The sequence below is a fragment of the Prosthecobacter sp. genome, from assembly GCF_014879935.1.
GTDB lineage: Bacteria > Verrucomicrobiota > Verrucomicrobiia > Verrucomicrobiales > Verrucomicrobiaceae > Prosthecobacter.
The window spans coordinates 1-57,671 of the sequence record NZ_JACSRD010000191.1; the positions used below are offsets into that span (position 1 = coordinate 1).

Genomic DNA, 57,671 nt, shown 5'->3' on the forward strand with positions numbered 1-57,671 from the left:
TCGCGCAGGGTGAACTCGTCGGGCAGCAGGATTTCCGTGGCGGAGCCGAAATTGAGAGCGCCCATGAAGTGCATCTCGGTCCGTTCCGCAGATTCCGCCAGCCACGCAAAGGAGCGATGATAGAGACCGAGGAAGGCATCGACATAGGGCGCGATGCACTCGGAGGCCTGCGAGGCCATCTTCAAGGCGATGTTGCGCATGCTGGCGGCATCCAGCGAGGTCATGGAGACGCCGGGCATTTCGGGGAGCGGGGCGGGCAGCAGGTGGTCGTTCAGCGAGCGGCGGCGGCCTTCGCCAAAGGGATACGGAGCGCCATCCAGAGTGCCGACGATCTGGCGCACAAGGTTGAGCATCTTGGGCACGACGGACTGCAAGGCGGTGAGGAAGGAGCTGGGGTCATCGACATTGGCAAACTTCGCGCCGAGGGTCTGAAAGGCAAAGAAGGTGGTCAGCAGCTCGCGGAAGGAGGGCAGCGATCCGGCCATGGCCTCGTAGATGGTGACCCAGGCGGCGAGATCCTCGCGGCGTTTGCGCAGCCAGGGATTGAGGTCGGCGGACTCGCTCCACCACAGCATGCCGAGGGCGGCGGCGAAGCGGCTTTCCAGCACCCGTTCACGCTCCTGGAGCGGGCCTTCCATGTGCTCCATGACCATGCGCTGCCGGGCGGCCTCGGCACGCAGGGAGCCGGGGCTGGAGTCCTCCGTGCCGAATTGCATGCGGGATACGGAAAAGCCGGCCAGGCTGAGCGTGGCGGCGGCTTCCAGATCACGACGACGCTGCCAGGCCTGGTTCCACTCCTGCAGCGCCACTTTGAACTGCGGGCCCCACCGGACGATCTCCTCGCGCACCGTCTGGACGGTGCGCTGCAGCTCGCCCCGCCCGGGGGAGGTGACCGGCGTGCTGCCCAGGCCGCACATGGCGCGCTCCGGATGCGCCAGACCGCCGAAGTAGCGGCGGATGACGAGCAGCGACTCCTCCTCGCGACGGTTTTGATGGATGACCTCCTCGTCCGCGACCATGCGGTGCTCGTGCAGGTTCAGTCCAAGGTCGTGCTGGTAGTAGAAGTAGGTGACCTGCCGCGACAGATCGACGAACTGGCGCATCACGGAGGCGGCAGGCTGCGAGGGCGAGAGATGGGCGACGATTTCGGCACCCTTCGGCGGTCTGGCATCCGCCGGCGCAGATTCTGGCGGTGGCGCTGCCGTTTCCGGCTTGGAAGACGCGCGTGCCTTTGCCGTCGCCGCGACATGGCGGGCCATCAGCAGCGAGAGATTCTCCGGCAGCCGGTGCTGCACGACGCCACGCTGGATCTCCTGCTCCGCCGCCTTCCACGCGGCGCCCAGCAGCGAGAGCTTCCGCTGCATGCGGTCGTAGCTCTCACCACCGATGACGTTTGCTCCGCAGCGCCTGGCCGAGCGTCCGATCAGCCAGAGCGTGACCGCACTGACGGCCCGGGAGGCCAGGGCGAAGACCATGAAGGGGATCTTCGCCGCCCACATCCAGCCGCTGATGACGTGCCGCCAGAACCGGTGCCAGTCGGATTCCTTCTTCGGCTTCTCGCGCAGATGCATCTCCCACTCGTCACGTTCCATCACGGCCCGGAAGAACCAGGCATTCATCTCACGCACGGCATGCACAAAGAGGGTGCCGAGACCACCGGCATTGTGGCTGAGCTCATGCGCCAGCAGGCCGCCGAGCTCCCGGGCGGTGATCACGGAAACGACGGGCAGGCCGAGATGGAGCATCGTCTGGCCGGTCAAAATGCCGATCAAGCCGCCGAACATCGAACTGCGCACCGAGATCGTGGTATCGAGCCAGACCTGCGTCGGTGGCTGAGCCCGCAGGTGCCAGCACAGGGTGTGGATCAGCTCAAAGAGCTGCGGCTGCGTGGCTGCGGTGATCTGGAGGGCCACCCCGGCCTGTTTCGGCCTCGGGCGCAGGGGCCGGAGCATGAACACCCAGGTCACGCCCATGAAGGCAAACTTCAGCGCCTCCAGCACAATCCGCCACTGAAACACCCCCACCCGCGCCATGCTGCCGGTGATGTGGTAAACCTGCCAGCACATGCCCAGGAACAGGCCCACGACCAGCAGCACGTAGGTCAATTGCAACGCCAGCGAGCTGAGCGCTGACACCACGAGCAGGCCGAAATGAAACGGCCCGCGCCACGGTGCGATGCGCACTGGCTTGGGAGGTTTCGGCGATGGGGTGGAAGCGGACATGCGGAGGCAGAGCCGCCCGGGAAGGCGACTCAAAGCGGACTAATTAACCTTCTTTGATATGGTAATTCTAGTTAATTATCGTCAATCAAGGTTTTGAGCCGCAATCCGGGTGTTTTTCAAGCCGTTTTGTGCCCATGCGCAACGCCCTGCTCCTGCTCGCCACCCTTCTCGTTCCCATGAACTCCCTTGAGGCGGCCAAACCGGTCAATCTGGTCTTCATCCTGACCGACAACCAGGGAGCCTGGACCCTCGGCTGCTACGGCAACCCCGACATCCGCACCCCGCACATCGACCAGATGGCCGCCGAGGGCCTCCGCTTCACCCGGGCGCTGAGCAGCAACCCAGTTTGCTCCCCGACGCGTGCCACCTTCCTCACCGGCCTCATCCCGTCGCAGCATGGCGTTCATTCCTTCCTCGATCCGAAGTTCATGATGGGACCGGAGGCCTACAACACGCTGCAGGAATTCACCTCCCTCGGCGAAGTGCTGCGCGATGCCGGCTACACCTGCGGCTTGAGCGGCAAATGGCACCTCGGCGCGAACATGACGCCCAGCGAAGGCTTCACCACCTGGACGACGAAGCCGGACGGCAGCACGCAGGAGTTCTACGATCAAAAGGTAATAGAGAACGGCCAGCTACGCACCGAAGCCGGTTACACGACCGATTTGTGGACCCGGAAGGGCATCGAATTCATCCAGGCGAACAAGGCCCGGCCCTTCTTCCTCTTCCTGGCCTACAACGGCCCCTACAACCTCGGCAAGCTCATGACGAATCCGCCGCAGAACCGCCATGCGGCCTACTACAAAGGCAAGCCGTTCACCAGTTTCCCCCGGGACGCCATGCACCCCTGGCAGTGGGCGAACAAGCAGTTCCACAACACCCAGACCGCCATGGAACGCTGCGCCGCCGAAACCTCCGGCGTGGACGATGGCGTGGGCGAAATCATGGCCGCGCTCAAAGCCAACGGCGTCGATGAGAACACCCTCGTCGTCTATGCCGCCGATCAAGGCTGGATGGGCGGCCAGAACGGCATGTGGGGCATGGGCGACCACTTCCGCCCGACCGGTGCGCATGAGCTGATGATGCAAATCCCGCTCCTTTTCCGCCAGCCGGGCCGCATCCCCGCCGGAACGACCTGCGATGCCCTCGTGAGCAATTACGACTTCATGCCCAGCGTCCTCAGCCACCTCGGCTTCGCCGACAAAAGGCCGCAACAGCCCAAATCACCCGGTCGCGACTTCTCCCCCGCCCTGCGGGGTGAAAAACTCACCAACTGGGACCACACGATCTTCTATGAGATGGAAACCACCCGCGCCATCCGCACCGAGCGCTGGAAATACGTCGCCCGCTTCCCCGACGGCCCCTTCGAGCTCTACGACATGCAAACCGACCCGCAGGAACGCTTCAATCAATTCGGCCAGCCCGGCACCGACGACATCAAAGCCGGCCTCGCCAAGCAACTCGACACCTTCTTCGCCACCTACGCCGATCCGAAATACGACCTCTGGAAAGGCGGCGGCTCCAAGGCCAAGCGGCACACGGATTGAGCCAATTCACATGCTGCCATGCGCATCTTGAGCTGCGAGATTTGGAAGAAGCTTCAATCAACCGGACGTGATGCCTCATGATCCGCTCAGTGGGAGGGCCGACTTGAAGGATGGTGGGTCTGATTCATCGCTGGCGGTCCGATGATTCTTGAATGTCCCGCCGAAACACACCTGCGACAGGGCTTTCCCAGGGAAGTCGATCAAGAGCAAGCTGCTGCCAGCCTGTCGGCGGTGGTGGAGGCGTGGCATGCGGATTTAAAGACGGCCACCGGACGCACGACGCTGAACCTCACCGCCCTGGCCGAGGAAGGGCTGCACACCGCCTGGGACCACCTGTGGCGGAAGCCAAGGGCTCCAGGTGTGGTGGCGGAAGGGGATAAGGAATGAGGAAGTGCGCGGGCTCGTCCCGTCATTCGTCATTCCCTCAAACTCGTCCTCATCCGCCCCGCTTCGAGGAGCGCGTCAAAGCGACGGGCATCGTCCTCGCGTGAGCCGCTGATCAAAACATAGCCGTAGGCGCTCCAGTGCTCCATTTCGGCGGCGGCATTGAGCATGCGGAGTTCAAACGCCGCCACGTCCTCCGTGGCGCGGCCGGAGAGGCGGCTGCGCAGTTCGTCGATGCTTGGGGGCATCACAAAGATGTCGAGCAGGCAGCGTTTCACGAGTTCGTCGCCGCAGGCACGCACCTGGGCGGCGCCTTGCACGTCGATGTCCATGATGACGTCCATGCCGCGCTGCAGATTCTCATACACGTAGCTTTTCAGGGTGCCGTAGAGCCGGCCGTGGACTCGGGCGTGTTCAAACAGCTCCCCACGCTCCACGCGGGCGAGGAAATCGGCCTCGGTGAGGAAGAAGTAATCTTTTCCATCCACCTCCCCGGGTCGCGGGGCGCGAGTGGTGCAGGAAACGGAGAAAACGGCCTCGCCACGGTCGCAGACTTTGCGCGCCAGGGTCGTCTTGCCGGTGCCTGAGGGGCCGGAAACGATGATCAACTGGCCGAGGCGCTGATTGGTAAGCTGCATCCCTGCCGGATAGCCACGCCTGCCGTGAGTGCAAGAGACTTGGCAGAACGCGAGTAATGGTCCACCCTCCGCCCCCACCTAATCACCATGCAAACCGCATCCTCACGTCGTCATTTCCTCCGCGCAGCCGCCGCCGGCGTCTCCGCCCCCTTCATCCTTCCGTCCCGCGTCTGGTCGCAATCGGCCAATGGCAAGATCCGCATGGGCTTCATCGGCCTCGGCAAGCAGATGGGCGGCCTGATCAGCAAATTCCTCCAGTATCCTGACATTGAAGTCGTCGCCGTCTGCGATGTGTATGACGTGCGCCGCGATCTCTACAAAAAGAAGGTGGACGACCACTACGCGAAGAACGGAGGCAACGCCAAGCCCTGCGAAACCACCGGTGACTTCCGCAAAATCACCGAACGTGCGGACATCGACGCCGTGTGCATCGCCACGCCGGACCACTGGCATGCGGTCATCACGAACAGCGCCCTGAGCCACGGCAAGGACGTGTATTGTGAGAAGCCGCTCACGCACAACATCCACGAGGCCGTCTCCGTGGTGGAAACTGTGAAGAAGCACAACCGCGTGCTCCAGACCGGCTCCATGCAGCGGTCCAGCAAGGAGTTCCGCATTGCCTGCGAACTGGTGCGCAACGGCGTCATCGGCAAGGTCGAGCGCATCACCATCTCCATCGGCGATCCCGCCAAACCGAACGCGTATCCCGAAGAGCCGAAGCCGGAAGGTCTCGACTGGGACATGTGGTGCGGTCCGGCTCCGCTCGTGCCCTTCAACCACGAACTCTGCCCCATCGGCGAAAGCACCACCTTCCCGAACTGGCGCAAGACCCGCGAATTTGGCGGCGGCATGATCACCGACTGGGGTGCGCATCACATCGACATCGCCCAGTGGGGCCTCGGCATGGATGAAAACGGCCCGGTCGAGGTCAAAGCGCCTGGCGATTACCAGAACGCCAAGCGTGGCTGCCAGCTCATCTACGCCAGCGGCGCGGTGCTGACGCATGCCGAAGGCAGCCACGGCTGCACCTTTCACGGCACTGAGGGCGAGGTGAACGTCGGACGCGGCAAATTTGCCCTCAGCCTCGGCGGCAAAGAAGTGCACGCCTTCCACGGCAAGGATAAATCAGCGGGCACTTCCGTCGATCGCGAAGTCGCCCTCGCCGACCGTGACTTTCTCAAGGACAAGAAGGTCTCGCTCTATGAAAGCAAGGACCAGATTGGCGACTTCGTCGCGTGCATGAAGAGCCGCAAGCAACCCATCTGCCATGCCGGCGTCGGAGCCAGCAGCGCCATCGCCTGCCATCTGATGAACTTCGGCTATTGGCACGGAGCCAACATCAAATGGAACCCCACCGAGCACAAATTCATCAGCGGCGGTGACGACAAGTGGCTCACCCGCGACTATCGCGGCGAGTGGAAAGTGTGATGAGGAGCGCGGACGCTCTCGTTCGCCCCATGTCTTCGAAGGCGGCCTCGCAAGGGGCCGCCTTTTTTCATTTCACCTCGTACCGCTTCACGACATCGCTGCCGTCCTTCACGGTGTCCGGCGGATGCATCAGCACTTCGTCACCGGCTTTCAATCCTTCCAGCACCTGGGTGAGCTTTCCGTCAGTGCGACCGGCCTTCACGGTGACCACCTTGGCGTTGCCGTGGTTGAAGAGGAAGGTTTTCCACTCGCTGCCTTCGCGGAACAACGCCCCGGCTGGCACCAGCAGCGTGTCATCGCTGTGCCAAACGGCCACTCGCACCTCCACGCGGTAGCGATCTCCCAGCGCCTTCAATCCGGGCACCTGGCCCACGAAATCACTCAGCACCAGCACGCGCTGCTCCTCCACGCCCAGCGCCGACACCTTGGTGAAGGCGGCGGGTTCGATGCGGCGCACACGCGCCTTGGCCGGTGCCTCGCCCCCCCATTGCTCCACGGTCACCTCCGCGCCCGGCTGGATCGCCACGGCATCGCGGGAAAGGATTTCAGCCTCGATCTCCAGGTCGGTTGGGTCGCCCACCTCCAGGATCGGCGTGCCGGGCGTCACGATGGTGGCGCTTTCCTGAAGCACCCGCAGCACGACACCACTGACCGGCGATGTGACCTCGATGGAGGAGCCCCCTTCACCTGGTTTCTCGATCTGCAGCAGGGCGGCCTTTGCCTGAGCGAGTTCAAAATCGGCGACCTGCAGTGCAAACTCTGCCGAGCGCACCTCGCGGGCCTTCAGCTCCGCCTCGCGCTCGAAGGTGTCGCGGTCGGTGGCGCTGATGGTGCCCTGGTCGGTGTTGTTCTTCACACGGTCCCAGTTTGCCTGCGCGTATTTGAGGCCCGTGCGTGCCATCTCGATGTTTTCATTCGCGCGGCCGCGGGCCGCCATCGCCGCATCCACCTGGGCCTGCGCCTGGGTGCGTGCGCGGGTGTCAAGGAGCGGTGCCAGCCCGGGTTCGATGCGTGTGATCACGGTCTTGCCGCTCTCCACCTTGTCTCCCGGCTTCAAAATCACGCGCTGCATGCTGCCGGCGACTGGCGCGGCCACCACGTAGCGGTTGCGGATGCGCGTCTTTCCCTCCTCGGAGACGAACACGGTCAGCGGCCCCTTCCGCACCACGCCGATCTCCACCTCCACCGGCCGAGGTTGCAGCGCATAGTAGATCGCCAGCACCAGCAGCATCACCAGGGACCAGAACACGACCTTGCGGGGCAGGCTGCGTCGGGCGGGCGGACGTTTGGCCTCCCATGGCGGGACGGCGGCTTGTTGGGGGACAGTGGCGGCTTCAGACATGGCGTTTTCGCATTATGCGTCAACTTGAGGAGACCACAGGTGATTTTTGCTTGTTGCTTTTGCACGTCCCTGCTCAAATCGCCGCTCTCCATCATCCCCATTCTCCAACCCTCCAACGTCACACTCCCATGCCCCACGTCGAAACCAACGGAATCAAAATGTTTTATCAGGAACGCGGCAGCGGTGATCCGCTCGTCTGCATCATGGGCGTCACCGCCCCCGGCGGCGTGTGGGACGCGCATGCGCAGGCCTGGGAGAAGCACTTCCGCTGCATCCTTGGCGACAACCGCGGCGTGGGCGAGACCGACAAGCCCGTCGGCCCTTACACGACTGCGATGATGGCCGACGACTACGCCGGTCTCATGGACAAGCTCGACATCAAGCAGGCGCGCGTCGTCGGCTGTTCGCTCGGCTCGGTGATCGCCCAGCAGCTCGCGCTGCGTCATCCCGACAAGGTGAAAAGCATGATCCTCATGTGTACCTGGGCGCGGCAGGACCGCTTCGGCCTCTACACCTGGCAGCACCTCATGAAGTGCAAGGCCACCATGCGTCCGGAAGATTTCATGCACTACGTGCAGATGCTCATCTTCACCAAGCCCTGGTTCGACAACGATGACTGCTGGAACAACATGCAGCAGGGCCTGAAGGACGCTGCCACCAATCCCGCGCCACAGCCGGTGCATGCAATGGAGGCCCAAAGCGCCGCCGCCATCACGCACAACACGCTCAACGAACTCAAGAACGTAAAGTGCCCCACCCTCGTCATCGGCGGCAAGGACGACGCCTTCACGCCGAAATGGATGAGCGAGGAAGTCGCCGCCGCCATCCCCGGCGCCGATCTCCACCTCTACGACAACGCCGGCCACGCCTTCCACTGGGAACAGATGGGCGACTTCAATCCGCGCACGACGGAGTGGCTGCTGAAGCATTGATCCTCTGATGCGCCCCAGCGCAACACGAGACGGGCATGCGGCGTTTAGCCTGCATGCCCGTTTTGCGTTCCAGCCTCGCACTTTTCACCGCCGCCACCGTCCACGCAGCGCCCGTCGATTTCGTGCGGGATGTGCAGCCACTCCTGGCGGAACATTGCCTCGAATGCCATGGCCCGGATGATTCGAAGGGCGGACTCGTGCTCACCAGCCGCGAGCTTGCTCTCAAGGCGCTTAAAAGCGGCGCGCATGGCATTGTGCCTGGTAAGCCGGACCAGAGCGAATTGATCGCCCGAATCGCCTCCACCGATCCTGACGAGCAGATGCCGCCGCCAAAGCATCGCGCCAAGCACCCCGTCAAAGCGCGAGACATCGAGGTTCTGCGGAAATGGATCGCCGAAGGAGCCAAATTCGAAGCGCATTGGGCCTACAAACCCATCGTGCGCCCCCAAACCGGCGGCATCGACGAATTCATCCGCGCCAAGCTGGCTGAGAACGGCATCTCCCCTTCCCCGGAGGCCGATCGCACCACGCTCATTCGGCGCGTGCATTACGATCTGCTCGGCCTGCCGCCCAGCATCGAAGAGGTCGATGCATTCGTGAACGATCAGTCTCCCAAAGCCTACGAGGCGATGCTCGACCGTGCGTTTGCCTCCGAACGATTCGGCGAGCGCTGGGGCCGCCACTGGCTGGACATGGCGCGTTACGCCGACAGCGATGGGTATGAGAAAGACCGGCCGCGTCCCGATGCGTGGCGTTTTCGCGACTGGGTGGTCCGCGCGATCAACAACGACATGCCCTTCGATCAATTCACGATCGAACAACTCGCCGGCGACCTGCTCCCGGATGCTAGGCCGGAGCAGATCGTGGCAACGGCATTCAACCGCCAGACGCTGACCAACACCGAAGGCGGCACCGACCAGGAACAATTCCGCATCGAGGCCTGCATGGACCGCACCGAGACACTCGGCACCGTGTGGCTGGGCCTCACCGTGGGCTGTGCACGCTGCCACACGCACAAATACGACCAGATCACGCAGAAGGAGTACTACCAGCTCTTCGCCTACTTCAACAACGGCGACGAAGTGAACCGCCAGGTGCCCAGTTCGCCTGAGGCCTGGGCCGAATACGAGCAGAAGAACGGAGACGCGGTGAAGAAGCTCATTCCGCTGCGCAAAGCTCTCGACGCCGCCAAAGCGGAACTGCCAGTGAAACTGCCGGAGTGGGAGAAAACGGTCAAAGAACGACTCGCGAAGGCCGCCGCAACCAAGGCGGCGCAAAAATTCGAATCCGTCGCAGTGGCGACAGCCACGGCGAAGACCGCGAAGCTCAAACAACTGCCCGATGGATCGCTCCTGGCCGATAACAAGACGCCCAAAACCGACAGCTACACCCTGAGCATCAGCGGCCACACGAAACCGGTCACCGCACTGCAAATCGAGGTGCTGCCGGATGCCTCGCTGCCTTCCAAGGGGCCGGGTTTGAATGCGAACGGCAATTTTGTGCTCACGAAAGCGTCCGCCACGCTGGAACGCGGCAAGACGAGCCGCGAACTTGTTCTTCATTCACCGAAAGCTGACTTCGAGCAGAAGACCTTCACGGCGGACAAGGTGCTGGATGCGGATGATCAAACCGGCTGGGCCATTTCCGGAGGCACGGGAAAGAAGCACACGCTCACGCTGCAATTCGCCGAACCGGTCACGTTGAAGCCAGATGAGACGCTCGTGATCGAACTGGAGCAAAACTACAAGCAACTCGGCCACACCCTCGGACATCTGCGCCTGCTGGCCGCCAGCGAGGAGACGGAGGACAGCATCGCACCGGAAGCAGTGCGGAAGATTCTCGGCGAAGAGCCGAAACGCCGGAATCCGGTCGTGATCCAGCCGCTGTGGGACTGGATGGCAAAAGTCGATCCTGAGGTTGTCGCTGCGGACACCGCCTTGAAGCAAGCCGAGGCCCGGCTGCCCAAGCCGCCGCTCATGGACGTGCGTGTGATCGCCCAAAGGACCACCAACCCGCGCAAAACAAACCTGCTGCATCGCGGCGACTTCCTGCAACCCGCCGATGAAGTCACAGCGGCCACATTGGCGACGCTGCCGCCGGTGAAAGGCAACACGCGGCTCGATCTGGCCCGCTGGCTGGTCAGCAAGAGCCATCCACTCACGCCCCGCGTCACGGTGAACCACTTCTGGACGCGTTTGTTCGGCGAAGGACTCGTTCACACCGTCGCCGACTTCGGTGTGCGTGGTGAACCGCCCACGCATCCCGAACTGCTCGACTGGCTGGCCGATGAATTCATGAAACAAGGCTGGAGCCGGAAGAAGATCCTCAAGACGATCATGATGTCGGCCACGTATCGCCAGAGCAGCGCCACACCGGCCAGCCTGCCAGCCAAAGTCGCGGAGATCGATCCCAAAAACCACCTCCTGTGGCGTCAGAACCGCCTGCGTGTCGATGGCGAGATCGTGCGTGACCTCTACCTTGCCGCCAGCGGCCTGCTTTCAGCGAAGATCGGCGGCCCCAGCGTCTTCCCGCCGATTCCCGAGGGCATTGATGCGCTGAGCTACGCGGGCAACTTCAAATGGGCCACAAGCAAGGGCGAAGACCGCTACCGACGCGGCATGTACACCTTCTTCAAACGCACCGCCCCGCATCCGGACCTGACCACGTTTGACTGCCCGGATGCCAATGTGACCAACGTGCGGCGCACGGTGTCGAACACGCCGTTGCAGGCACTCACCACGCTGAACGCCGAGGCCTTCGCCGAAGCCGCGCAGGCGCTCGCGAAACGCGTGCTGAGCGATGCCACGCTCACTGACGATGATTCCCGTCTCACGCGGGCCTTCCGCGTCTGTGTGTCGCGTCCGCCATCGTCCCAAGAGATCACCGCCTTGAAGAAGCTTCTCGAAGAATCCCGCTACACCTACCAAAACAGCCCGGCAGACGAGGTGAAAGCAGCGCCCGGCACCCACGCCGTTCCAAACATGCCTGCGGCGGAGAATGCCGCCTGGGTGGCGACCGCACGAATCGTCCTCAATCTCGACGAACTGATCACCCGCGAGTGATCAGGAGCTCTTCTTACGCTTCGGCGTCTTGCCGGCCGTCTTTTTGCCAGTCGGTGCTTTGCGCTTCTTTTCAGGCTCGCATTCGATGTGGCAGGTGATGACCACGCCCCGCCGGGGCAGGTTTTCGATCTTGAGACGGCCGCCGATCAGGTTCGCACGGTAATCCATCACCTGCATGCCGATGCCGTGCGCGCCGATCCGGCCGTTTTTTTTCTTCTTCAGCCCGCGACCGTTGTCCTCCACGCGCAGTTCACACTCGTCCGGCCTGATCCGGCGCAGCGAAAGCTTCACCAGCGTCGGTTTGCCATGACGAAGCGCGTTGTTCACCGCCTCCTGGGCGATGCGGAACAGGTGCCCTTCCTTTTCCTCGCTGCCCAGTGCGATGCCGTTGTCGATGTGGCATTCGCACGGCGTGCGGAAGTTGGTGCGCACCGTTTCCGCGAGAAGCTGCAGGGCGCCGGTGATGCCGCGATATTTGACACTGGTCGGAGAAAGTCCGTGGGACATGCGCCTGACCTCCGCCACGGACTGCATCATCAATTCATGGATGCGGACCACCTGTTCCCGCGTCCCGCCGGTCACGTCAGCCTCCAACGCGTCCAGCAGCACGAGGATGCCTGTCATCGTCTGTCCCACGCCATCATGCAGGTCGTGGCCCACACGCGCCTGCTCCTGCTCGATGACGCGCAGCACCTCACGTTGCAGGCGGTTGCGCTCGGTCACATCCGTTCCGGTGATGACGATGCGGTCCGGAGTGCCGTCGGGATTGCGGGTGGAGGTGCTGCGCAGCTCCACCGTGCGCCACTCACCGCTCTTGGTGCGCAGCCGCACGTCGGTGGCCGGATTGTCCTCGCCCCGCAGCAGGCGGCCGAAGCGCTCCTTCGAGCGTGCGATCCCCTTCGGATCCATCAATCCGACCTCCCACGGCGTCCGGCCGATCACTTCGTCCTCCATGTAGCCCATGCTGCTAAAAAACGCGGCGTTGCCGCGCACGAAGCGGCCTTCCACGTTCATCACGACGATCAAGGCGGCGGTGTGGTCCACGAGGGCCTGGTTGTAGGCCAGCTCGCGCAGGTAATTCTTTTCCGCCTCTTTTCGCGTGGTGATGTCCTCTGCCACGGCAATGTGCCGCAGCGGCGGCTCGCCCGGAACCCACATCGGCGCCACGGTGAGATTCACCCACGTGAGACTGCCATCCGGGGCGATGTTGCGCTTCTCCATGTTGAAGCTGCCGATCCGCCCGGCCTTCAGATCCTCCATGCGGTCGATGTCCTCCTGGAGATCATCCGCGTAGGTCACATCCATGAAGGTCAGCCGCAGCATGTCCTCGCGCGAGCGGCGGTTGATCTCGCACATGCGCTGGTTCACGCTGACGAAGCGGCCGCTCGAGGTGTCGATCACCGCGATGCCCACCGCTGCCTGCTCAAAGATGGTGCGGAACCGGCGCTCGCTCGCCTCCAGCGCTCGTTCAGCCACCTTGCGGCTGCTGATGTCCGAGATGGTGCCGGTCATGCGCACGGCCACGCCGTTTTCGTTCCATTCCGCCTGTCCGCGCGCGAGCAACCACTTGAAGCTCCCGCTTTTGGTCCTGAGCCGGAACTCGACCTGGTAAGGCGTTGCGTGCTCGAAATGGGCCTGCCGTGCGGCCTGCACCTTCAGCACGTCATCGGGATGCAGGCGGGCCATGAAGAAATCATCCCGGCCGTCCGCCAGGTCATTCTCCTCATAGCCGAGCATCAGCTTCCACCGTGGGGAGAGATAAACATCACCTGTCAGGATGTTCCAGTCCCAGAGGCCGTCGGTGGTGCCGCGCAGGGCGCGGGCGTAGCGCTGCTCGCTGATGAGCAGCGCCTGCTCCTTCCACTCACGCTCGATCGCCACGGCGGCCAGGCGTGCCGCGTTCGACACATTGAGAATCTCGGATGGCGAAGGGTGATGCACCTCCTGGCGGTAGCAGGCCAGCGTGCCCAGCACCGTTCCCTGGCTGCTGACGATCGGCTCCGACCAGCATGCGCGCAGTTTCGCCTTCGCCGCCAGCTTGTGAAACGCCTCCATGCGCGGGTCCTGCAGCACGTCGTGACAGATCGTGCGGCTGGCTGAATACGCCGCCGCGCCACAGCACGCGGCACCCGGGCCGATCTCCATGTCGTCGATGGCCTTTCTGACGAACTCTGGCAGGCGCGGCGCGGTTTTGATCTTCAGGCGCAAGCCCGTGCCATCGACCAGCATCACACTGCACCGCATGCCCGGATACGTGGCCTCGACGTTCAACACGATGGCCTCAAGCACTGCCGAGGCCGGCGCACCTTCCGCCACCAGCTTCAAGCTCGAAGCCTCCCGTTCCTCGGCCTCCTTCCTTTTGGAGATGTCCACGTGCGTGCCGGTCATGCGCACCGGCTTTCCATTTTCGTCACGCTCGATCACCTGCCCGCGGCTGCGCACCCACTTCCACGTGCTGTCCTTGCACCGCATGCGGAACTCCACCGCATAGTCCTTTTTCCAGCCCTTGAGATGGCCTTCGATCGCCTTCTCCACGATCTTCACATCGTCCGGGTGGATCAGCCGCTGCCAGCCGTCAAAGGTGTTGGCCACTTCTAATTCGTCCTCGTAACCAAGCATCGCCTTCCACTGCCGGGAGAAGAAGGTCTGGTTCGTGGTGATGTCCCAGTCCCACATGCCGAAGCCGGAGCTCTCCAGCGCAAAGCGCCAGCGCTGCTGGTTCTCCCGCAGCTTTGCCTCAGCCAGCACACGTTCCGTGATGTCCCGCCCCACGGACTGCATCTCCACGAGGCTGCCTGCATCATCGAACAGCCCGCGGTTCACGAACTGCATCCAACAGGCGGTCCCCTGCGCGTTGTGAACCCGGTTCTCGATCACCACCACCGGATTCTGCGGCGTGATCAGCCGCAGCTTGTCCTCGATCATCGGCAGGTCCTCTGCCACCGCCACGGGGTGCCAGCACTGGCCCAGCAACTCCTCCTGCTTCTTCCCGAAAAAGCGGCAGAACACCTCGTTCACGTAGGTGAAGGTGCCGTCCGGACGGATGCGGCAGATCGTCTCCGTCAGGTCCTCCACCACCACCCGATGGTGGTCCTGCGCTGGCCTTGAGTCAGCGGCAGACGGGGAAGGACGCGCGCTCATGGCCTCACGGAATGTAACCCATCGCCTTCATCCACTCCGCCACGCGGTCCGGCCAGTCGTTCACCGGTCCGCCGCTCTTGCGCATGCCAAAACCGTGCCCGCCTTTGGCATAGATGTGCAGTTCGGCCGGAATCCCGCGCTTTTTGTATTCCAGATAAAGCAAGGCGCTGCCGCTGGCTGGCCAGGGATCGTCATTCGCATGCACAAAGCACATCGGCGGTGCCTTCGCGTTCACTTCGAAACCCGGCAGCAGCTTTGTCGGCTCCTCCTTGCTCACGAGATACGCCGGATAGACCGGAATCGCGAAGTTCGGCGTCGCGTCATCCACATCAAGGGCCGGATCGGTCGTGTAGGTGCGGTCATTCGCATGCAGCGAGGTCATCACCGTGAGATGACCGCCGGCGGAGAAGCCCAGAATGCCGATGCGGTCCGGTTTGAGCCCCCAGTCGGCCGCATGATGCCGGATCACGCCCATCGCACGCTGAGCGTCCTGCAACGCTTCGCGGCCCGGATCATTCGGATCACGCTTCGGCACGCGGTATTTGAGCAAGATGCCCGTCACGCCGTGCTTGTTCAGAAACTCGCACACCTGTGAGCCCTCATGCTCATAAGCCAGGATGCTGTAGCCGCCGCCGGGGCACACCAGCACCGCCGTGCCGTTCGGATTCTCCGGCTTGAACACCGTGATCATCGGCTCCGTGACATTCGTGATGCGCATCACATCCTCGGCGTTCTTCCGCGGCATCTCCTTCTCCGCCTCGATCTTCACTCCCGGCTTTTCAGGAGCACCACCGGGCCACAGCTTCACCACGATCGGTTCAGCGGCAAAAAGGGACGACGAGACGAGGAGGAAGGCTGGAATCAACTTCATGACTCCCCAATTGGAGCGGAAATCACCGCGCAGTGCAAGGAAGCATCATCGCATCCCGCATCCCGTGTAGGATTTTTTTGTCGGCGGGGCACACCGTGGCCAGCACCCCGCCCAGCGCCAGATCATCGTCCGCTTCCGACGTGGCAAAATAATACGGACACAGCCGCACCCGGCTCTGCATCGCCCGCGTGGCCTGCTTTTCCTCATCCCAGGCCGGATGCGTGACCACTTTCGCGCGATGAAACTCCTGCAACACGAATGGATTCGTCGGAAAACTCGCCAGCGCTTCGTCAATAGCGGCGCTCCACTGCTCCTGCGACAAGTCGTGACCGATGAACACGCCACGCGAGCCCCAACCGCGCTCCGAGAAGCCGCTGATCTTCAAAACGAGCTGCCGCTGCTTGCCGCCGAACGATTTCATCTCATGCCAGCTCTGGATGTCCAGCTTCGGCCACACCGCGAACGGCGGCAGCGGCACCGGATCGACCACCCAGCCCATGGGGATGCATTTCTTTAACAGTTCTCGGTGCTCGGTTCGCAGTTCGCGGTTCCAGAAATCCTCCAAAGCAGGCGACCAGAATAATGCGAGCCACAGTTTCTCTTCGAGGAAGGCTTTGATCGGCGGTGTGAAGCTCAATTCGCCGCGTTCGGCCATGCGGAGCATCACATCGGCATTCTCGACGTTCGCCAGGTCAAACAGCTCGAAGAAGCGGTAAATCGCAGTGCCATTCAGTTCGTACGGCGCAACCTCCCACGGACGCAGCACCCGGCGCCCCAGCCGATCCGCCAGCCAGCTCATCTCCGGCAGGTAATCGCCGGATTCACGCGATATCAGGATGTCTTCACTTGGAAACGCCGCCGCAAAACCATCAATCATGCCCGCAGGACCGCCGATCACGTTTTGATCCAGCGCCGCATACGTTTCGTTCAGCCACGCCGTCAAACCGATGCCGCCGGGCAACGAATCCAGTTCCGAAATGCTCACACCCGTTTCTGTCAGCACCAAATCTGGCCGCAACACGCGCGGCAGATCGTCATGCCAGCGCGGATGGCGTCCGAGTTCGATGACGCGCTGCGGCTTGCCCTGATCCAGCAGATTCGCCACCCACGGATGCGCTTCATCGAAATACAAACGATTGCACGCACGCTGAAACGCCCGTAGCGCCGGTCCAAGCGAGCGAATCAACTCCACCGTCGCCGCATCCAGCGCAAACGCCTCCGGCGACAGCACCCACTCCTTGTCCTGGAAGAAACCTTGCTCAGGAAACGAGGCGCGGATGTGGGAGATGGATTCGGCGGCGGGTGCGGACATTACGTGCAAAGACAGCGGGCAGGAGTGCCCGCTTCACTTCACTTCCGCAACCTTCGTATTGCCAGAAGGCAAGGTGCGGATGCGTTGCGTGGGGCTGAGGCCGTATTTGTCGGGTTGATACATGGCTTCAATGCGGGCGGGCGGGGCGGTGGTGTCGCCTTCGGCGATGACGCGGGCGAGGTATTGCAGGGTGAACTTGCCCTTCGCAGGCGCGTAGTCGGTGAAGAACAGGGCGCGGTCGGTGCGGATCTCGCGGTGATCGCAGAACCAGGGCTGCGTGCCGTCGGGCAGTTGATCGGAGTCGCGCTCGTTCTGCGTGCCGAACTCGGGATTGATGGCCTCGAACACAGCGGGCAGCGCGTCGTCGATGGCGAGGTAGCGATCACCGCCGCCGATTTCGATCTTGAGCGTCACGACGACCATGTCGCCAACGCGGAGGTCGTCGGTGCCAGTGGTGGAGCCATCCATGTTCAGCTCCTCGTAGGTGCGTTCGATGGCGTAGCCTTTGTTCTCGCCAGCGAAATCACGGCGTGGCGGGAAACTGCGAGCCTCGATGCGGCCAAAGGCCTCGCGTCCGGCCGGAAGCGCGATGCTGAGCGGAGCGGCGCTGAGCGTTTGATTGAGCGCGAAGCTCACCTTCGCGCTGGAGAAACCGGCGGCGAGGTTCAGCGGCTGATTTTGGGCGTCCCACTGTGCTGTGGCGGTCAGCGGCTCGCCGGTTTTCTTCAAACTGCGCTCATAGGCGGCCAGCGCGGTGAGCGTCCAGGCATTGGTGAAGGTGTTTCCCCACTCCCCGCGGCCGTTGCGTGTTTGCAGGATGGAAACGGCCAGCTTTTCCGCGTCCTCAGTCAGACCCAGATGCGTGTAACAGATCAGGCGCAGCGCCTTGTTCGCGCCATTGCCGGCCCAGTGGCTCCAAACGACGGGAGCGGGCGCGGGAGTGGTCGTTTTGGCCTTCGTCTCGGTCTTGGCCTTCGATTTGGCCACCTTGCCCTTCTTTTCCGTTTTCGGCGGGGCGGGAGGTGCGGGTGGTTTCCAGCCCAGCGTGTCCTTGATCTGCTGATCGGGCGTGTTGCTGAGGCACATCGAGAGCGCAAGGTAGAGACGTGCGGTTTCAGGCAGCTTGTCGCGGCGGCCAAAGAGCAGGTTTTGATACGCGGGCTCGGGTTTGCCGGCCTTTGCGAGCGTGTAGAGGGCCAATGCCGAATCCGTGACGATGTAGAAGTCTTTCTCGTCATCAAGACCACGCAGCTTTTTCGACAGGAACTCGATGAGTTTGTTGATCGCATCGGCCGGGACGTCCGCGCCTTGATCGCGGGCACGCAGCAGCAGCAGGCCGCCGTAAGCGCTGCCCCACAGGCTGGATTCCTGTCCTCCAGGCCAGTAGGCGAGGCCACCTTCGTCGGTGGTCATTTGCAGGAGTTTGTTCACACCTGCCTGGATCACCTGCTTCGCCTTGCCGCCGCCGAGCTGATCCGGGAACAGCGTTTCGTATTTGCCGAGTGCGAGCCACGGCATCGTGGCGGAGGTCGTCTGCTCGACGCAGCCATACGGATAGTGCAGCACGTAATCGAGCGCGTCGCGTGCCTCGTAGAGACGACTGTTGCTGATGCCGACGGACAACTCACCCTCGCCTTCCAGCAGCGCGGGATTCACGTCCTTGATGAGATTTTCGACCGGTTCCTCGGCTTTCAGGCGGGTGTAGGCCACGTGGCGCAGTTCCGGCACCGGATGATTCACCTCAAAGGCCGATTCCGTGCCGTCGCTGGCCTGCACCGGCCAGTTCACAGCCCGCGCCGTCCATTTCCACTTCGCCGAGCCTAGCTGCACGAACTTCACCGGGAAGGCAGTGGCGGCGGTTTCACCCGCCTTGATCTGCAACACGACTTTTTGCTGCTTCGCGGTCCCGCGATCTGCCGCGTTGAGCGATGCGGGAATGAAATCGCGCTTCTCGGCGATGAAGGTCGCGGTGCTGTCGAGGTCGAGCGTGACCTCGACGGAGCCGGAATGCGGCGTGGTGTTGTGAACGACGGCTTTGACGAGGAATTCATCGTCCAGACGGGCAAAACGAGGCACGGCAGGCTCGATCATGAGCGGCTTGTTGATCTTGAACGCAGACTCACCACTGCCGAAACGATCCACGCCATGCGCGGCCACGGCCATGATCCGGTAGCGCGTGAGATTGTCCGGCGCAGTCACGCTGGCGGTCAGTCTGCCCTGCGCATCCGTCATTCCCGACGCGAGCCACAGCGGCGTGGCGATGAAGTTTTTGCGAATGGTGATGTTGCCAGGATGGCCCTCGCCATCACCGCCACCGACGACGAAGCCCTTGTTACCACGATCACGGGCGGCGAGTTCTTCGGACAGCAGTTGGTGATAGGAGGTGAAATTGTCGATGGCGAGCGGGAACTCGGCGTGGAAGAACGCGGAAGGGTCAGGCGTCTCGTGCTTCATGAGGCTGAGAACTCCCTCATCGACGGCGTAGAGCGTGACATCGGCTCCCGGGACAGGAGCGCCCTTCGCATCCGTGATCGTGGTGGAGATGCTCAGAGCCTCGGCAGGGCGAACCTCGTCGCGTTCCGGCTTCACAGCGAGTTTCAGCTCCTTGGCGTCGGATTCGACGGTGAGAGCGCAGTAACCGACGCGATACTCCGGCATCTTGTGCTGCTTCGGGCTGCCGACGGACCCACGAATGACGATGGCTGACACGTAGGCATTCGGGAATTCGTCCTCGCCCAGCGGCACGCGGATGATCGGATTGTCGAGCGTGATCTCGGTGACGAACTGACGGTGGATCTTGTTGCGCTCCACGGTGACGAAAGCAGTGCCTGCAATCGGGGTCTTCACCACGATGACCGCATCCTCGCCCGGTTTGAGCTTCGTCTTCTCAGGCTGGAGGTTCATGCGGTTGCCGTCCTCCATCGCCCAAGGGAACTCACCTCCACCCACGGCGTAGAACGGCATGCGGGAGAGCACCTTCGTGCCTTTCGCATCGATGGATTCGGCCGTGAGGAAATACACACCGCCCTTCGATGGTGTGAAGGGAATCACGGCCGCAGGGGCAGACTTGGCCGTCGGAGCCTTCAGATCCAGGCTTTCCTTGAGCTCCTCACGCAGCACGACCTGGTCCTTCGTCGTGGTGCCGCCGCCTGCGGTGGCGATCTTCAGCGTGTGGTACTCCTGGCGCTCCACTTTGACCTCGACACGCACATTGCCGCCGGCAGGAGCGCCTTTGGAGTCGATGGCGACCACTTCGAGGTTGATTGCCTTTCCTGCGGTGGCGAAATACTGCGGACCACGCAACCCGAGCAGGTAATCGGCTCCGGGGACCTCGATCTCCGTCGCGGCGCTGATGGTCTGCTCGTTGACGTCCGTCACTTCGGCATTCACGCGCACGATCTGCGGCAGCGCGGCACGATCTGCCGGTGGCCGAGGCATTTCCAGCGTGGCGCTGCCATCCTCGCCGAGGAAAAGATCGCCATTAACGAACCACTCGTCCTGATTCTCCTCCTGCTCGCCATAAATGTAGTCGCCGTCAGCGTCACGATCCTGCGCGTAGTGTGACCACGACGGTGCCTCGCCGAAGTGATAGTCGCGGAAAGCCTCTGGCGGCAGGAAGTCACGCCGCGAATTGGCGCTCCACTCGATGCCGGCGTTGGAGAGCGACTTTCCCATGTAGTAGTTCGCGCTGAGCGGGAGCTGGATGCGGTCCGCCTGGAACTTGGTGCCCTTCGTGTCGAGCTTCACCTCGAAGGTGTTCGGCTTGTAGTCATCGATGCGGAAGGTCATGCCGCCGCCATCACTCGCCTGGCTGTTCGCATTCGGTGATTTGAGGTTGATGGAGAGGTCATACCAGCCCGCAGGGCCGGTGGGCAGCACCACATCATCCGCCCAGGCACCGGAAGCGGTGAAAGTGACCGGCTTGTCGATCACGATCCGGTAACGGGGATCACGGATCACCAAACGGCCCTCGGCGGGCGCTCCATCGAGGCTCAAATCATCACCCGTGAGCAGACGTGTGTGCGCCTTGAAGTGCGCGGTGTCACCCGGCTTGTAGAGCGGACGGTCGGAGAAGACAAACGTGCGACGTTGCGGCTGCCAGACGTTCTCCCAGGCCTGATTGATGTCGTAGGGCACTGAGATGCCGCTGTCACTGAGTTCGATCACGGCACAGTCGCCCGCTTTCTCCGCCAGCACGAACGCGGGCGTGGCTCCCGGCGCCGTGGCGATGCCGCTGGCGTCGGTGTCGCCGTAGCCGATCAGCTTCAAATCGGCATCGACGAGCGTGAGACGCACGCCGGGCACTGGCTTTCCGGTTTCGAGCGAGGTGACGAAGACCACTGACTCGCGGCCGTTGCTTTTCTGCATGAGGCCGAGGTCGGTAAACTGCACGAGCGACTGTGTCACCACGCCTTTCTCCTTCACGCCGTTCGCGGCAGTGCCTTCGATCTCGATGAACAGCGGAGCCGCCGGGTAGTCGCCCAGCACCTCGCGCCAGTTCAGTTTCACGATCTCGCTCTGATCCAGCGGCTTGCTGATGGGGAAGCTGCGGTCAAACACCTGCGTGCCTGGATAGGCATCGATCGGCTGCGTCTTGTAGGCGGCTCTTTGCTTCTCGTTCCCATAAAAAGCACTGCGATAGGCGCGGTATTGGTCGAGCGCCTTCAGCAGTTCCGGCCCCGTGAGACGCTTCGCACGCACCCGCACCTGGCTCACGTTCGCGGCGCTGAACTCATACACGCCTTCGCCCTTCGACTGCTGCGCATTGATGAAAGCCGGCGCGGCGACATAAGGCGGGTTCGGCACAAAGGTCACCTCGCTCTTGTAAGCGGCCGCCAAAGGCAGATTGTCGCCCGAGGTGAGCGCCTGCGCCACGCTGACCTGGTATTTCTTGTTCACCTCAAAGGGACCGGTGAGACGCAGCGTCCAGCCGAGCACCTCCGCCTTCAGACCTGCGACGGGTCCTTCGTCTTTGTTCACCACGGCCGCGATCTTCTGGCCCAGCGACATGCGTTGCACCGTGATGAACGGCAGGATCTTCTGCACAAACGCCTCCTGCATCTCCTTCGTCATCTCCGTGTCCGTCGGTGGCAGCAGGCGCTTGTTGAAGTCGATGTCGATGTAGTAGTCGCTGTCGAACGGCGTGTGGGCTTCCGCCTGCCGCACCTCGAAAGGTTTGATGTCACCCAGTTGGACGCTGTCCCCCGTCGCGAGTTGGTGATGCCCTGAGGCATCCGTGAGAGTCTCTGCGATCTCCAGACGCCAGCCTTTCGCCACCGGGAGCGGCGATTCAGGCTCCACGATGATCGCACTGAGTCTCGCGGCCTCATCCGCGACCGCCGGTTTCGCCTTCGAGATCTGCTCCGCCCAGGTCGGTTGCGGTTCGGCGCTCATGCGGGTGAAATCCTTGCCCGTGGCATGCCGGATCTTCGCCGTCACCGGCACGGCGTCCTCGGCGCTGAAGCGGATGTGCTTCGCCGCCTCCGCAGGCGTCACGTTGTCATTGAATTCAAACAGGAAGCGGGGGCTGCGGTTCTGCCCGTCGTCATTAAACCAGCGCGGATGCTGGTCGATGATGCGGAAGCGGGCACTTTCGACCGAATCCAGCTTCTCCGTCGAAAGCGGTTTGCCGGCGAGGTCGGTCAATCCCCCGCGCAGCTTGAAATCATAGCTGCTGGCGAACTTCGGGGCCTGCGTCAGGTGAAAATGGCCGCTGCGTGTGCTCGTCCATTCAAAAGTCCCTGTCAGGTCCGGCGTGACCACGAGCGGCGAAGTCTCCGCCATCTTGCCCGTCTGCTCCTTCGGAATCATCGCAGTCGGAAACACCACCTCGATGGTCGATTCCGGCGACAGCTCGGCGGGATTGATGCTGATCTCGGCATGCAATTCGGTCTGGGGAGGCGCCTTGGCATCGGGACGGCTCTTTGCAGGAGCCGCAGGCAGTGAGGAAACAAAAGAAACAAATGCCAGTGTCATGACTGGCAACAGCGCGAGGCTGAACGTGGTTTTCATGGCGAACAAGGGTTCGCCGCGAGAGTAGCACGCGGCCGCAGGGAGCGAGGGGATTTTTGGCGATAATTTGGACGCCAAGGCGAGGCCCGAAGAAGGCTCGACACGTCATCGCCCGCTCTCGTAAACTCCCGGGCATGTCGTTTCGCAGCCTCCTTCTGCTTCTCACGTTCGCTTTCTCCTGGCACGCGTTTGCCGCGCCAGAGATGCATACCCGAACTTTCAAGGTGCCTCTGGATTTCCCCTATTCCGAAGCATTTGGCTCACATGCGCCTCCTGTGCCTGTGGGTTTCCCATCTTCGAAGCCTTCCAGGCCGGCATCCTCCAGACTCATTCTTGAAGCCCAGGGGGTCACGTTCCCCAGGGGAGCCAGCGCTGCTTTCAACCCACTGCCAAGCGTGCTAACAGTGACCAACACACAGGCTAACCTCGAGCTGGTCGCGGCTTTTGCCGAATCACTGCGCAAGAATGCGCCTGCCAACGTTGCGCACCAGCTCATGATTGTGGAGGGTCCCGGAGAACTCATCCGCACGATCAACGCGGCAGCCTCCCGCACTGCCGATGCAGGCAAGGAGCTCGAAATGCTGCTGGATTACGCCAGCAAGCCCGGCTCAAACATTCGAGTCGTCGCGGACGCTTTCATGGAAGGGAGACACGGCGTTCATAGTTCCACTGCGGCCGTGCGCGAACATTTCCATGCCACAGGCCTCGATCTCGACGCCCAAAGCCGACCAACAACCACGTGGGAGATGCGACCACTCGGCCTTTCTCTTGCCATCTCCTCAGCCCTAGGAACCGATCCTGACACCCTGGACGAAAGCTTGAAGGTCGAGTTCCATCCGGCAGCTCCCGATCTCCATCAGATCTCCGTCAGCGAACCGCTGACCGGTCAACTCGCCGGAATCTCAACCTCCGACACGTCTGGAGTTGAATTTACTACTGCCATTACCAGCTCCGCAGGCACCACGAAACTGGTTGGCGTCACCGAACCAGTCGGCCCTCAGGCTCAAAAGGCGGATGTCTTGTGGGCTGTCTTCATAACCAACAGCGTGCGGCACGTCGAGATGCTGCCATCTCCGCCACGCAGTGAAAACACCACCCCATTACCCGCAGGGATGGAAGCCGCGACGTTTCTCGCGGATGAAGCTCTTTTTGCCACGCTCATGGAGCAAGATCAACAGTCCCTCCGTCATTGGATGGAGACAGCACAGGGGATCAGCTTCCCAACCGGATCTGTGCTGGAGAGGAGGGGGCAGCACCTCCATGTTATCAACACACCCGCCATGATCGAGTCCATCGGGGCATTGGTCACCCACGCACGAAATACCGCTCCCCATACGCTGTCCTTCACCTTGCTCACCTTGCAGGCCCCGGCCTCCCTTCTGCGAGACCTGACACGGAAGTCCATGACGGCCTCCGGTGATGACACCTCGATGCTGGCGCATCTCGAGGCTGCGGTGCAGCGTGGTGATGCCATGTGGATCGACACTCTTCATATCGACAGTCAGTCCGGCGGGCGGTCCATCTGCGAGTCAGTCAGGGAGCACACGCATGTCTCTGGCTTCTTGATCAACGACAAGAACGTCCCCGAAATCGAATTCGACATGCGCACGACTGGCTCCAGCCTCGAAGTTGAAGCCGCCCTGCTGGGAGACGGGCACACCGTAGGCCTCAATGTCAGCCACGAAATCCATTCCTCGGGCCCCGAAGCTCGCAGCGCCGATTTTCGTGATCCCGTCACGGGCAGGCCCTTTGCCATGCCAGCCACTGATTTTCATGTCCTCAAGGCCAACACCAGCCTGCAGATGATTCGCGGCGGCATCAAACTCATCAGCCTCCATAAGCCCACCGGTCGTGACACTGGTGGACAGCTTTGGGCCACGTTCCTGAGATCTGATGTCGTGCCACGCTCAGCGAAACAGCTCGCAATCGAACTCACCCAAAAACGTCAGGCACCAGACGCGGAAGGACTCGAAACCCGGACCTTCAAGGTGCCTGCCGACTTCATGGGTGATGCCGGAGCGGCATTCAGGGAATCCGATCCGTTTGATGTCACTGCCCCCGATCCCGGCCACGCCCGTAAAGGCATTCTCGCACACCCGGGTATTTCTTTTCCGAAGGGGGCCAGCGCAAACTTCAATCCAGGCGAATCGACGCTTACCATCCGCAATTCTCCAGAGAATCTCCTCCGGATAAAGCGATTGTTGGAGGAGATCTACAACAAGGGTCCCAAGTCCATCGCTGTCACCATGCATGTCCTCCAGGCACCCGGGCCGCTCCTGCGCCGTCTGGCTGCTCTGGCAGCTCAAAAGAGCGATCACCGTGGCGAACTTGATGAACTGCTCGCTGCGGTGAGAATAGGAGAAGCACAAGCTCTTGGAACACATCGCATCGAGACCAAGGCCGCCGTCCGGGCCACGACTCAGCAAGGCACAGAGAGCGCTGGCCTCTCCGATCTGCGCATCGCCAAAGACGGCAAAACCGAGATTCTCACTGAAAGCCGTAATGTCGGCTTCAAGGTCGAAGTGGAACCCTCCGTGGAAGCCGACGGCACCACGGTTGAGATGAACATTGCCTGCGAATTCCACACCGCACCGCCCCTTGAACATCGCGAGCATGTCATCGACACGCAGGGCCGCCGCCTTGAGTTCCCTCTCACCGATTACCACGTCTCCAAAGTCAGCACCTGCATCACCATTCCTGATGGCACTGCACGGCTGCTTTCACTCTACAAACCCACCGGCAAACCCGAGTTCGAGAAGGAAGACATCCTGCAGGCCATCTTCATCACCTGCGACATCCTGCGCACGGGCGAGTGATAACAGGATGATGTCGTTGATAACACGGGAATGAACGGAGCGCGGCAGCGTCCTGGAGTGCGCCGGCCCTCCGGCGCTTTCGAGCGTCCTCGGGCCTGCGGAAAGCTCCAGAGGGCTGGAGCACTCCAAGACGCTTCCGCGCCTGCGTGAGCTCAATGGCATCGTAACGGCTGAGGCCAAATCATCCCTTCCTGCCCACGACAAAAGTCGTCATGCTGACGCTCGCCACCAACTCCACGATGCTGCCGCGTTAGAACGCACCCGACTTATGGGTAAAGGTCAGCTCGGAGGTCCGCGCTCCACAGCAAAAGTTCACTCCTCAAACTCCGTGTAGTGCCTGCGCTTCAGCGGTTCGGTGACGAGCGCCTTTTGTTTCCACAGCGTCGCGGCCTGGAAATCCTTTTCGCAGCCGACGCCGTCCTGGTAGCACTTCGACAGATTCTTCATCGCCTCCGGCACTCCGGCCTCGGCGGCGGCTTTGAGCGCGGCGAAGCCGGTTTTGCGCTCGCGCGTGGTGTTGCCGTGGTTGAGCAGCACCATGGCGGCCAGATGCTGCGCGGGCGGGTGTTTCTCCGCCACGCGGGACAGCGTGTCATACACCGGCTGCCAGAGCGACGGGTCAATCTCCGCCTTCCGCCACAGCAGATGGGCCGCCAGATAGGCTTCCAGCGGATGTTTGGACCGCGCCATGAAGGAAAGGGCCAGCGCGCCTGCCTTTTCGAAATCCTGCGGCACGCCACGGCCCTGAAACAGCGATTCAGCCAGATAGAATCGCGCATCACGCCGCTTTCCGGCCTCAAACGCTTTCTCATACATCGCCACGCCGCGTTTCTCATCCCGCGTGAAGCCATATCCGGCCATGAGCAGATGCCCCTCCAGCAACATTGCCGACACCGAGCCCAGTTCAGCGAGCTGATGCACCTGCGCGGACCACGCGGCATTCAGCCAGCGGCCCTGGGCGAAAAATTCGCGCGCCATGCGGTCGCACAGCTTGTCGGCGAAGGGCCGCCAGAAATCGTCGGCAGCAAAGGTGGTCGCTGTGTTCAGGATCAGCGTGAGCGCCGGTTTGAAATCCTGCGTCTGGTCGATGCCGCGGATCTTCTCCAGGATCTCGAGCCGCGTTTCCTCCACTTGTTCCTCACGGCTGAAAGCGGGCTTCAACTGCCTCAGGGACCCGGTGCCAACGATCTGGTCAGGCGCAGGCAGCAGTTCCTTCAATTCGATCTCATCGCCCGCGCTCACCACGCGCCAGCCGGCCTCCTCACGCTCGACTTCGCAGGTCAAAACGCCCGTGCCACGCACAATGCGTGCGCCTCGTTGCAGCTCGAACTGAAACGGCTGCGTGACCTCCACACGGTCAAAACTGCGCAGCACCGCCTTCGCCCCCTCGCTCACGCTGATGCGCCGCAGCGGCCAGAGCAGACGCAGTTGCTCCTCAGCGCGCAAGACCGATTCCATCGTCGGCTTTTCCGCCGCAAAGTAGCGCTGCGGACTCACCGACACGTGATCCAGCAACGTCGCCACCGAAACATCATTCCAGGAACGCACAAACGCGGCCACACACTCCCGGGCATCCTCCTTCGCGGCCAGTTTCAGCGAGGCACGGCGTTCACCCGCCGCCTTGGCCTTCTCATACGCCTCAACCGCCAGCGCCATGTCCTTCGCGACGCCATGTCCCTGCTCGCAGCGCTCCCCCAGCGGCATCCACGCGGCCGGCTCGCCGAGACGGGCGGCGAAGGCGAGGTGCTCGAACGACGCCTCGTCGTAGCGCGTCATGTTCATGGGGTTCTCCACCACATCGACAAGATCACGCAGCGCCTCTCGCGAGCCCGCTTCCGCCGCCTTCCGCAGCAGATGCAGCGCCTCGTCGTTGAAAGGCCCGGATTCGAGCAACGCGAGCGCCAGCTCACGCATCGCCGCCGCGTCGCCCGCCTCCGCATGCGGCATCACCAGGGTTGCCGCCAGCACCGGCATCTGCGCCAGCCGCAGATCCGCCGCCACCTGGATCTCCTCAGCCGCCGTCCACTCACGCATCACGATCTGCGGCATCCTTTCCTCCGCCGGACCGGATGATGCCGGAACCGTGTCCAGATGACGCTGCCAGAAAAAGATGGCGCCGATCATGAGCCCGCAGACCAGCAACCCGGTGAGCACGACCTGTGACGACTCCTCCGTCACAGCCTCTGCCTTCACCACCTCCTCTTGCGGCTTCGGCGGGACGGCGGCCGGAGATGGCGAAACGGGTTCGCTGGCTGGTGCGGCGGCCGCTGGCGGGTCGATCACCACTTCACCGATGCGTTCCGCCGCACGTGGGCGAAGGGCCGTGGGCTGCAGGAGGTAATCACGCCGGTTCGCCCGGGCCGCGGCTGGCGTCTCCGACGTGGAAACGGGTGCCTGGGGCGTTTCCCCGGCCTCAGTTTGAGGTTTCTCCGCCTCGGCGGGTTCGGCGCCTGGAACGACGAGGTCGAAGGTGATTTCCTCCGTGCCCGTGTCGAACCGGAACGGCGTCTCAGCCTCCAGGTCGGCTCCGCTCACGCCATTGATCGCGAACCACGCTTCCGGCACCGCACGGCGGATGCGCAGCCGCTTTTCGCCGGTGCGCTGCACCACGCAGTGCCAGGGCAGCACCGTGCCGCCGTCCAGCACGATCTCGCAATCTGACGCGCTGCCGAGGTCGATGAACGCGTTCATCGGGCAGGACAGCCGGTGCAGGCCTTCGTCGGTGCGCAATGTCAGGACCGTGGGAAGCATGGCCGCCGATTATGATGACTCACCGTTTGCCGTCGAGACATCATTCGGACAAAGAATCTCGGACTTCTTTAATTTCCGAGCTTCGAGACGGGCGGAATTCCACTCGTTATCCGACCGCGATCACTTCCCTGCTCCCAGCTCCTGATAGTAGCGCTTCACGAGATCGCGGAATTCCGCCGGCACCGGGTCCCGGTCCACCGGCGCGAGGTTCTTGCCCGCGTCACGCTTGGAAAGCTCCTCCGTCACACGATCGCGCAGCTCGATGAGCGGTTGCGTGATGCGTTGGTTCAATTGGGCGACCTGCGGTGCTTCGTTGCTGCGCTTGAGGTTCACGCGCAGCTCACGGGCGCGATCAAGAATCTTCGCCGCTTCGTTGCGCAGCTCGGGATTGTTCAAAAGCTCCTCCACATTCCGCAGACGGTCGCTCCACTGCTCGTAGCCATTGCCCGTGAAGACGCCGCGGTCTTCCTGCTCGCGCGTGTCGTCAAAGAACAGCGCTTCAGACACCGCACCGCCAGTGATCTGCGGGCGGGAACGATCGTTGTCCGAATCACGATCCGTCGTTGGGCCGCCGGGATCGAAATTGCTGTCGCCACGCCGGTCGTCCCCGGAGCGCGGACGCCCTCGCCCGCTTTGGTTTGGATTGCTGGCATCGGCTGTTTGCTGCTGACCTCGGCCTTCTCCACCTTGCTGACCGCCCTGTCCCGGCTGTTGCCCCGGTTGATCGCCCTTCGGCTGACCAGCGGAAGCCTGCTGCGTGCCCTGGCCTTGTTGACCTGCCTGCTGGCCTTCTTCCTGGCCCTGTCCCTGGCCTTTTTGGCCGGGTTGCTGGCCTTGACCGGGTTTCTGGCCGTTCTCGGCCATCTGCGGCTGTTGCCCTTGGCCCTGTTCGCCGGGCTTTTGACCATCGGGGGCCTGCCCTTCGCCTTTTTCGCCCGATTGGCTGCCTTTCTGACTCTCACCCGGTTTTTCACCGCTCTCGGCCATCTTGGGATCTTGTGGCTTGCCTTGGCCTTGACCGGCCTTTTCACCTTCTTCTCCCGGTTTCTGGCCTTCGCCAGGCTGTTGCCCGTTCTGCGCGGTCTTGCTGTCCTTGGGTTCACCCTGGCCTTTGCCCTGCGGGTCGGCTTTTTCACCGTTTCCGGCTGCTTCGGCGGTCTTTTTGTCCGAGGCGTCGGAAGAGTCCGGCCTTGGCTGCCCATCTTGCCCCTTCTGACCGGTCTTCTCTCCAGTCTGATCCTGCGCATCCTTGATCAGCTTGTCGAGTTCGTTCTTCGCCACGCGCAGCGCCTCGCTTTCACTGCCCAGCACGCTCTCAGCGGCTTTTTCGACGCCTTCTTGCAGCTCATCCATGGCATTGGCGGCTTTGCGTTCGGCATCCTTGGCCTCGGCAGCGCTGCCGTATCGGAGCTGGTCACGCGTTTCCTGCAAGTTCTCCTCCAGGCCGCTGGTCTGAGCCTTGCGCACCGCATCGTAGAGGTTCCTGTGCAGCAAGGGTTCGCTCTGCTCGGCCTGCTCGCTGAGCTGGCGCATGTTTTGCAGGAGTTTTTCCACCTTCTCCTGTTGTTCGGCGATCTGACGGGCCTGCGACTGGTTCTGCAGGCTCTGTGAGAGGTCATTTTCCGCGGGCTTCTGCTTTTCGAGCGCCTCGCTGATCTTCTTCTGATCCTCCGCCGCGCTCCGGGCCTGCTCACGGATCTGCTTCACCTCCTCGGCGAATTTTTTGCTCGTCTTCTGGCGGAAATCCTCCTGCATCTTCTCCAGCTCGCGTTGGGCGCGTGTGGCGGAGTTCGCGGCATCGGCCAGCTTCTGCTCCTTGAGCTGTTCAGCAGCCTCCATGACCTTCTCCCGCGTGTTTTCGAGCTGCTCCTTCGCCTCGGCCATGTTCTGGGCGTTGTCCGGCTTCTCCATGCGGTCTTTGAGATCGTCCACATCCCGCAGGAGCTGCTCCTGCTCCGCCTGGAGGCGTTTGAGCTGGTTTTCGAGCTCCTGCTTCTCCTCTTCCGTCCTGGCTTTGGCGAGCTGGTTCTGCAGTTCCTTCATCTTCTCCGCCAGCGCCTCCTGGCGGCGGGCGAGTTCCTTCAAGCGGTTCAAAACTTGCAGGTTCTCCTGCTGTTCGGCGGTCTGCTCCTCAGTCGCGGCTTTCTCCTCCTCGTAGCGCTGCTCCTTCTGCTTCAGCTCCAGGTCCATGAGCTGGTTTTCATTGGGGCGCTGGGAGGCACCCGCCTGCTGCGGCTGGTTCTGACGCATCACCTGATGCTCGCGGCTCTGCGCACGATGCAACCACTCCAGCGCGGTTTGTTCAAATGTGAGCGCTTGATTGAGCGGCGAGCGTTTCTTCTCGGCGGAAGCCTGCTGCAGCGGCGGCTGCGCGTCTTTGAGCGCCTTCCATGCCTCCGTCAGCGATTGTTTCACCTCCGCATCCTCAGCTTCCTCCATGCCTTCCTTCACCTGCTCCAAGGCGATGCCGACGGAATCATGAACGACATCCACATCAGGCGCCGCGGCTTCCATCACGCGGCCGGCGTTCGTTTCGCGGATGATTCGCCAGGTGGCATTGACGATCTGCTTCACGAGATCGACCAGCTTGTCGCTCTGCGCCTTCGGCTGGCCGGGTTCGCTCGGTGGAGCCTCCATCTCGCGGAAGATGTCCTCAAAATGCCGCACATCGGCAAAGAACATGTCGCTCATGCTGCGGCGCACCTCGCCCTTCGGACCGGTGTCCTCCGCCCAGAAGTAGTAGCTCACGAGCTGCCGCGGCTCCGCCTTCTCCTTTTCCAGCGCCAGTTCCGCACGCACGTCCTGCTTCTTCTGCGGTGCCGTGACCGGATGCTTGAAGAGGATCTCCTTCGTGTTGCCGTTGATGCTGAAGACCGCGCCGCTTTTCGTCACCCCGAGATCATCGGACACCTTCGCTTCGACCGGCAGTTCTTGGATGCTGGAGACCTGCAGATCCCGCTTCGGAAAGACCACCTCGATCTTCGCCAGTCCGTTGCTCTGCACCGTCACGGTGAACCAGGGCGGATTCTTGTTCGCACGATCAGCCTCATCCACGAGATGCAGGCGATACTTCTGCGATTTCTCGGCCGTCAGGACGCCTTCGAGCACGGTGGCGTCTCCGCTGGAAGGAGTGAGCGCGATGATCGTCTTGTCTTCGCCGAAAAGCTCGGCGGCAGTCAGATGCGGCGAAAACGGGGAGGCCTTCGCCCCGTCGGCGATCAGCGGTTTGTTGACCTTGATCTTCCACGCGATCTGCGAGCCTTCGAGCGCGGTCACCTTCTGCGTGTTCTTCGTCTCCTTCGGCGGCAGCTTGGTGTATTCCGGCGGCGTGACGATGACGTCTGCCCGCACCAAGGCCGGGTAATCAAACACGGTGAGCGTGTGCTGCTGGGACTTCTGATTGGCGAACTCGACGTGGTATCTAGCGTCGCGGTCCACCTTGTTGATCATGCCCCCGAAGACCTGTCCATCGACCGTCAGATGCATGGGCAGATGCTCACGCACCTTCCCATCAGCCTCGCTGACGACCAGGGTGGCATCAGCAGGCACCGGCCCATCAAAACGAGCTTCGATCACCAGTCGCGAACCGCGCTCAACCTCAGCATCACCGGGCGTCAGCGTGGCTTTGAACTCGGTCGCTTTCGTGTCCGGCGTGGCAGCCTTTTGGCCTGCGACTTCCGGTTTGCGCCGCGGGGCGTTGATCCGGAGGGCGACATCGGTGACGATGAAGGTCATCACGGCGATCCAGGCGGCCACGAGCGCGCGGCGATAAACCTTGTCCGTGACGCTGACCAGCCAGTTTTGCGTCGCCGCACGGGCCAAGGCCTGATCGATCACACGTTCATGCAGAAAGCTGGTCGGCTGCGCCGCATCCGGCTCGTGATCAATGGCCGTGAGCAGCAATGAATCGAGCACCGGGTGCCTCTGCTCGATGAGACGGGCGATGTCGCGGTCACTCCAGATGTTGCGGCGGCCTTTGCGCCACGCGATGAGGCCGAGCAGGATCAAACCGAGCATGCTCCAACGGTCGATGTGCTTCGGCACGTGATGACCGTAGATCGCACCAATCAGGAAGCTGCCGCGCACGAGAATCCCCAGCGCAAAAACCACCGCCAGATGGCGCATCAACCGCGCACGGCGCAGGGCCTCGCGGACTTCGGCGATGCGGGCTTCGAGAATGGTGCGTGCGATCATGACGATGAGTTACGCGGTTTGTGCGGCGGCTGCGCTGTGCCTTGAACGACCGGCCAGGGCCGTTTCCAGCAAAAGCACGGCCAAAAGAGCGACGAGAATCCACCACCAGCCATGCTGCCGTTGCTCTGTTTCGACGGCCGAGAGCCGCTGCTGCTCGGCTGCGCTTGGAGCCGCGTCAGTGTCGGCCGCAGCAGCCAGTTTGACGCCGTAGTCGGCCAGTTTCTGCGGCTCCAGCGGCAGGACACGGCCTTCGTCAGGCGGAAGATTGACGGCGATGATCTGACGGTTCACTCCGGCTTGCACCTGATGCAAACCCACCTGTGTGGCGATGAAGACTTCCCCAGGTTTGAGCGTCTGGGTGGCACCGTCCGGACTGGTGACGACGTGAGATTGAGCCGCATCAAGTGGCAGGTCATCGCCGACAAACAAGGTGGCGGCCGGATCGTGGCTGAAACCGGCAGCGGCGAGCCAGCCATAGAGCAGCGGGACAAACTTGGTGCTGAGGGCGAGCTGGCTGTCGCCGGGATGCCAGCCGGAGGCGAGGAGGATGAGCGTGCCTTTGTCGATTCGGGCCGAAACGATGGCCGGCTGGCCGTTGTCGAAGGTGGCGAGCGTTTCGAGGGGGCCAGAGGCCCCCATTCCTTGAATGACACGATGCTTCCAGAAGCGGAGCTTCGTGAAGTCGCGCAATTTGGGATCGGCGAAGGGTTTGAGCAGGGGGTGACCGGTTTTGACCTCCGCAAGCATCCGGTAGTCCTCGTCTTCCTTGCCTGCGGTGATCGCGATGCTGGCAGCGCCCGTGATGGCTTGAATGAAGCCAGCATCGGCTGGCGAGGTGACGACGTGAACCAGGAACCCGCCTCGCCGGAGAAAATCGCGAATGCGTGGCTGCGTCTCCGCACCGGGCGTGACGCCGGAGACGAAAAGGATGTCCGGACTTTGTGCCGGGAGCACCGGACTGGCCGCAAGCTGCGGCGCAAGCGTGGCCGTGGGCTGCAAGGCACGCGCGAGGTAATAAAGCGGTGACGAGGCCTGCTGACGCGTGGCGTCATCTCCGAGGAAGTGAATGCGCACCGTGCGCGGCTGCGGCGGAGCGATGAAGACGCGATTGTCGAAGTCATGCTTGTCACCACTGAGCGTGAGCGATGTCGCTCGCGTCGAATTGGGCGGTGCGCTCAGGATTCGGGAGGCACCAGGGGGAATCTGTGCGCTGATCGAGTCGCTTTGCGGTGCGTCCTGCCATGCGAGCTTGAAATCGCGAAGCTGTGAGTCGCGTGTGTTGGAAAGGCGGATGCGGACGGGAGCGTCAGCGCTCCGGTCTTCCTCACTCGCAGCCAGAGCGACGGAAAAGTTGTCTACCGTGGCAACATCGAGCCGCTGGACCTGCAAACTCAGATCACTGGGCCAAGCGATGCTGCGCAGCGCATCGAGATGCGTGCCTTCCTGCAGATCGGAGATCAACAGGATGCGCTTTTTCAAGGAGGCGGTGCTGCTGTCGAACAACGCGATCGCATCGATGAGCGCACGATCCAGCAGCGTGCCGGACCATGAAGGCGAGGCCGAGCCAAGGCGAGTGGCGATCTCTGCGACGCGCGAGGCTGCGGTGGTCCGGTCCTCCTCAAAGCTCCACAGCGGCATCAGCTTTCGATCAAACACGGCCACAGCCACGCGATCCGTGATTTTCGAGTCACGCGCGGCACGATTGGCCTCCGCGGCGGCCCGTTTCCAAAGATCCTCCCGACGCATGGACGCGCTGCCATCGATGAGGATGAGCGTGGCGCGGTCGGGTGAGGTGCTTGCCGCCGACTCACTGCGAAGAAAGGGCCGTGCGAACATCAGCGCGAGCAGGATGAGCGCGAGACAACGCAGCAGGAGCAGCAGCCAGTTTTCGAGACGCCGTTTGGAGACGGGAACCGGCGTCTGCGCATCGAGAAACAGCAGCGAACTGAACTCCACGCGATCCTGTGGCGGCCGACGACGCAGGTGCAGCAGGATCGGCGCGATGATCGCGGCGGCACCGGCCAAATAGAGCGGGAAGAGCCAGTTCATGCGGCGATGGCGGAGGATTTGCCAGCCTTTTTGCGCTGGCGGGCGCTGAGGAAGTCGAAGAGCACCTCCTCCAGCGGACGATCCGTCGGGCAGAAGTGATATTCGACGTTGTGGCGGTCACAGGCCGTCTGGATCGTGTCGCGATGGGCCTGAAGTCGTTTCAGATAAGCTTCACGCGCGATCTGTGGATCGATGAACCGCTCCGTGCCGCTTTCGAGATCACGAAAGTGCGCGGATTTGTCGAAGGTGAAGTCGATCTCCGCACGATCCATCACGTGAAACAGCACCAGGTCGTGCCCCATGGCTCCCAGCAGGGCGAGTTGCTTCTCCAGATGCTCAACCGGGGCCAGAAGATCGCTGATCAGGCAGATCATGCCGCGTTTGCGCAGCAGATCGGCAAGCTGGGAAATCGAAACGGCCAGCGAAGTGCCGGCGGCCTTCGCGGGACGCTCCAATTCGGTAATGAGACGACGCAGATGTCCGGGCCGATTGCGGGCCGGAAGATGATCCTCGATGCCATCGGCAAAGGTGGTGAGCCCGGCGGCATCGCCCTGCTTCATGAGGAACGACGCGAGCGTCGCGGCCAATGTGGCGGCGTAATCGGCCTTCGTGAAGCCCAGCGAGCCATAACCCATCGATTTGCTGTGATCGATGACGAGCTGGCAGCGCAAGTTCGTCTCGTCCTCGAACTTCTTGATGTAAGTGCGGTCGCTGCGCGCCAGCACCTTCCAGTCGATGTAGCGCGGATCATCTCCCTGGACGTAGGCGCGATACTCGCTGAACTCGACCGAGAAGCCGTGATACGGACTGCGATGCATGCCTTTCCACAGCCCCTCGACGACCACCTTCGCCCGAAGTTCGAGCGACTTGATACGCATCAGCGCTGCGGGGTCGAGAAAAGATGCCTGATGGCTACGGGAAGTTGTTTGAACTAAACTCACGGCATTCTCGATTGTGCAGATTCAGAACTAGGAACCGGACAAATCTGATTAGCCATCTCATAAGACAGATCGGCATAGTGCTCAAAATAGCTTTTCTTTTTCACTTCTTTCCCAAAGCACTTCGAGTTCTTAGCCAAAAGAAGGCTTCCGACATCAAACCCTTGGGTCAGTTTATCTTCTGTTGCTAGTCCGAGATGTGGTTTAGCCACTTGTTTAAAGTCATCTTTCACTTTGTTCGAGGCATGGGCTATTCGATTGCGAATCTTTATCGCATCAGAAAGACGATCTCGCTGGAGTCGGGAAATGGTCGAAAACGGTCTCCCCCCTTCAAAAAACACATGTGCCTTTGCCTCTACATCCGACCATACGGCCCACGATATATAATCACTACCTGCCTTAAATCTGGAGTTGCCTGAGGCTAATTGATAAGCGTGATGGATTGAAGAGGCCTCGCCCAACCTCAGGCTTGGCTTGTAGCCACTTGGAGATTCTGCACCCATCAAATAACGAACGAAGCATGCCTCCACAAAATCCTCCCAAGAAATAACAATCTGCAAAAAAGCCAATGACACCACTCGCCGTGCCTGTCCTGGAAAAAGAGCCTCTGCCCCATTAATCGAGTCCCAAGTTCCTTCCGCAAATTCACGCACAGCCACAAACAAATCTTCCGCGCTGTAAATCTTGTTTTCAAAAGCAACTCGCGAAGTTTTAAGCGCTGGTTTGTTAGCCATAACAGCAAAGACAAGGGCAATCAGATCACAACTTCACTTCGCTACTGTTTCCAACAGCTTCCCGATCACTTTCTCAACCGTCACGCCTTCGGCCTCGGCTTTGTAGTTCACGAGAATGCGATGGCGGAGGACGGGGAGGGCGAGGGCGCGGATGTCGTCGTGAGTGACGTGGGCGCGACCGGCGAGGAGTGCTCTCGTTTTGGCGCCGAGGACGAGGTTCTGGCTGGCGCGGGTGCCTGCGCCCCAACTGACCCATTGATTGATGAAATCAGGGACACCCTCGCGGCTGGGACGTGAGGCGGCGGAGAGCCGGACGGCGTAACGGGCGATGTCGTCGGCGATGGGGACTTTGCGGACGACTTGCTGGAAGGCGAGGAGTTGCTCGCCGCTGAAGAGTCGCTGCACCGGCTCGCCCTTGCCTGCGGTCGTGCGAGTGACGACAGCGACTTCATCGTCCTCGCTGAGGTAGTCGATGACGATGTTCAGCATGAAGCGGTCGAGCTGGGCCTCGGGCAGCGGGTAGGTGCCCTCCTGCTCGATCGGGTTCTGCGTGGCGAGGACGAAGAAGGGCTCGGGCAGGTGCAAGGTCTTGCCATTCACCGTGACTTGGTGCTCCTGCATGGCCTCCAGCAGGGATGCCTGCGTTTTGGGCGGAGTGCGGTTGATTTCGTCCGCCAGAATCATGTTCGCGAAGACGGGACCTTTGTTGAAAACAAGCTGGCGGCCGCCTTCGGGGCTGTCTTCGAGGATCTCGGTGCCGGTGATGTCGGAGGGCATCAAGTCGGGCGTGAACTGGATGCGCTGGAAGCTGAGATGGCAGACATCGGCGACGGTTTTGATCAGCAGCGTCTTCGCGAGGCCCGGGGCGCCGGTGATGAGGCAATGGCCGCCGGCGAGGAGGGCGATGAGCATCTCATCAATGACGTGCTGCTGGCCGACGATGACCTTGCCGACTTCCGCGAAGAGGCGCTGGCGGGCGGTGGAGAGCAATTCGACGACCTGACGTTCGGAGAGAGGGGCGGAAGACGGCGGAAGGTCGGGCGGAGCACTCATGCGATGGGTGCTGTATCAAACAGCGGCGACGGTGCCAAGTTTTCATCGCAAACGGAATCAACACAGAACGGGCTGCCGCGAAGCGAACCCCGAACGACGAACTCAGACTGACGGGCTAAACTCTCGACTACTTCGACCACGCCGGCTCCGGCTCCCAGGATTTCTCGCCGTGGCCGACGCCGATGAGTTCGGCCTCCTCCTCTTCCTCGGTTTGTTCGAGCAGCGGCGCGAAGCGTTCGGAGCGGAAGCCGAGTTCCTGCTTCACGCTGGAGTGCGGATCGTCGGGATTGTGGAGTTCTTTGAGAAGGAGCAGAATGTCGAACTGCGCATCGGCGAGCTTGATCTCGGCATCGTCGGTGACGGTAAATTTCGGGTTGGAGCGGCCAGCCCGCAGCGCACGCACGGTGTAGATCTGGTCCTTTTTCGGCAGTTGCTTGTAAAGGTCGAAGACCCAGGGGTCGAATTGATCGTCGATGCAGACAACTTGCTGGCCGGTTTTGAACATGGCCGGCGATATAGCTTCGGGATTTGCGATGGCAACGAGATTGGCGGAGGAGAAGGGATCGGAAGTGCCGCAACTTCGATGGAATCCTGGCGTTTGAGGGCGCACGCTCATGAAACACTTCCTTTTCGTCTCCATCGCGATGTTTTTGACGGTCGGAACCGGCTGGCAGACAAGCCTGGCTCAGGGACAAATGCCGGAAGGTGTGACGCGGATCGAGATCGCTGTGGATGGAGCGGCCCGCGGCGGATTCGTCTATGCACCAGCAAAGGCGAAAGAGGCGCTGACACCGGTGGTGTTTGTGTGGCATGGGCACGGCGGCACAGCAGCGAGTGCCGGACGCTCGTTCGAAATGCGCAAGCACTGGCCGGAGGCGATTTCGGTCTATCTGCAAGGCTTGAACACGCCTGGACGCCTGACCGACCCGGAAGGAAAGAAGCCCGGCTGGCAGCACAGCGCAGGCGCGGAGGGCGACCGCGACTTGAAGCTGTTCGACGCGGTGCTGGCGCAGTTGAAGCAGGCTTACAAGGTGGACGCGAAGCGCATCTTCTCCACCGGGCATTCGAATGGCGGCGGCTTCACGTATCTGCTCTGGGAAATGCGACCCGACGTGCTGTGCGCTGTGGCCCCCTCGGCCGCCGCCTCCGCACGGCTTGCGGACCGGGCGTTCCAGCCGAAGCCATGCATGCACATCGCGGGAACGAATGATCCTCTGGTGAAGTATGCGTGGCAGGAGCTGGCCATGGCGAAGGTGAAGCAGATCAACCAGTGCGAAACCGAAGGAAAGCCGTGGGCGAAGAACTGCACTCTTTTCACGTCGAAGGTCGGAGCGCCCTTTGTGGCATTCATTCATCCAGGCACGCACAAGTTTCCCGAGGAGGCTCCGGCGTTGATCGCAAGGTTCTTCAAGGAGCAGGCCGCGGCCGTGAAGTGACAACGTGCGGGGCGACCTTCAGCGTCCGGCCAAAGCAGCCCGCCATTCGTCTTCCTTGAAGCCGACGAGACAGATCTTGTTCGACGCATCGATGGCGAACGGCCGTTTCACAAGATTGCCGTTTTCAGAGAGCAGTTTGAGCGCGTCATCGATGGTCATGACGGGCAGTTTGTCTTTGAGGCCGAGGGCTCGGTAGTCCTGGCCGGAAACATTGAAGAGACGACGCAAATCACCGTTGTGCGCGGCCAGCATGGCTTTGAGTTCAGCCAGAGACGGCGGCACCTCGCGAATGGCGACCTCGTCGAAGGGAATCGCGTGCGATTTGAGCCACTTGAGGGCGTTCCTGCAGGTGGAGCAGCCGGAGTAAGCGAAGACCTTGAGCATTGCGGAGGTTGATTGGGCATTCTGCCTTCGTCATTCGACATTTTTCATCCAAGGCTCAAATTCGGGCGGCAGTTTCGCCTCAAAGGCCATCGGTTGATCGTGAATGGGGTGATGAAAAGCGAGTTTCCAGGCATGCAGCATGAGGCGCGGCGTGGGAACACGCTGGCGTGAGGGATGACCGTAGATCGGATCACCGAGGATGGGGCATTGCAGCGCCTCCTTCATATGCACGCGGATCTGATGCGTGCGGCCGGTGAGCAGGCGGCATAGGATGAGGGCGCAGCCTTGATGCGTGGCGAGACGCTTCCACTCCGTGATAGCCTCCTTCCCTGCCCCGTCGAGCAGGATGGCCATGCGTTTGCGATCGACGGAGTGACGGCCGATGTAGTTTTGAATGCGGCCACTTTGCTCACGCGGGACACCGTTAACGACGGCGAGATAGGTCTTCGAAATGCGCCGTTCGGAAAAGGCCTCCGTGAGCCTGCGATGGGCGGTGTCGTTCTTCGCCACGACCATGCAGCCACTGGTGTCCTTGTCGAGCCGGTGGACGATGCCGGGACGCATTTCACCACCGATGCCGCTGAGGTCGTCGATGTGATGCAGGAGGGCGTTCACGAGGGTGCCGTCAGGATTTCCCTCGGCCGGATGAACGACAAGTCCGGGAGACTTGTCCAGCACCACGATGTCTGAATCCTCGAACAATATCGTCAATGGAATGTCCTGCGCCTTGATCTCGACAGGAGCCACGTCGGGAATGGTGAGATGGATGGCATCCCCCTGCTTCAACGCGGTCCCGACCTTGGCGGATTTTCCATTCAGCGTGGCATGGCCGTCTTTGATCAGATCCTGCAGCCGTGAACGTGAGAGTTCCGGCAAGCGCCGGGCGAGGTGCTTGTCGAAACGCTCGCCGATTTCATAGGTTTCAGTGACGGTCCAATCCACGATGACATACTCATGATTCAAATTAATCAGGCAATCTGTAATTTCTGGCATCCACCATGCGATGCAGCTAAGGAGCCCCAAGCCCCCTCTCTGTGAACTTCGTTCCCGAACAGTCTTATCTCAGCACCTGTCCCGTCTGCCAGGAACAGATCGACGTGACCTCGCTGGAGCCGTTCACGAAGCTGAAGTGCCCGTTTTGCGGCCAGATGGTGCGGGTGCGCCGCCGGTTCGACCACTTCATGATTGTGCGCCAGATTGGCGAGGGCGGCATGAGCCGCGTGTTTGAAGCCGAGGACGAAACCCTGGGGCGGCGGGTGGCCCTGAAGATCCTCAACCGCCAGTATTCCCGCGATGCGATCCGGCTGGAGCAGTTCCGCCAGGAGGCGCACATCACGGCGAACGTGAATCACCCGAATGTGATCAAGCTCTACTCCGTGGGCTACGATCAGGGCTACTTTTACCTCGCCATGGAGCTCGTCGGTGGCGGCAGCCTGGAGCAGCGCATCCGCCGGGAAGGCCACCTGAAGGAGGACGAGGCCCTGCGCATCGGCCGGGAGGTCGCGGAGGGCCTGCGCGCCGCGCAGCACCTGAACCTCATCCACCGCGATGTGAAGCCGGCGAACATTCTCTTCACCGAGACCGGCACGGCCAAGGTGGTGGACTTCGGCCTGGCGCTCTTCGCCAACCGTGAGACGGATCAATCGGGCGAGATCTGGGCCACGCCGTATTACGTGGCACCTGAAAAGGTCATCGAGAACAAGGAGGACTATCGCAGCGACATCTTCAGCCTGGGCGCGACCCTTTATCACGCCATGACGGGCAACCCGCCGCACAAGGCGGACACGAACGCGATCGAGGATCTCCGCCGCATCAAATGCAAACGCGTCACGCTCGGGGACTCGGGCCTGCGCTTCTCCCCGCGCACGGAACACGTGGTGAACGCCATGCTGAGCTTCCGCTCGGAGGATCGCTTCGCGAACTACGATGAGGTCGTCGATGAGATGCGCCTGGCCGAGGGTCTGCTCGACCGTGGCGGCGTGCGCCGCAGGCTGTTTTCCCGCCGTGCCAACCTGATAGGCTCCGTCGCTGCCGCCATTTCCCTGGCCTACGGCGTCGGCTGGCTGCTGCGGGAGGGCGGCGGCCGCCGGGCCACCCGCAACGCCATCCAGATTTCCGCCGCGGACGCGCGTGATCTCACGGGCGGCGGCGTCACCCTGAAGGCCGACGCGAACAAAAAATCCGTGTCCCTGCGCTTCGCCGAGGCGCTGAAGGAGCTCACCGAGCAGAAATTCAGCGATTCGCGCGCGGAGTTCCTCAAGCTGGCGGATTCCAACGAAACACCGCAGCCCACACGCAACTGGGCACGCTTCAATGCCGCGCTCTGTGAGATGTGCGACAAGAACAACCTGCGGGACAAGAAAGGCGCCGCCATCGCCCAGTTCGCCAAGCTCGCGACCTCCGGCACCGATCTGAACGGACTCGTCCCCTTCTTCAGCAGGATCAAAGAACGCATGGCGGGCGATCTAGGCCTCGGAGCCGGCACTTCCACGCTCGATTATCGCACCGACAACGAGGAACTGCTCGGCTACCTCGCACACGCGCTCGCCCAGTGGCATTTCGGCGACTCGCGTCTCGGCGCGGATGAACTGACCGCCTTTCAGCAGAAGATTGAAACCCTGAAGCCTGTCGCCGGCACCACCACGTCGCTGGACTGGCTCGCCGCCTACAAGGCGCTGGTGGACTACTACAAGGCCGACTTTGACCTCGTGAAGGCCGCCTTGCAGCCGCGCGAATCCGGCAGCGTGGAGGAGCTGCGCTCCGCGCTCGACGAGGTGGAGAAGACCAAGAAGAAGCTCAAGACCAACGGCGCCTACCATGCCGAGATCGCGACGTGGCAGTCCAGCCTGAAGCGTGAGATCAAACGCATGATGATGGAGGAGCAGAGGAAGCAGATGGAGACCGACAAAAAACGTCGTCAGGCCGATCTGGAGCTGCTGGCGGATGTCAATGCGCTCGTTCCTTCCCTGGTGCAGGGCTACGACTATTCACGCGCCATCGAAATGCTCACCGGCACCCGCCTTGAAACGGCGGACGTGCGCACCGCGCTCGATGGCCGCATCTACCTCTACACTCAATCGCGGGAGTTTGTGCGGCAGCTCATCGCGGATCTCGCCGCCAAAGGCTGGAGCGGCACGATCTCACGCCGTGAAGGCGGTCAGATGAACGGACGCATCACCTCCAACGCAAATGGATCGCTCGTCAGTGTCACGCTGGACCGTGGAACTCTGTCCATTCCGTTTGAAAGCCTCACTCCGGAGTCGCTGGTGGAGATCGCCCAGGGATTCGGTGCCCAGACGACGGACTCCACGGACTACTACCGCCGGCAGGAGACCATCGCCGCCTTTGCACGGCTCAACGGACTCCTCCAGCTTTCCACCACCATCGCCGCCCAGCTCATGGAGGAGAACCGCACTTTCCGCAGCCGCTGGATGAAGGTGATGGAAGCGGGCATCTGAAAAATCGTTCGCGGCTCCCGGTTCACCGTTCGCAGTTGGATCAACCGCGAGACGACAAACTGAAAACCGCGAACTGAGAACTGGTTTACTTGATCTCCTGCGCCCAGAAGATGTGCCAGTCGTCCAGGTTGTTCAGATCGACCGCGCCCGGGTTCACACTGCCGTCATCGGCGATGCCGTCGGCGTCGAGGATGCCTTTGCGCACATCATCCCCATGGATGTAGCCGGTGATGGACTGGTTGTGCTTGTAGATGTTGCCCTTCGTCAGGTTCACGCCGGGCTGCGCCTTGATCCAGCTCTCAAGCTGCGGGTAGCTCGGCTTCGTCGCGATGAAAGCCTTGAAGGTGTCGATGTTGATGCCCAGAGCATCGAGTGTCATCTGGTCATAGCCGCAGCCGATGCCGGGATAGTCGGAATGCAGCTTTCCGGCGGCAGCCAGCGAGGCTTTCTGCCACAGGCGGGGAAGATGAAGGACGCCAAGGGGGCCGGCGATGCCGGAGCTGATGAGAGGAACGATCTGGGCCATGTTCGAATGTGGGTTGGATGTGAGGATGAAAATCCGCCGGGGCGGACGCGGCCAAACTTTGACCAGTTCGCAACGCACCGGCAAGAACAAACGCCTCCGCGTTGTTACTCGATCCCCCGATTTCATGAAAAAAACCTCCCTCATCGCCCTCGCGGCGCTGCTGGCCCTGCCGTGTGCCGCCGCAGACAAGAAGTCCGCCAAAACGGAGCCGAAAGCCGCCCTCGAATTTCACCGCTGGTCCGGAGATCTGAACGTGCCCGATCCCGTCGCCGTCACCACGGATGAAAAGGGGCGCGTCTATGTCTCCGCCACCACGCGGCGCAAGGCCGCCGACCTCGACATCCGCGAACACCCGATGTGGATTCCCGACGATGTCTCGCTGACCAGCGTCGATGAAAAGGAGGCTTTCCTGAAACGCGAGCTGGCGCCCGGCAAACTCCGTCTGCCGCGAGGAGGCCTCAAAGACCACAACAAAGACGGTTCGATCGATTGGAAGGACCTCACCGTGCACAGCGAGCGCATCTACCAGCTTCGCGACACCGACAACGACGGCACTGCTGACAAGATGACGGTCTTCGCCGAGGGCTTTGACAGCGTCGTCACCGGCATCGCCGCGGGCATCCTGTATCACGACGGCTGGGTTTACGTCACCGTCGCGCCGGATCTCGTGCGCCTGCGTGATACGAATGACGATGGCATCGCCGATGAGCGTGAAATCGTCGCGCATGGCTTCGGCATGCACATCGCGTATGCCGGTCATGACATGCACGGCCCGCGCATCGGCCCGGACGGCCGCATCTACTGGAGCATCGGCGACAAAGGCGTGAATGTGACGAGCAAGGAAGGAAAACAGTGGTTTTACCCCCACGAGGGCTGCGTCATGCGCTGCGAGCCGGACGGTAGCGGATTCGAGGTCTTCGCCCACGGCCTGCGCAACATCCAGGAGATCGCCTTTGATGATTTCGGCAACATGTTCGGCGTGGACAACGACGCCGACATGCCCGGCGAACGCGAGCGCTTCGTTTACATCACTGAGCGCAGTGATTCCGGCTGGCGCTGCGGCCACCAGTATCAAAAATCCGACAGCCGCTGGATGCGCGATGGCATCTGGCAGGCCGCGCACCCGGGCCAGCCGCTTTTCATCACGCCACCGCTCGCGAATTACTCGAACGGACCCGCCGGATTCATCCACGAACCCGGCACCGCCCTCGGCGCTTCGCTGCGCGGTCATTTCATCCTCGATCAATTCCCCAGCGGCGTGATGACCGCGTTTCAGATCGTCCCCAGCGGCAGCACCTTCGCGATGAAGAACGAGCGCGTCATTCACAGCGGCGTCATGGGCATCGGTCTCGCGCTTCATCCCGAAGGATCGCTGCTCCTCGCCGATTGGGAGGGTGGCTACCCGCTTGATGAAAAAGGAGCGATCTGGTCCGCCGACGATCCTGCCGGCAAAGGCAGCACCGAACGCCTCGAAACGGCGAGACTCCTCGCCTCCCGCTCCTTCCAGCCATCCCATCTCTCCCATGCCGATCAACGCGTCCGCCAGCAGGCCCAGTTCGCCATGGTCAGCAGCGGCGATTTCGCCACGCTCGAAGCCATTGCGAAAGACGGCAAGGCCGCCCGCCTCGCCCGCGTGCATGCGATCTGGGGCCTCGGCCAGGGCCTGCGTGCGAAGAAGATCGAACCGGATGCTCTCGCATCGCTGCTGACCGGCAAAGATGCCGAAATCCTCGCGCAGGCCGCCAAAACGCTCAGCGATTCGCCTTCAGCCCGGCCACACGCCGCCAAAATCATCCCTCTGCTCTCCCATGCGTCACCTCACGTGCGCATTCACGCGGGCATCGCGCTGGGAAAGCTCGCGGAACCCGCCGCCGAGAAGGCGCTCTTCGCTTTCGCCGCCAAAGACGGCGCTGATGCCTTCCTGCGCCATGCCGCCGTCACCGGTCTCGCCGGCTGTGTGTCCGAATCCAGCCTGGCCGCACGCGCGAAAGACAAATCGAAGCTCGTCCGCCTTTGCAGCGTGCTCGCACTCGCACGCCAGCGTTCGCCCCTCGTCGCCGGATTTCTCATCGATCAGGATTCATCCATCGCCGATGAAGCCGAGCGTGCCATTCACGACGATGCGGGCATCCCCGGGGCACTCCCGGCTCTGATCCATCGCAACTCACGCCGCGGATTGAACGCCTGCCTTCGGGTCGGCACCGCTGAAGCCGCGCAGCAGGTGGTGCAGACGGCCTTGAAGCCCTCGCCGCTGCAGTCCGAGGCGCTCGACGCGATGCTTGCCTGGAACGAACCGCCGCGCCTCGACCGCATCGACGGCCATGCCCACACAATCGCCCCACGCGAGCCCCAAACGCTCGTGAGCGTGGTGCAACCGCACATCAACGCCCTGATGGCGCTTCAAGACGGCGGATTGAAAGCCAAGGCAGTCGAACTGCTGATGGGACTCCAGCTCCGTGTCGAGCCCGAGCTGCTGCTGCAAATCATCGCGGATGAGACGGCCCGCCACACTCTCCGCGCCGAGGCACTGAAGCTCATGGCCTCGCAGCATCCGAAGTCGCTCGAATTCAACACCGCGCTCGATCTCGCCCTTGCCAAGAAATCGCCCACCGAGCTGCGTTGCGAAGGCTTGCGGCAGGTTTTCGCCCATCAGCCCGCCAGCGCCGTCACCGAAGCCTCCAACGCCATCGATGAAGGCAGCACAGTCACCAAACAGCTCGCCTTTCATCTCCTGGCCGCCGCTGCGAATGCCTCCGCCGACGAAGTTCTCGCCAAGTGGCTCGACAAACTCGCCCAGAACAAGGCTCCCGCCGCCATCCAGCTCGACATTCTCGAAGCTGCCGCCAGCCGCGACCGTTTGAAAGACAAGGTCGCCGGGATCCAGACAAACAACACCGAGCTCCTCGAAGGTGGCGATGTGCCATCCGGCCGCGACATCGTCACCAATCATCTCGCAGCCAACTGCATCGCGTGCCACACCATCGAAGCCAAAGAAGGCAGCCAGGTCGGCCCCAACTTGAAAACCATCGGCAGCACCAAGGATCGCCAATACATCCTCGAGTCCCTCCTCAATCCCCTCGCCACCGTCGCCCCCGGCTACGGCCTCGTCACCCTCACCCTCAAAGACGGCAAAACCCTCTCCGCCATCCTCGACAAAGAAGACGCCAAGCAAATCCGCCTCAAACTTCCCGACGGAAAACTCCAAACCGTGCCGCTGAATCAAATCGCCTCCCGCACCCCGCCCATCAGCGTCATGCCCCCCATGCTCGGCATCCTCACGAAGACGGAGATCCGAGATGTCGTGGCCTATTTGGCGAGTTTGAAGGCGAAGAAGAAGTGAATGGAGATGAGTGGGCGATGGTATCCGTGCTCAAATTCACTGTTCAGCAGTTCCACGTCTCGCTGCGCCGCAGTCTGGCGGCAGGTGGGCTACCACCAAGTCGATACAGGTGCCGATGTCACCCTTACCGATGAGTTCTTCGTTCATAAGGGTGACTGAGAACTGGCCGGGGTCTGTTGGAGTGATGCATGGAACATCCCGGGTGAATGGATAGCCGGTGCAGCGACTGAAGCATAGCGTGAACAGGCTTGTGTATGGAAACAGTTTCCTGAGCCTTGGGTTCTCGGAGGTTCGCAAAACAGCCAGCCGCAATTGCTCGCTGTGGGACGTGTCTGAAAGCATTTGCCTCCATTTCCACTCAACCTCGTTTCCCGACTCAAAGGCAGCCGCTCTGGCCTCCGGCGTGACCCATGAAAACCTTTCGTGAATCACCTGGGTCAGCGGGCTCTCAGGAGACACCCAGAAATCGATCGCCGTGGCCGTTTCGATGAGATCTGGGCAGCTCCCGGCTGCGAGCGAAACCCGTGCGCCCAGGAACTCGGGGAGGAAAAGACGCTTTTCCGCGGCTACATACAGCTGAACAAAGCGCGATCCCGCCTCGACTCTGGCGTAAGAAAAAGGCATAACGGACACCTGTGAGTCGATGGACAGCGTTGACCCTGCCGATCGCAAAGCGTCCTGTAATGCGGCGGCGAGCGAACCGCAGGCCTGGATCTCTGGATACATCGGTTTCTTGCGATACCACTTCGAAATGAGCAAGACCGGGCTGAAGGCCAGCACCGCCCCGATAAGGACACTTCCATAGCCGCCGAAACGAAGAAAAGGGGCCAGCACGAACGGCCAGGTCAGGAAGGCAACCAGATAGAGCCACTGCCCCCAGCGGCCGACTCCTGCAAGCATGGCGAGCGCCGCCGAAAGCAAGCCAGTCCAAGCCAAAGCCGGATGCAGGATCGGTTTGTCATGCCCGAACAAGTCCATCGCGAGACTCAACCCACAAAGAGCAGACAGCCAGAGTCCTCCCACGCCTAGACAGACAAACCGCATGAGTTGTTTGGTGCCTTTCATGGTGTTCGCGAGTAATGGTCGTTGTTGAATTGCTGCTACTCAAGCTCCCTGACCGCATCTCTTGCACCGTGGAGGATTCGGATGATTTCCAAGGGATCGCTTCTCTTGAATACAATCAGGTAGTTCTTCCTGACGGTGTGAAACCAAAGATCATGCCGGGTCAGGTCTTTCCTGCGGTGACCGAGGTCCGGCATCTCCGACAACGCCTTGATCTCGTCACGAATGTCCTGCTCCAACTGATCTGCGGCCTCAGGATTGTGCTCAGCCACATAGATCCAGATGTCTTGCAGATCGTATTGAGCCGCACGGCTGAACAAGACGGCTTTCATGCCTTGGCACGCCAGTTCGCCTTGAATGCCTCCATGTCTGCCATGGACTCCGTACTCGTCAGGAAACGGCCCTCCACCATATCCTGAAGTCCTTCGTCGATCTTGGCTGACGCCGCCATCTTCCAGCGTTCTTGCTGCCGCATCAGCCCCAAAGACTCCTCCACGACCTCATCGGCGTTCTGATAGAGCCCTGTGGCGATTTTTTGCCGCACAAAGGATTCGAAAACAGCGGGAAGCGTCACAGTCATAAAGAAAGTCTGCCTTGCCGCCTGCAAACCGTCAACAAGTCTGTGACGGCCGATGCTCGGCATTCTCACGACACCGCAGATTCGTGACGCCGTGGCTTATCTCGCGAGCTTGAAAGGAAAGAGCAGCAAGAAGTGATCACATCGCCCCCGGTGGCGGCTCCTTCTCAGGCAACACGACCGCCTCCGCCGGAGCGGAGACTCCCTTCCCAAGACGGCCGCTGTAGAGATCGATCGCTCGTTTCGCGATGATGTCGATCACCGCAGGCTGCAGCGTCCGTGCGGCGACGTTGGAGACGGCCATGCCGGCCCACATCACGGGCGATTTGAAACGCAGCACCTGCCATACGGGCAGCAGGCGCTTGTACCATTTGTTCACCGTCAGCATCCGCTCATGCGTGGCGATCTTGTGCGTCATCTCCCAGGTCTTGATCGCCGTGCTGGCGCTGACATCCACCAATCGGCCGATGGAGCGAGTCTGCAAAAAATCGGCCACATCCATCGCCGCGAGGTGCACCGCACGCGAGAACTGGCTCAGGCCCGGCGCGAGCAGCGCCTCCGGCTTCCCCGGATGATAAATCGCCGCGATCTCCCGCACCAGCTTCGGCACCTCATCGACAAGCGGCGGCAGCCACTCAGGATTGAGGTTCTTCTGCCAGCGCAGGCGGTTCTTGCAGTCCTCCACCGCCTTTTTCGCCAGTTCGTCGGCCACGCCGCAGTCGGGAAACACATAACTCGCCAGCGCATGACGTGCCGCGCGCAAATCGGCAGCGAAACGCAGCGCCTTCCAGATCACAATCGTTGCCGCGCCGACCAGAACTCCGGCAAAAAACGTGAAAATATGGCCCCAAGGCATGGTCGTACCGGAAACCGTCCGCCTTGAAGTGTCAACACGGCGAAACTGGCAAGACAGCCAGCTTGCAGCCATGCAGCGGCACGCCATAGATGCGCCACTCGCAAACCATGTCCTCCATTTTCGAACTCTTCTCCCTCCAAGGCAAAACCGCTGTCGTGATCGGCGGCACCGGCGAACTCTGCGGCGCCATCGCCGAAGGCTATGCCTCCGCAGGGGCGGAAGTCGTGCTCGTCGGCCGTGACCAGACGAAGGCGGAGAAGCGTCTCGACGCCATTCATGCCGCCGGAGGACGCGCCTACTTCCTCCCCACCGACGCCAGCCGCAAAGCCGACCTGCAGATCCTGCTCGACCAGGTGCTGGAGCGGTCCGGCGGCTGCCACATTCTCGTGAACGGCGCTGGCGTGAACTCGCCCACACCCTTCCTCGACATTCCCGAAGAGGAATACGACCGCATCATGAACATCAACACGAAGGCGGTCTTCCTCGCCTGCCAGGTGTTCGGGAAATACTTCGTCGATCACAAAATCGCCGCCTCCATCGTCAATCTCGGCTCCATGTCCGGCTTGATCCCGCTCAGCCGCGTGTTCACCTACTCGATGAGCAAGGGCGCGGTGCACAACCTCAGCAAGAACCTCGCCCGCGAATGGGCGCCGCTCGGCATCCGCGTGAACACGCTCGTGCCCGGCTTCTTCCCCGCCGAGCAGAACAAAAAAGTGCTCACGCCCGACCGCGTCGCCAAAATCATGGGCCACACGCCGATGAACCGCTTTGGCGAAGCCAAGGAACTCGTCGCCGCCGCCCTCCTCCTCGCCGGCGCAGGCAGTTCCTTCATCACCGGCCATGAAATGGTCGTCGATGGCGGATATTCGTCGATGACGATTTAGTCCGTGGGCCGGATGTGTTTGGCGCAAGGACGTATCTCCAACACCTGAGAGTCCTTCGCCAAACTATCCGGCCACAGCGCGTGGCATTCCGCATCGGACGCGCATGGCCAAACCGCCGGATAGTTCGGTGTCCCCTTCATCGGCTGACGACATGTTTCCCGCCGAACACATCCGGCCTGCGCTAATTTCATCCGTGCCGATAAAAGCCCCGTAACCCTCCCGTATAGGCCAGTGGTAAGACCTCTAACCACATGGCTTTCTCTTCCATCAAACCGCAGCGCAGCCTCGTCGAGGAGGTGTGCCAGCGTATCGCCTCTGAAATTCGGGATGAGATCGCCGGAGGCGATGGCTGGCTGCCACCGGAGCGTGATCTGGCTCTGAAACTGGGCGTGAGCCGACCTGTGATCCGCGAGGCAACGAAACGGCTCGAACTCCAGGGCCTGCTGGAAGTCAGGCACGGCGTCGGGACAAAGGTCGTGGACAAGCTGCACAAGCCGCTGAACGGCTCGCTGGCCTTGCTGATCCCGGATGACAAGGAGCGCCTGCGCCAGCTCATGCAGGTTCGCTTCATGATCGAGCCGGAGAACGCGCGCCTGGCCGCCGTGCATGCCACGACGACGCAAATTCGCCAATTGAAGGCCGCGTTGAAGAAACTGGAGGAAGCAGATGCCTACGACGCCGCCGTGGACGCCGACATGGCCTTTCATCGCGAGCTTGCCATCGCCTCCGGGAATCAAATCGCCGCGCTGCTGCTGCATTCGCTCTCCGATTTGATGCAGATCGGCCTCACGCGTGGCTACAGCCGTGTATCGACCACGAATGCCGTGCGCGAGCATGCGGCGATCTTGACTGCGATTGAAAAACGCGATGCCGCCGCCGCCGCAAAGGCGATGCGCGAGCATCTGAGCACCGCTGAACTCGATCTGGCGCTGCCGAAGACAAAGAAAGCCCGCTGAACATGAGAACGAGCCTTCAACGCCTATTCGTCGCCCCCTCACCCCTGCCCTCTCCCCGAAGATATTCTTGGGAGATGACGACCATCTGCGGCGGGGAGAGGGAGATCACGTTCGAGCCACCGCAAAACGAAACTCTTCTCCCCGCCCCTGATGGCCATTTCAGCCCAGCCCGCTTCGGGGAGAGGTCGGGTGAGGGGCTGAAATCAAAGGCACTCATTCTCTCATCGCTTCTTCTCGCAACCACAGCATTCGCGGTCGAATCTGATGCCGCGAAGCTATTTCACGAGCAAGTAGCTCCAATCTTGGTGAAGAACTGCGTCGAGTGTCACAACGACGTGACGACGAAAGGCGGGCTGAACATGGAAACGCTCGAAACGACCCTGAAAGGCGGCGACAGCGGCGCGGCCCTCATTCCAGGCCAGGCGATGGAATCTCTTCTCCACACGATGATCGTGCCGGAATCTGCGGGCGAGAAGCCCGAGATGCCGAAGAAGAAGCCTGCACTGTCCGCCGCCGAGACTGATCTCATCAAACGCTGGATCGACTTGGGCGCGACGTGGCCGAAGGAAATCGTGCTGAAGGAGAAACCGAAGGGCGATGTGACGCACTGGGCCTTTCAGCCGCTGAAAGCTTCAAAGCACACCTCCATCGATGAATTCATCGTCGATAAGCTGAAGGAGAAGAGCTTGGCGCTGAATCCAGCCGCAGACGCGCGTACTTTCATCCGTCGCGCGAGCTTCGATTTGATCGGCCTGCCACCGACTCCCGAAGAAGTCACCGCGTTCGAGAAGGCGTTCGCCAAGGATCAAGCATCGAGCATCAAGCATCTCGTGAATCGCCTGCTAAGTTCGCCACGTTACGGCGAGCGCTGGGCGCGGCACTGGCTGGACGTGGTGCGCTTTGCGGAAAGCCATGGTTTTGAAATGAACCGCGCACGGCCGAACGCGTGGCCGTATCGCGATTATGTCATTCGTTCGCTCAATGAGGACAAGCCTTATGACCAGTTCGTGCGCGAGCAGGTCGCTGGAGATCAACTGGGCATGGACGAAGGCACGGGATTCCTCGTCGCAGGAGCGTGGGATCAGGTGAAGGGCCAGGATCCGGTGCTGCGGGCGAATCAACGGGCCGATGAGATGCACGACCTCGTGAGCACCACGGGCAGCACGTTCCTGGGCCTCACGGTGGGCTGTGCGCGTTGCCATGATCATAAATTCGATCCGGTGAGCCAGATCGATTACTACCGCATGCGTGGCATTTTCGAAGGTGTGCAGCACGCCGAGCGGGAACTGCGGCCAGCGGATGCGGAAGAGCGCCAGAAGAAGGCCGAAGGCCTTCGGAAGGAGATCGCGGCGATTGACGCGACACTGTCACGCTTCCAACCGAAGGCGCAGCTCACGAAACGTGTGCTGGTGGATGATGATCTGCCGCCACCGACGAAACCGGAGGCGATTGGTTGCGTGCAGATCGAGCAACCAGCGAATGGAAAGCCGATTGATTACTCGCCAGGCACGGAGGCTGGCCAACTGTCTGATCCGGGTGATTCAACCCGGCTGCCGAACCTCGGCGAGAGCTACCGCTACTGGAGCGCAAAGACCGATGAAGCGGGCAAAGACTTCTTCTCGTGGAATCCACGGGTGAGCGGCAAGCAACGCATCTGGCTCTCGTGGGGTGCCTGGACGACACATGCGCGGGATGCACGCTATATTCTCGATCTCGACGGCGATGCGAACACGAAGGACGATCAGAAGGAGATCGCCTCAGTGGATCAAAGCAAGTTTGCAGACGGCAGCGGCGCGATTCCACAGCAGAAGCGCTGGAGCGGCTTCAAATACGCGGGAACGCATTTGCTGACGAAGGATTCGATTCTCATCCTGCGCAGCGGCAAGCAAGGCGGCCCCACAGTGGCGGACGCGGTGCTATTTGAAGAAGCGGCGGATACGCAGCCTGCCTCCCAGCCGCATCTGCGTGCGCCGGTGACGCATCTGGCGAATCACGAGAGCTTTGATGCCGTGAAGGCGAAGTTTGTGCGCTTCACGATCAACGCGACGAACGGCGGGCAGCCGTGCATTGATGAGCTGGAGGTCTTTGCAGGCGGCAAGAACGTCGCGCTGGCGAAGAAACGAGCCAAGGTGACGGCTTCGGATGTTTTTGCCGATGGTGCGAACTTGATTCACCAGATCGCGCATGCCAATGACGGGCTGTATGGCAACGCAAAGAGCTGGATCGCGAAAGGAGCCAAGGGCTGGCTTCAAATCGAGCTGCCGCGTGAGGAGACGCTCAGCAGCGTGGTTTGGAGCCGGGATCGGAACGAGAAAGGCAAAGTGTATCAGGATCGTCTGGCGACTGATTATGTCGTCGAAACGTCGCTGGATGGAAAGGCGTGGAATGCGGTGGCTTCATCGGCCGACAGGCTGCCAGCGGAGTATCGCGACCGAATTCGTGACATTCCGACCTTGAGCGGCGTGTCGGGCGAAAATGCCGCCGAGGTGAAGAAACACAGCGAACGGCGGGCGACGCTGCAACGTGAGCTGAAGGAGCTGACGAGCTTTCCGATGGCCTACCTCGGCAAGTTTGAGCAACCAGGGCCAACCTTCCGCCTGCATCGCGGTGACCCGATGTCGCCGAAGGAAGAGATCTCGCCGGGTGGGCTGTCGCAGTTCGGTGCGAAGCTGGATCTGGCCAAAGACACGCCCGAATCGGAACGACGCGTGGCTTTGGCAAAATGGCTGGCCGATCCAAAGAATCCGCTCACGGCTCGTGTGATGGTGAACCGCCTGTGGCATTACCACTTCGGCACGGGGATCGTCGATACGCCGAGTGATCTTGGCTTCAACGGCGGCAAACCTTCGCATCCTGAGTTGCTGGACTGGCTGGCGGGGGAATTCATGAAGCGAGGCTGGAGTTTGAAGGAGATGCATCGGCTGATCATGAACTCGGCGGCGTATCGGCAGTCGAGCGACGCGAATGACGCGGCTTTGAAGGCCGATTCAGGCTCGCGGCTGTTGTGGCGCTTTCCAACGCATCGCATCGAAGCGGAGCCGCTGCGGGACACGATCCTGGCGGTGAGCGGCGTGCTCGATCTGACCATGGGCGGGCCGGGATTCGACTTGTTCGAGCCGAATGACAACTACGTGAAGGTGTACCAGTCGAAGCAGGAGTTTGGCCCCGACACGTTCCGGCGCATGATTTATCAGAGCAAGCCGCGGGTGCAGCTCGATGACACCTTCGGTGCGTTCGATGTGCCGGACGCGGGCCAGATCGCTCCGCGACGCACGTCGAGCACGACGCCGTTGCAGGCGCTGAATTTCCTCAACAGCACGTTTGCGATGCAGCAGGCCGGCTTGTTTGCCGCGAGGGTCGAAAAAGAGGCTGGCAAGGCGGCGGAGGTTCAGGTGAAGCGGGCGTTTCAACTGGCCTACCAGCGTGATCCGCGTGCGGATGAGCTCGATGCGTCCATGAAGCTGATTTCCGAGCACGGGCTGGCGATGTTTTGCCGGGCGCTGTTCAACACGAGCGAATTCATGACGATTTACTGATTCACGGCCATGCAAACGCACCTTCTCTCACGTCGAAACTTCCTGAACCACACGGTCAGCGGGCTGAGCAGCATCGCGTTGTCGTCGCTGCTGGCGAACAAAGGGCTGCTGGCGAATGAGCCGATCCGGCCGCTGATCGATCCGGCGCGTCCGTATGCGCCGAGACCGCCGCATTTTGTCCCGAAGGCGAAAAATGTGCTCATGATCTTTTGCTCGGGGGCGATCAGCCATGTGGACACGTTTGATTACAAGCCGGAGCTGGTGAAACGCCACGGCATGCCGCTGCCAGGCGCGGCGGATTTGATCACGTTCCAAGGGGCGCAGGGGAATCTGGTGAAGCCGCTGTGGGAGTTCAAGCCGCGTGGCCAAAGCGGGAAGATGATCAGCGATCTGGTGCCAAAGATCGCCGAGTTCGCGGACGACATGTGCTTCATCCACTCGATGACGGCGAAGTCGAACACGCACGGTCCGGCGGAAAACCAGATGAGCACGGGCTACATCCTCGACGGCTTCCCCGGCATCGGCTCCTGGGTGACGTATGCGCTGGGCTCGGAGTGCGACGACATGCCGGCCTTCGTGGCGATTCCCGATCCGCGTGGCGTGCCGCAGATCGGCTCACGGCACTGGAACTCGGCGTTTTTGCCAGCGGTGTTTCAGGGCACGGCCTTCAACGCGAGCAAACCAATCCCGAACCTGCTGCGGCCAATGACCGTGAGCGAGTCGGCGGATCGCGATACGCGGAAGCTGGTGAGCTTTTTGAATCAACGTCAGGCCGCGGAGCATCCGGCGGACAGTGATCTGGCGGCGCGGATCGCGTCTTATGAACTCGCGGCGCGGATGCAGATCGCGGCCTCCGAGGTCGGCAACATGGCAGGCGAGAGCAAGGCGACGCTGGATCTCTACGGCGTGAACGACAGCAACGAGAACAAGGCGGGGTTCGCGAAGAACTGCCTGCTGGCGCGGCGTTTGATCGAGCGCGGGGTGCGATTCGTGCAGCTTTTCAACGGCGCTTACGCCATGGGCGAAGGCGTGGGCAACTGGGACGGCCACAAGACGATCGAGAAACAGTATTCGGTGCATGGGCCGATCCTCGACCAGCCGGTGGCCGGGCTGCTGAAGGACCTGAAGGCTCGTGGACTGCTCCAGGACACACTGGTGGCTTTTGTGACCGAGTTTGGCCGCATGCCGACCTTCCAGAAGGGCGCGAACGGCCGCGATCACAATCCAAAGGGCTTCACCGTCTGGCTGGCCGGTGCTGGGGTGAAAAAAGGCTTCAGCTACGGGGCCACGGACGAATTTGGTTACCAGGCCGCTGAGAAGGTGGTGACCATTTACGACCTGCACGCCACGATCCTGCATTTGCTGGGCATCGACCACGAGCGACTGAGCTACTACAACAACGGCATCGAACGCCGGCTCACGGACGTGCATGGACATGTGATCCGGGAGGTGCTGGGGTGAAAATTCCGTTTGCTTTCCGTCCTGAAGTCTCCACCATGCGCGTCCCCAAAACCTGACCCCACACTGATCCGAATCATGGCCGTTGTCCTCCGTCTCCGCAAAGAAGGTGCCAAGCACCGTCCGGTGTTCCGTATTGTCGCCGCCGACAAGCGTTTCCCGAAGGAAGGCCGTTTCCTCGAAATCCTTGGCACTTATGACCCGCAGAAGGGCCTCAAGGGTGCGACGGTGAATCTGGATCGTGTGAATGCCTGGATCTCCCAAGGTGCGAAGCCTTCCGAAACGGTGGCCAGCATCATCAAGACCGCTTCCGTTTCGGCCTAAACCGCCATGGACGCGCCGGAAGCCCTCCGCGAGTTCCTTTCGTATGTGGTGGCGAACCTGATCGACCACCCGCAGCAGGCGACCATCGCCATCGGCACCAACGTGAACGGGGCCGTCACCTATCGGGTCCAACTGGCCCAGGAGGATGTGCGTCACGTGATTGGCAAAAACGGCATGACCGTGAGCGCCATCCGCTCCCTGCTCAACACGGCGGCAGCCAAGCACGGGATCAAAATCTCCCTGAAAGTGGGATCGGCGAAGGAAGAGGATGCCGAAGCGGCGTCTGGGCCCAGCAGTGATCCACCACCGGCTGCCGAGTAGTTCTTTCACCCGCATTTTCCGCCCGCCCACCAGCCCAAGGCGGCCGCTGTGACGCCCAGCACGACGCTGCCGATGGCATTCAGCAATGCGAGCCAGGAGTGTTGGTTGATCATGAGCAGCCATGAGTCGTTCATGAAGGTGGAAAAGGTCGTGTAGCCGCCCAGAACCCCGGTGGCCGCGAACAGCCAGGGACCGCTGCCTTTGTCCTTCATGGCAGGCAGGGCGAAGAGGAACCCGAGCAGGAAGCTGCCGAGAAGGTTCGCCGCCAGCACGCCCCACGGGAAGACCGACTTCGGCAGCAGTCGCGCCACGCCGATGACCGTCAGGTAACGCAGCACCGAGCCGATGCCGCCGCCGAGGAAGACGAAAAGAAGGTTGCGCATGGTTTCAGGAGACTGTTTCGGCCGAAGGCAGGCTGCCAGATTCGTCCGCGACTGAGGGGAGGAGCTTCGCGATCTTCAGATGGGGGAACTGTGGCAGAATCTGCGATTCCAGGGCCTCCAGAAACTCCCATGCCATCGACTGGCTCATGCCGTCATCCGTGAGGAGCCACCGGGAGGCGGGCCAGCCGCGATTCATAACCAGCCGGACCTGAAAACCGCCACGTCTCGTGCCGACGCCGATTTGTGCCACCTCCAGCCAGGAAAAACACGCCGTGCCATAACGCACACCGTCCTCCCCGATGGTCAGTTTTCGCGTGTGCCCCGTGAGGAAGGCGAAAAACCAAGTGGAACCGAGGTAAAACAGGACACAGGCGGCCGCGACAATGCCGGCGGCAGTTTGTTTGTCCGAGGTGGTGATGTCATCCTTGCCCGCCCACTGCATGAACAACCACAGAAGGATGACGCATGCCGAGCAGGTCATCACGAACCCGAGCACGCCGCGTGCAGGCTTGCACGTGAGACTGGCCGAGAGAACGGTGCCCGGACGCCGCGTGCTCGTCAGCATGGCGCCGCCTCCTTGATCCTGGCACCTCCGACCGTTTGCGGGGCGATGCGTGCGCGCCAGATGTAGCGCTGGAAGAGCACCTTCACCGAGGCGGTGAGCGGCACGGCGAGGATGGCGCCGAGCAGACCGCCGAGGAGCAGGCCCCAGACGAGCACAGAGGCGATCACCGTCAGCGGATG

At 61.8% G+C, this 57,671-nt stretch carries 39 protein-coding genes (1 of these 39 running past the window's edge); 15 read left to right on the plus strand and 24 right to left on the minus strand.

Annotated features, from left to right (window positions below; all coding sequences use genetic code 11):
* On the minus strand, nucleotides 1-2,222 hold a 2,222-nt coding region (locus IAE77_RS20870; protein WP_294230976.1), incomplete at its 3' end, for a M48 family metallopeptidase.
* Between the two features lie 134 nt (nucleotides 2,223-2,356).
* Between IAE77_RS20870 and IAE77_RS20875 the strand changes: the two genes are divergently transcribed.
* Nucleotides 2,357-3,769 (plus strand): sulfatase-like hydrolase/transferase, encoded by a 1,413-nt coding sequence (locus tag IAE77_RS20875; RefSeq protein WP_294230978.1) that lies wholly within the window; start codon nucleotides 2,357-2,359, stop codon nucleotides 3,767-3,769.
* Nucleotides 3,770-3,910: 141 nt separating this feature from the next.
* On the plus strand, nucleotides 3,911-4,156 hold the full coding sequence (locus tag IAE77_RS20880; protein ID WP_294230980.1) for a hypothetical protein: 246 nt from the start codon (nucleotides 3,911-3,913) through the stop codon (nucleotides 4,154-4,156).
* Nucleotides 4,157-4,185: 29 nt separating this feature from the next.
* Here the strand turns inward: IAE77_RS20880 and gmk are convergent, their stop codons facing one another.
* Nucleotides 4,186-4,791 carry a guanylate kinase gene (gene gmk, locus IAE77_RS20885; protein WP_294230982.1) on the minus strand — a complete coding sequence of 202 codons (606 nt, stop codon included), beginning with the start codon at nucleotides 4,789-4,791 and terminating at the stop codon, nucleotides 4,186-4,188.
* Nucleotides 4,792-4,878: 87 nt separating this feature from the next.
* Here gmk and IAE77_RS20890 point away from each other — a divergent pair, with 87 nt between their 5' ends.
* Complete coding sequence (locus IAE77_RS20890; RefSeq protein ID WP_294230984.1) at nucleotides 4,879-6,219, plus strand: Gfo/Idh/MocA family oxidoreductase; 1,341 nt, start codon at nucleotides 4,879-4,881, stop codon at nucleotides 6,217-6,219.
* 67 nt (nucleotides 6,220-6,286) lie between these two features.
* Here IAE77_RS20890 and IAE77_RS20895 read toward each other — a convergent pair whose 3' ends face one another.
* A complete protein-coding gene (locus tag IAE77_RS20895) occupies nucleotides 6,287-7,561 on the minus strand; it encodes an HlyD family efflux transporter periplasmic adaptor subunit (protein WP_294230986.1) in 1,275 nt (424 codons plus the stop codon).
* Between the two features lie 128 nt (nucleotides 7,562-7,689).
* Here IAE77_RS20895 and IAE77_RS20900 point away from each other — a divergent pair, with 128 nt between their 5' ends.
* Both IAE77_RS20900 and IAE77_RS20905 read left to right on the plus strand, forming a co-directional pair.
* Nucleotides 7,690-8,493, plus strand: a complete 804-nt coding sequence (locus IAE77_RS20900) for an alpha/beta hydrolase (RefSeq protein WP_294230988.1) — start codon at nucleotides 7,690-7,692, stop codon at nucleotides 8,491-8,493.
* Nucleotides 8,494-8,546: 53 nt separating this feature from the next.
* A complete protein-coding gene (locus IAE77_RS20905) occupies nucleotides 8,547-11,555 on the plus strand; it encodes a PSD1 and planctomycete cytochrome C domain-containing protein (RefSeq protein WP_294230990.1) in 3,009 nt (1,002 codons plus the stop codon).
* Here IAE77_RS20905 and IAE77_RS20910 read toward each other — a convergent pair whose 3' ends face one another.
* The 4 genes from IAE77_RS20910 to IAE77_RS20925 are packed head-to-tail and all read right to left on the minus strand — an operon-like array spanning nucleotide 11,556 to nucleotide 22,891.
* Nucleotides 11,556-14,696, minus strand: coding sequence for a PAS domain S-box protein (locus IAE77_RS20910; protein ID WP_294230993.1), 3,141 nt, complete (start codon nucleotides 14,694-14,696; stop codon nucleotides 11,556-11,558). It abuts the gene before it with no gap.
* Nucleotides 14,697-14,700: 4 nt separating this feature from the next.
* Entirely contained in the window at nucleotides 14,701-15,567 is an 867-nt protein-coding gene (locus IAE77_RS20915; protein WP_294230995.1) for an alpha/beta hydrolase, read from the minus strand.
* A gap of 22 nt (nucleotides 15,568-15,589) precedes the next feature.
* Complete coding sequence (locus IAE77_RS20920) at nucleotides 15,590-16,879, minus strand: hypothetical protein (protein ID WP_294230996.1); 1,290 nt, start codon at nucleotides 16,877-16,879, stop codon at nucleotides 15,590-15,592.
* Nucleotides 16,880-16,912: 33 nt separating this feature from the next.
* Entirely contained in the window at nucleotides 16,913-22,891 is a 5,979-nt protein-coding gene (locus IAE77_RS20925) for an alpha-2-macroglobulin family protein (protein ID WP_294230998.1), read from the minus strand.
* 395 nt (nucleotides 22,892-23,286) lie between these two features.
* Here IAE77_RS20925 and IAE77_RS20930 point away from each other — a divergent pair, with 395 nt between their 5' ends.
* Nucleotides 23,287-25,707 (plus strand): hypothetical protein, encoded by a 2,421-nt coding sequence (locus IAE77_RS20930; protein WP_294231000.1) that lies wholly within the window; start codon nucleotides 23,287-23,289, stop codon nucleotides 25,705-25,707.
* Between the two features lie 312 nt (nucleotides 25,708-26,019).
* Here IAE77_RS20930 and IAE77_RS20935 read toward each other — a convergent pair whose 3' ends face one another.
* The 7 genes from IAE77_RS20935 to IAE77_RS20965 all read right to left on the minus strand — a co-directional run bounded on the left by IAE77_RS20935 (nucleotide 26,020) and on the right by IAE77_RS20965 (nucleotide 37,931).
* Complete coding sequence (locus IAE77_RS20935) at nucleotides 26,020-28,458, minus strand: hypothetical protein (RefSeq protein WP_294231001.1); 2,439 nt, start codon at nucleotides 28,456-28,458, stop codon at nucleotides 26,020-26,022.
* Nucleotides 28,459-28,578: 120 nt separating this feature from the next.
* Complete coding sequence (locus IAE77_RS20940; protein WP_294231003.1) at nucleotides 28,579-32,652, minus strand: DUF4175 family protein; 4,074 nt, start codon at nucleotides 32,650-32,652, stop codon at nucleotides 28,579-28,581.
* 9 nt (nucleotides 32,653-32,661) lie between these two features.
* Nucleotides 32,662-34,701: a vWA domain-containing protein gene (locus IAE77_RS20945; RefSeq protein WP_294231006.1), complete on the minus strand. Its 2,040-nt coding sequence runs from the start codon at nucleotides 34,699-34,701 to the stop codon at nucleotides 32,662-32,664.
* A complete protein-coding gene (locus tag IAE77_RS20950; RefSeq protein ID WP_294231008.1) occupies nucleotides 34,698-35,579 on the minus strand; it encodes a DUF58 domain-containing protein in 882 nt (293 codons plus the stop codon). Before IAE77_RS20950 ends, IAE77_RS20945 begins: the two co-directional genes overlap by 4 nt.
* Before the next feature lie 59 nt (nucleotides 35,580-35,638).
* On the minus strand, nucleotides 35,639-36,373 hold the full coding sequence (locus IAE77_RS20955; protein WP_294231010.1) for a hypothetical protein: 735 nt from the start codon (nucleotides 36,371-36,373) through the stop codon (nucleotides 35,639-35,641).
* Between the two features lie 33 nt (nucleotides 36,374-36,406).
* Nucleotides 36,407-37,426 (minus strand): MoxR family ATPase, encoded by a 1,020-nt coding sequence (locus tag IAE77_RS20960; RefSeq protein ID WP_294231012.1) that lies wholly within the window; start codon nucleotides 37,424-37,426, stop codon nucleotides 36,407-36,409.
* A gap of 127 nt (nucleotides 37,427-37,553) precedes the next feature.
* Nucleotides 37,554-37,931, minus strand: coding sequence for a hypothetical protein (locus IAE77_RS20965; RefSeq protein ID WP_294231014.1), 378 nt, complete (start codon nucleotides 37,929-37,931; stop codon nucleotides 37,554-37,556).
* Nucleotides 37,932-38,040: 109 nt separating this feature from the next.
* Between IAE77_RS20965 and IAE77_RS20970 the strand changes: the two genes are divergently transcribed.
* A complete protein-coding gene (locus IAE77_RS20970; RefSeq protein ID WP_294231016.1) occupies nucleotides 38,041-38,862 on the plus strand; it encodes a hypothetical protein in 822 nt (273 codons plus the stop codon).
* An 18-nt stretch (nucleotides 38,863-38,880) separates the two neighbouring features.
* On the opposite strand, the gene IAE77_RS20975 is transcribed toward IAE77_RS20970, so the two are convergent.
* Together IAE77_RS20975 and IAE77_RS20980 are read right to left on the minus strand one after the other, a co-directional pair.
* Nucleotides 38,881-39,246: an arsenate reductase family protein gene (locus tag IAE77_RS20975; protein ID WP_294231019.1), complete on the minus strand. Its 366-nt coding sequence runs from the start codon at nucleotides 39,244-39,246 to the stop codon at nucleotides 38,881-38,883.
* 30 nt (nucleotides 39,247-39,276) lie between these two features.
* Nucleotides 39,277-40,188 carry an RluA family pseudouridine synthase gene (locus tag IAE77_RS20980; protein ID WP_294231021.1) on the minus strand — a complete coding sequence of 304 codons (912 nt, stop codon included), beginning with the start codon at nucleotides 40,186-40,188 and terminating at the stop codon, nucleotides 39,277-39,279.
* A 92-nt stretch (nucleotides 40,189-40,280) separates the two neighbouring features.
* On the opposite strand from IAE77_RS20980, the gene IAE77_RS20985 reads away from it, so the two are divergent.
* Entirely contained in the window at nucleotides 40,281-42,704 is a 2,424-nt protein-coding gene (locus IAE77_RS20985; protein WP_294231023.1) for a serine/threonine-protein kinase, read from the plus strand.
* An 85-nt stretch (nucleotides 42,705-42,789) separates the two neighbouring features.
* Here IAE77_RS20985 and IAE77_RS20990 read toward each other — a convergent pair whose 3' ends face one another.
* Complete coding sequence (locus tag IAE77_RS20990; protein ID WP_294231025.1) at nucleotides 42,790-43,230, minus strand: DUF5069 domain-containing protein; 441 nt, start codon at nucleotides 43,228-43,230, stop codon at nucleotides 42,790-42,792.
* Nucleotides 43,231-43,354: 124 nt separating this feature from the next.
* Here IAE77_RS20990 and IAE77_RS20995 point away from each other — a divergent pair, with 124 nt between their 5' ends.
* Nucleotides 43,355-46,570, plus strand: coding sequence for a PVC-type heme-binding CxxCH protein (locus IAE77_RS20995; protein WP_294231027.1), 3,216 nt, complete (start codon nucleotides 43,355-43,357; stop codon nucleotides 46,568-46,570).
* 36 nt (nucleotides 46,571-46,606) lie between these two features.
* Here IAE77_RS20995 and IAE77_RS21000 read toward each other — a convergent pair whose 3' ends face one another.
* The 4 genes from IAE77_RS21000 to IAE77_RS21015 form a co-directional block, all read right to left on the minus strand.
* Entirely contained in the window at nucleotides 46,607-47,635 is a 1,029-nt protein-coding gene (locus tag IAE77_RS21000; RefSeq protein WP_294231030.1) for a DUF6193 family natural product biosynthesis protein, read from the minus strand.
* Nucleotides 47,636-47,670: 35 nt separating this feature from the next.
* Entirely contained in the window at nucleotides 47,671-47,964 is a 294-nt protein-coding gene (locus IAE77_RS21005) for a type II toxin-antitoxin system RelE/ParE family toxin (RefSeq protein ID WP_294231031.1), read from the minus strand.
* Nucleotides 47,961-48,275: a type II toxin-antitoxin system ParD family antitoxin gene (locus IAE77_RS21010; protein WP_294231034.1), complete on the minus strand. Its 315-nt coding sequence runs from the start codon at nucleotides 48,273-48,275 to the stop codon at nucleotides 47,961-47,963. Before IAE77_RS21010 ends, IAE77_RS21005 begins: the two co-directional genes overlap by 4 nt.
* Nucleotides 48,276-48,348: 73 nt before the next feature.
* Nucleotides 48,349-49,065, minus strand: coding sequence for a hypothetical protein (locus tag IAE77_RS21015; RefSeq protein ID WP_294231036.1), 717 nt, complete (start codon nucleotides 49,063-49,065; stop codon nucleotides 48,349-48,351).
* A gap of 107 nt (nucleotides 49,066-49,172) precedes the next feature.
* On the opposite strand from IAE77_RS21015, the gene IAE77_RS21020 reads away from it, so the two are divergent.
* From IAE77_RS21020 to IAE77_RS21045, 6 genes are all read left to right on the plus strand, one after another.
* Entirely contained in the window at nucleotides 49,173-49,949 is a 777-nt protein-coding gene (locus IAE77_RS21020; RefSeq protein ID WP_294231038.1) for an SDR family oxidoreductase, read from the plus strand.
* Between the two features lie 251 nt (nucleotides 49,950-50,200).
* The gene (locus IAE77_RS21025; protein WP_294231040.1) at nucleotides 50,201-50,905 is read left to right on the plus strand and encodes a FadR/GntR family transcriptional regulator; all 705 of its coding nucleotides are present in this window, start codon (nucleotides 50,201-50,203) and stop codon (nucleotides 50,903-50,905) included.
* 305 nt (nucleotides 50,906-51,210) lie between these two features.
* Nucleotides 51,211-54,441 carry a DUF1553 domain-containing protein gene (locus IAE77_RS21030; RefSeq protein ID WP_294231060.1) on the plus strand — a complete coding sequence of 1,077 codons (3,231 nt, stop codon included), beginning with the start codon at nucleotides 51,211-51,213 and terminating at the stop codon, nucleotides 54,439-54,441.
* 9 nt (nucleotides 54,442-54,450) lie between these two features.
* A complete protein-coding gene (locus IAE77_RS21035) occupies nucleotides 54,451-55,902 on the plus strand; it encodes a DUF1501 domain-containing protein (protein ID WP_294231042.1) in 1,452 nt (483 codons plus the stop codon).
* Nucleotides 55,903-55,977: 75 nt separating this feature from the next.
* Nucleotides 55,978-56,223 (plus strand): 30S ribosomal protein S16, encoded by a 246-nt coding sequence (gene rpsP, locus IAE77_RS21040; protein ID WP_294231044.1) that lies wholly within the window; start codon nucleotides 55,978-55,980, stop codon nucleotides 56,221-56,223.
* A 6-nt stretch (nucleotides 56,224-56,229) separates the two neighbouring features.
* On the plus strand, nucleotides 56,230-56,544 hold the full coding sequence (locus tag IAE77_RS21045; RefSeq protein ID WP_294231047.1) for a KH domain-containing protein: 315 nt from the start codon (nucleotides 56,230-56,232) through the stop codon (nucleotides 56,542-56,544).
* 5 nt (nucleotides 56,545-56,549) lie between these two features.
* Here the strand turns inward: IAE77_RS21045 and crcB are convergent, their stop codons facing one another.
* The 3 genes in view from crcB to IAE77_RS21060 are tightly spaced (at most 4 nt apart) and all read right to left on the minus strand, a layout consistent with a single transcriptional unit that may run on beyond the window.
* Entirely contained in the window at nucleotides 56,550-56,927 is a 378-nt protein-coding gene (gene crcB, locus IAE77_RS21050; RefSeq protein ID WP_294231049.1) for a fluoride efflux transporter CrcB, read from the minus strand.
* A gap of 4 nt (nucleotides 56,928-56,931) precedes the next feature.
* Nucleotides 56,932-57,492: a hypothetical protein gene (locus IAE77_RS21055; RefSeq protein ID WP_294231052.1), complete on the minus strand. Its 561-nt coding sequence runs from the start codon at nucleotides 57,490-57,492 to the stop codon at nucleotides 56,932-56,934.
* Nucleotides 57,486-57,671 carry the end of an AI-2E family transporter gene (locus IAE77_RS21060; RefSeq protein ID WP_294231054.1) on the minus strand. It continues 1,125 nt past the right edge of the window, so the window shows 186 of its 1,311 coding nt (coding positions 1,126-1,311); the start codon falls outside the window, past its right edge; its stop codon occupies nucleotides 57,486-57,488. Before IAE77_RS21060 ends, IAE77_RS21055 begins: the two co-directional genes overlap by 7 nt.

Coding starts and splice junctions, on each gene's coding strand:
- IAE77_RS20970 (WP_294231016.1), top strand. CDS start 38,041: ATGAAACACTTCCTTTTCGTCTCCATCGCGATGTTTTTGACGGTCGGA.
- IAE77_RS20875 (WP_294230978.1), top strand. CDS start 2,357: ATGCGCAACGCCCTGCTCCTGCTCGCCACCCTTCTCGTTCCCATGAAC.
- gmk (WP_294230982.1), bottom strand. CDS start 4,791: ATGCAGCTTACCAATCAGCGCCTCGGCCAGTTGATCATCGTTTCCGGC.
- IAE77_RS21015 (WP_294231036.1), bottom strand. CDS start 49,065: ATGCCTTGGGGCCATATTTTCACGTTTTTTGCCGGAGTTCTGGTCGGC.
- IAE77_RS20915 (WP_294230995.1), bottom strand. CDS start 15,567: ATGAAGTTGATTCCAGCCTTCCTCCTCGTCTCGTCGTCCCTTTTTGCC.
- IAE77_RS20920 (WP_294230996.1), bottom strand. CDS start 16,879: ATGTCCGCACCCGCCGCCGAATCCATCTCCCACATCCGCGCCTCGTTT.
- IAE77_RS20905 (WP_294230990.1), top strand. CDS start 8,547: ATGCCCGTTTTGCGTTCCAGCCTCGCACTTTTCACCGCCGCCACCGTC.
- IAE77_RS20940 (WP_294231003.1), bottom strand. CDS start 32,652: ATGATCGCACGCACCATTCTCGAAGCCCGCATCGCCGAAGTCCGCGAG.
- IAE77_RS21025 (WP_294231040.1), top strand. CDS start 50,201: ATGGCTTTCTCTTCCATCAAACCGCAGCGCAGCCTCGTCGAGGAGGTG.
- IAE77_RS20950 (WP_294231008.1), bottom strand. CDS start 35,579: ATGCGTATCAAGTCGCTCGAACTTCGGGCGAAGGTGGTCGTCGAGGGG.
- IAE77_RS20945 (WP_294231006.1), bottom strand. CDS start 34,701: ATGAACTGGCTCTTCCCGCTCTATTTGGCCGGTGCCGCCGCGATCATC.
- IAE77_RS20925 (WP_294230998.1), bottom strand. CDS start 22,891: ATGAAAACCACGTTCAGCCTCGCGCTGTTGCCAGTCATGACACTGGCA.
- rpsP (WP_294231044.1), top strand. CDS start 55,978: ATGGCCGTTGTCCTCCGTCTCCGCAAAGAAGGTGCCAAGCACCGTCCG.
- IAE77_RS20990 (WP_294231025.1), bottom strand. CDS start 43,230: ATGGCCCAGATCGTTCCTCTCATCAGCTCCGGCATCGCCGGCCCCCTT.
- IAE77_RS21010 (WP_294231034.1), bottom strand. CDS start 48,275: ATGCCGAGCATCGGCCGTCACAGACTTGTTGACGGTTTGCAGGCGGCA.
- IAE77_RS21045 (WP_294231047.1), top strand. CDS start 56,230: ATGGACGCGCCGGAAGCCCTCCGCGAGTTCCTTTCGTATGTGGTGGCG.
- IAE77_RS20910 (WP_294230993.1), bottom strand. CDS start 14,696: ATGAGCGCGCGTCCTTCCCCGTCTGCCGCTGACTCAAGGCCAGCGCAG.
- IAE77_RS21020 (WP_294231038.1), top strand. CDS start 49,173: ATGTCCTCCATTTTCGAACTCTTCTCCCTCCAAGGCAAAACCGCTGTC.
- IAE77_RS20955 (WP_294231010.1), bottom strand. CDS start 36,373: ATGGCTAACAAACCAGCGCTTAAAACTTCGCGAGTTGCTTTTGAAAAC.
- IAE77_RS20935 (WP_294231001.1), bottom strand. CDS start 28,458: ATGCTTCCCACGGTCCTGACATTGCGCACCGACGAAGGCCTGCACCGG.
- IAE77_RS21055 (WP_294231052.1), bottom strand. CDS start 57,492: ATGCTGACGAGCACGCGGCGTCCGGGCACCGTTCTCTCGGCCAGTCTC.
- IAE77_RS20895 (WP_294230986.1), bottom strand. CDS start 7,561: ATGTCTGAAGCCGCCACTGTCCCCCAACAAGCCGCCGTCCCGCCATGG.
- IAE77_RS20880 (WP_294230980.1), top strand. CDS start 3,911: ATGATTCTTGAATGTCCCGCCGAAACACACCTGCGACAGGGCTTTCCC.
- IAE77_RS21005 (WP_294231031.1), bottom strand. CDS start 47,964: ATGAAAGCCGTCTTGTTCAGCCGTGCGGCTCAATACGATCTGCAAGAC.
- IAE77_RS20975 (WP_294231019.1), bottom strand. CDS start 39,246: ATGCTCAAGGTCTTCGCTTACTCCGGCTGCTCCACCTGCAGGAACGCC.
- IAE77_RS20960 (WP_294231012.1), bottom strand. CDS start 37,426: ATGAGTGCTCCGCCCGACCTTCCGCCGTCTTCCGCCCCTCTCTCCGAA.
- IAE77_RS20900 (WP_294230988.1), top strand. CDS start 7,690: ATGCCCCACGTCGAAACCAACGGAATCAAAATGTTTTATCAGGAACGC.
- crcB (WP_294231049.1), bottom strand. CDS start 56,927: ATGCGCAACCTTCTTTTCGTCTTCCTCGGCGGCGGCATCGGCTCGGTG.
- IAE77_RS21000 (WP_294231030.1), bottom strand. CDS start 47,635: ATGAAAGGCACCAAACAACTCATGCGGTTTGTCTGTCTAGGCGTGGGA.
- IAE77_RS21035 (WP_294231042.1), top strand. CDS start 54,451: ATGCAAACGCACCTTCTCTCACGTCGAAACTTCCTGAACCACACGGTC.
- IAE77_RS20890 (WP_294230984.1), top strand. CDS start 4,879: ATGCAAACCGCATCCTCACGTCGTCATTTCCTCCGCGCAGCCGCCGCC.
- IAE77_RS20965 (WP_294231014.1), bottom strand. CDS start 37,931: ATGTTCAAAACCGGCCAGCAAGTTGTCTGCATCGACGATCAATTCGAC.
- IAE77_RS20995 (WP_294231027.1), top strand. CDS start 43,355: ATGAAAAAAACCTCCCTCATCGCCCTCGCGGCGCTGCTGGCCCTGCCG.